The sequence below is a fragment of the Mesorhizobium sp. M1365 genome (genome assembly GCF_040317865.1).
Taxonomy (GTDB): Bacteria; Pseudomonadota; Alphaproteobacteria; order Rhizobiales; family Rhizobiaceae; genus Mesorhizobium.
Genome location: NZ_JAMYLG010000035.1, coordinates 1 through 54,367 on the forward strand (window position 1 = coordinate 1; position 54,367 = coordinate 54,367).

The 54,367-nt window shown below is 60.3% G+C and carries 52 protein-coding genes, 1 tRNA gene and 4 pseudogenes; 18 read left to right on the plus strand and 39 right to left on the minus strand.

Going from position 1 to position 54,367, the window contains the following annotated elements; all coding sequences use genetic code 11:
- The first annotated feature begins 655 nt into the window (after positions 1-655).
- From NKH04_RS25900 to NKH04_RS25910, 3 genes and pseudogenes are all read left to right on the plus strand, one after another.
- A complete protein-coding gene (locus NKH04_RS25900; RefSeq protein ID WP_352649475.1) occupies positions 656-1,840 on the plus strand; it encodes a glycosyltransferase family 9 protein in 1,185 nt (394 codons plus the stop codon).
- Between the two features lie 243 nt (positions 1,841-2,083).
- Positions 2,084-2,253: pseudogene (locus tag NKH04_RS33265) on the plus strand (ATP-binding protein); the annotation flags it as partial.
- A 216-nt stretch (positions 2,254-2,469) separates the two neighbouring features.
- Positions 2,470-2,826, plus strand: a complete 357-nt coding sequence (locus tag NKH04_RS25910) for a hypothetical protein (RefSeq protein ID WP_352579644.1) — start codon at positions 2,470-2,472, stop codon at positions 2,824-2,826.
- 138 nt (positions 2,827-2,964) lie between these two features.
- Here the strand turns inward: NKH04_RS25910 and NKH04_RS25915 are convergent, their stop codons facing one another.
- Positions 2,965-3,930 (minus strand): glycosyltransferase family 10 domain-containing protein, encoded by a 966-nt coding sequence (locus NKH04_RS25915; RefSeq protein ID WP_352595041.1) that lies wholly within the window; start codon positions 3,928-3,930, stop codon positions 2,965-2,967.
- A 952-nt stretch (positions 3,931-4,882) separates the two neighbouring features.
- Between NKH04_RS25915 and NKH04_RS25920 the strand changes: the two genes are divergently transcribed.
- The 3 genes from NKH04_RS25920 (at position 4,883) to NKH04_RS25930 (ending at position 6,400) form a co-directional block, all read left to right on the plus strand.
- A complete protein-coding gene (locus NKH04_RS25920) occupies positions 4,883-5,167 on the plus strand; it encodes a type II toxin-antitoxin system TacA family antitoxin (protein WP_352480559.1) in 285 nt (94 codons plus the stop codon).
- Positions 5,168-5,677 carry a GNAT family N-acetyltransferase gene (locus tag NKH04_RS25925; protein ID WP_353045171.1) on the plus strand — a complete coding sequence of 170 codons (510 nt, stop codon included), beginning with the start codon at positions 5,168-5,170 and terminating at the stop codon, positions 5,675-5,677.
- Positions 5,678-6,262: 585 nt separating this feature from the next.
- Positions 6,263-6,400, plus strand: a complete 138-nt coding sequence (locus NKH04_RS25930) for a hypothetical protein (protein ID WP_352595047.1) — start codon at positions 6,263-6,265, stop codon at positions 6,398-6,400.
- Between the two features lie 128 nt (positions 6,401-6,528).
- On the opposite strand, the gene NKH04_RS25935 is transcribed toward NKH04_RS25930, so the two are convergent.
- Both NKH04_RS25935 and NKH04_RS25940 read right to left on the minus strand, forming a co-directional pair.
- Positions 6,529-7,167, minus strand: coding sequence for an FMN-binding negative transcriptional regulator (locus NKH04_RS25935; protein ID WP_352595050.1), 639 nt, complete (start codon positions 7,165-7,167; stop codon positions 6,529-6,531).
- Positions 7,168-7,198: 31 nt separating this feature from the next.
- Positions 7,199-7,861: a helix-turn-helix domain-containing protein gene (locus NKH04_RS25940; RefSeq protein ID WP_023722008.1), complete on the minus strand. Its 663-nt coding sequence runs from the start codon at positions 7,859-7,861 to the stop codon at positions 7,199-7,201.
- A gap of 92 nt (positions 7,862-7,953) precedes the next feature.
- On the opposite strand from NKH04_RS25940, the gene NKH04_RS25945 reads away from it, so the two are divergent.
- The gene (locus tag NKH04_RS25945) at positions 7,954-9,099 is read left to right on the plus strand and encodes a trans-sulfuration enzyme family protein (protein ID WP_352647545.1); all 1,146 of its coding nucleotides are present in this window, start codon (positions 7,954-7,956) and stop codon (positions 9,097-9,099) included.
- A 418-nt stretch (positions 9,100-9,517) separates the two neighbouring features.
- On the opposite strand, the pseudogene NKH04_RS33270 reads toward NKH04_RS25945, so the two are convergent.
- A pseudogene (locus NKH04_RS33270) lies at positions 9,518-9,748 on the minus strand (class I tRNA ligase family protein); the annotation flags it as partial.
- A gap of 474 nt (positions 9,749-10,222) precedes the next feature.
- On the opposite strand from NKH04_RS33270, the gene NKH04_RS25955 reads away from it, so the two are divergent.
- Together NKH04_RS25955 and NKH04_RS25960 are read left to right on the plus strand one after the other, a co-directional pair.
- Entirely contained in the window at positions 10,223-11,869 is a 1,647-nt protein-coding gene (locus NKH04_RS25955) for an MFS transporter (protein WP_031194952.1), read from the plus strand.
- Positions 11,870-12,639: 770 nt separating this feature from the next.
- Positions 12,640-12,888 (plus strand): annotated as a pseudogene (locus NKH04_RS25960) (hypothetical protein); the annotation flags it as partial.
- A 9-nt stretch (positions 12,889-12,897) separates the two neighbouring features.
- Here the strand turns inward: NKH04_RS25960 and nolL are convergent.
- The 19 genes and pseudogenes from nolL to NKH04_RS26055 form a co-directional block, all read right to left on the minus strand.
- Positions 12,898-13,970 (minus strand): annotated as a pseudogene (gene nolL / locus NKH04_RS25965) (nodulation factor fucose acetyltransferase NolL).
- Between the two features lie 1,553 nt (positions 13,971-15,523).
- Complete coding sequence (locus NKH04_RS25970) at positions 15,524-15,757, minus strand: hypothetical protein (RefSeq protein ID WP_353045172.1); 234 nt, start codon at positions 15,755-15,757, stop codon at positions 15,524-15,526.
- Positions 15,758-16,009: 252 nt separating this feature from the next.
- Positions 16,010-16,558: a ubiquitination-like system serine protease family protein gene (locus tag NKH04_RS25975; RefSeq protein ID WP_352484172.1), complete on the minus strand. Its 549-nt coding sequence runs from the start codon at positions 16,556-16,558 to the stop codon at positions 16,010-16,012.
- Positions 16,559-16,575: 17 nt separating this feature from the next.
- Complete coding sequence (locus tag NKH04_RS25980; RefSeq protein ID WP_352748064.1) at positions 16,576-18,078, minus strand: phosphotransferase; 1,503 nt, start codon at positions 18,076-18,078, stop codon at positions 16,576-16,578.
- Positions 18,068-19,423, minus strand: coding sequence for a ThiF family adenylyltransferase (locus NKH04_RS25985; protein WP_352484170.1), 1,356 nt, complete (start codon positions 19,421-19,423; stop codon positions 18,068-18,070). The genes NKH04_RS25980 and NKH04_RS25985 overlap by 11 nt, the downstream gene beginning before the upstream one ends.
- Positions 19,420-19,797 carry an E2/UBC family protein gene (locus NKH04_RS25990; protein WP_023800976.1) on the minus strand — a complete coding sequence of 126 codons (378 nt, stop codon included), beginning with the start codon at positions 19,795-19,797 and terminating at the stop codon, positions 19,420-19,422. Before NKH04_RS25990 ends, NKH04_RS25985 begins: the two co-directional genes overlap by 4 nt.
- The gene (locus tag NKH04_RS25995; protein ID WP_023724123.1) at positions 19,797-20,033 is read right to left on the minus strand and encodes a multiubiquitin domain-containing protein; all 237 of its coding nucleotides are present in this window, start codon (positions 20,031-20,033) and stop codon (positions 19,797-19,799) included. Before NKH04_RS25995 ends, NKH04_RS25990 begins: the two co-directional genes overlap by 1 nt.
- 378 nt (positions 20,034-20,411) lie before the next feature.
- On the minus strand, positions 20,412-22,382 hold the full coding sequence (gene rlxS / locus NKH04_RS26000; RefSeq protein WP_353045173.1) for a relaxase/mobilization nuclease RlxS: 1,971 nt from the start codon (positions 22,380-22,382) through the stop codon (positions 20,412-20,414).
- A 201-nt stretch (positions 22,383-22,583) separates the two neighbouring features.
- Positions 22,584-23,270: a lytic transglycosylase domain-containing protein gene (locus tag NKH04_RS26005; RefSeq protein WP_353045174.1), complete on the minus strand. Its 687-nt coding sequence runs from the start codon at positions 23,268-23,270 to the stop codon at positions 22,584-22,586.
- Positions 23,258-23,806: a signal peptidase I gene (gene lepB, locus NKH04_RS26010; RefSeq protein WP_353045175.1), complete on the minus strand. Its 549-nt coding sequence runs from the start codon at positions 23,804-23,806 to the stop codon at positions 23,258-23,260. Before lepB ends, NKH04_RS26005 begins: the two co-directional genes overlap by 13 nt.
- Positions 23,803-24,072 (minus strand): helix-turn-helix transcriptional regulator, encoded by a 270-nt coding sequence (locus NKH04_RS26015; protein ID WP_023679653.1) that lies wholly within the window; start codon positions 24,070-24,072, stop codon positions 23,803-23,805. Before NKH04_RS26015 ends, lepB begins: the two co-directional genes overlap by 4 nt.
- A gap of 150 nt (positions 24,073-24,222) precedes the next feature.
- Positions 24,223-24,546: a DUF736 domain-containing protein gene (locus tag NKH04_RS26020; protein WP_352474126.1), complete on the minus strand. Its 324-nt coding sequence runs from the start codon at positions 24,544-24,546 to the stop codon at positions 24,223-24,225.
- Positions 24,547-25,089: 543 nt separating this feature from the next.
- Positions 25,090-26,811, minus strand: a complete 1,722-nt coding sequence (locus NKH04_RS26025; protein ID WP_353045176.1) for a ParB/RepB/Spo0J family partition protein — start codon at positions 26,809-26,811, stop codon at positions 25,090-25,092.
- Between the two features lie 79 nt (positions 26,812-26,890).
- Complete coding sequence (locus NKH04_RS26030; RefSeq protein ID WP_353045177.1) at positions 26,891-27,310, minus strand: DUF2958 domain-containing protein; 420 nt, start codon at positions 27,308-27,310, stop codon at positions 26,891-26,893.
- A gap of 17 nt (positions 27,311-27,327) precedes the next feature.
- Entirely contained in the window at positions 27,328-27,531 is a 204-nt protein-coding gene (locus tag NKH04_RS26035; protein WP_352549568.1) for a hypothetical protein, read from the minus strand.
- Positions 27,528-28,490 (minus strand): ArdC family protein, encoded by a 963-nt coding sequence (locus NKH04_RS26040; RefSeq protein WP_353045178.1) that lies wholly within the window; start codon positions 28,488-28,490, stop codon positions 27,528-27,530. The genes NKH04_RS26035 and NKH04_RS26040 overlap by 4 nt, the downstream gene beginning before the upstream one ends.
- Positions 28,491-28,976: 486 nt before the next feature.
- Positions 28,977-29,297, minus strand: a complete 321-nt coding sequence (locus NKH04_RS26045) for a sunset domain-containing protein (RefSeq protein ID WP_352529543.1) — start codon at positions 29,295-29,297, stop codon at positions 28,977-28,979.
- Between the two features lie 58 nt (positions 29,298-29,355).
- Positions 29,356-29,583, minus strand: coding sequence for a hypothetical protein (locus tag NKH04_RS26050; RefSeq protein WP_352529541.1), 228 nt, complete (start codon positions 29,581-29,583; stop codon positions 29,356-29,358).
- Between the two features lie 154 nt (positions 29,584-29,737).
- Entirely contained in the window at positions 29,738-29,971 is a 234-nt protein-coding gene (locus NKH04_RS26055) for a helix-turn-helix domain-containing protein (RefSeq protein ID WP_023679646.1), read from the minus strand.
- A 117-nt stretch (positions 29,972-30,088) separates the two neighbouring features.
- Here NKH04_RS26055 and NKH04_RS26060 point away from each other — a divergent pair, with 117 nt between their 5' ends.
- Entirely contained in the window at positions 30,089-30,358 is a 270-nt protein-coding gene (locus NKH04_RS26060) for a DNA -binding domain-containing protein (RefSeq protein ID WP_023722036.1), read from the plus strand.
- Positions 30,359-30,453: 95 nt separating this feature from the next.
- Here NKH04_RS26060 and NKH04_RS26065 read toward each other — a convergent pair whose 3' ends face one another.
- Together NKH04_RS26065 and ubiM are read right to left on the minus strand one after the other, a co-directional pair.
- The gene (locus NKH04_RS26065; protein WP_352938819.1) at positions 30,454-32,361 is read right to left on the minus strand and encodes a putative bifunctional diguanylate cyclase/phosphodiesterase; all 1,908 of its coding nucleotides are present in this window, start codon (positions 32,359-32,361) and stop codon (positions 30,454-30,456) included.
- A gap of 302 nt (positions 32,362-32,663) precedes the next feature.
- The gene (gene ubiM / locus NKH04_RS26070) at positions 32,664-33,845 is read right to left on the minus strand and encodes a 5-demethoxyubiquinol-8 5-hydroxylase UbiM (RefSeq protein ID WP_353045188.1); all 1,182 of its coding nucleotides are present in this window, start codon (positions 33,843-33,845) and stop codon (positions 32,664-32,666) included.
- A 240-nt stretch (positions 33,846-34,085) separates the two neighbouring features.
- Here ubiM and NKH04_RS26075 point away from each other — a divergent pair.
- From NKH04_RS26075 to NKH04_RS26090, 4 genes are all read left to right on the plus strand, one after another.
- Positions 34,086-34,185, plus strand: a tRNA-Glu gene (locus tag NKH04_RS26075).
- Between the two features lie 124 nt (positions 34,186-34,309).
- Positions 34,310-35,422, plus strand: a complete 1,113-nt coding sequence (locus tag NKH04_RS26080; protein WP_352706916.1) for a ComEC/Rec2 family competence protein — start codon at positions 34,310-34,312, stop codon at positions 35,420-35,422.
- Positions 35,423-35,445: 23 nt separating this feature from the next.
- Complete coding sequence (locus NKH04_RS26085) at positions 35,446-36,069, plus strand: hypothetical protein (protein WP_352813722.1); 624 nt, start codon at positions 35,446-35,448, stop codon at positions 36,067-36,069.
- A 414-nt stretch (positions 36,070-36,483) separates the two neighbouring features.
- Positions 36,484-36,615: a hypothetical protein gene (locus NKH04_RS26090; protein WP_353045179.1), complete on the plus strand. Its 132-nt coding sequence runs from the start codon at positions 36,484-36,486 to the stop codon at positions 36,613-36,615.
- Positions 36,616-37,525: 910 nt separating this feature from the next.
- Here NKH04_RS26090 and NKH04_RS26095 read toward each other — a convergent pair.
- From NKH04_RS26095 to NKH04_RS26145, 11 genes are all read right to left on the minus strand, one after another.
- Positions 37,526-37,897 carry a hypothetical protein gene (locus NKH04_RS26095; RefSeq protein ID WP_353045180.1) on the minus strand — a complete coding sequence of 124 codons (372 nt, stop codon included), beginning with the start codon at positions 37,895-37,897 and terminating at the stop codon, positions 37,526-37,528.
- 1,154 nt (positions 37,898-39,051) lie between these two features.
- Entirely contained in the window at positions 39,052-39,204 is a 153-nt protein-coding gene (gene ccoS, locus NKH04_RS26100; protein WP_352595335.1) for a cbb3-type cytochrome oxidase assembly protein CcoS, read from the minus strand.
- Positions 39,204-41,489 carry a cation-translocating P-type ATPase gene (locus tag NKH04_RS26105; RefSeq protein WP_353045181.1) on the minus strand — a complete coding sequence of 762 codons (2,286 nt, stop codon included), beginning with the start codon at positions 41,487-41,489 and terminating at the stop codon, positions 39,204-39,206. The genes ccoS and NKH04_RS26105 overlap by 1 nt, the downstream gene beginning before the upstream one ends.
- Complete coding sequence (locus NKH04_RS26110; protein ID WP_352516165.1) at positions 41,486-41,983, minus strand: FixH family protein; 498 nt, start codon at positions 41,981-41,983, stop codon at positions 41,486-41,488. Before NKH04_RS26110 ends, NKH04_RS26105 begins: the two co-directional genes overlap by 4 nt.
- Complete coding sequence (ccoG, locus tag NKH04_RS26115; RefSeq protein ID WP_352813724.1) at positions 41,980-43,539, minus strand: cytochrome c oxidase accessory protein CcoG; 1,560 nt, start codon at positions 43,537-43,539, stop codon at positions 41,980-41,982. The genes NKH04_RS26110 and ccoG overlap by 4 nt, the downstream gene beginning before the upstream one ends.
- Before the next feature lie 241 nt (positions 43,540-43,780).
- Entirely contained in the window at positions 43,781-44,644 is an 864-nt protein-coding gene (gene ccoP / locus NKH04_RS26120) for a cytochrome-c oxidase, cbb3-type subunit III (RefSeq protein WP_353045182.1), read from the minus strand.
- A gap of 2 nt (positions 44,645-44,646) precedes the next feature.
- The gene (locus NKH04_RS26125; RefSeq protein WP_023679629.1) at positions 44,647-44,796 is read right to left on the minus strand and encodes a cbb3-type cytochrome c oxidase subunit 3; all 150 of its coding nucleotides are present in this window, start codon (positions 44,794-44,796) and stop codon (positions 44,647-44,649) included.
- Positions 44,797-44,807: 11 nt separating this feature from the next.
- Positions 44,808-45,539: a cytochrome-c oxidase, cbb3-type subunit II gene (gene ccoO / locus NKH04_RS26130; protein ID WP_353045183.1), complete on the minus strand. Its 732-nt coding sequence runs from the start codon at positions 45,537-45,539 to the stop codon at positions 44,808-44,810.
- Complete coding sequence (gene ccoN, locus NKH04_RS26135) at positions 45,530-47,161, minus strand: cytochrome-c oxidase, cbb3-type subunit I (protein ID WP_353045184.1); 1,632 nt, start codon at positions 47,159-47,161, stop codon at positions 45,530-45,532. Before ccoN ends, ccoO begins: the two co-directional genes overlap by 10 nt.
- Positions 47,162-47,206: 45 nt before the next feature.
- Positions 47,207-47,509 (minus strand): hypothetical protein, encoded by a 303-nt coding sequence (locus tag NKH04_RS26140; protein ID WP_353045185.1) that lies wholly within the window; start codon positions 47,507-47,509, stop codon positions 47,207-47,209.
- A gap of 256 nt (positions 47,510-47,765) precedes the next feature.
- Positions 47,766-48,512 (minus strand): Crp/Fnr family transcriptional regulator, encoded by a 747-nt coding sequence (locus tag NKH04_RS26145; protein ID WP_352484157.1) that lies wholly within the window; start codon positions 48,510-48,512, stop codon positions 47,766-47,768.
- 154 nt (positions 48,513-48,666) lie between these two features.
- Here NKH04_RS26145 and hemN point away from each other — a divergent pair, with 154 nt between their 5' ends.
- Positions 48,667-50,016 carry an oxygen-independent coproporphyrinogen III oxidase gene (gene hemN, locus NKH04_RS26150; RefSeq protein WP_353045186.1) on the plus strand — a complete coding sequence of 450 codons (1,350 nt, stop codon included), beginning with the start codon at positions 48,667-48,669 and terminating at the stop codon, positions 50,014-50,016.
- A gap of 559 nt (positions 50,017-50,575) precedes the next feature.
- Here hemN and queE read toward each other — a convergent pair.
- The 3 genes from queE to queC are packed head-to-tail and all read right to left on the minus strand — an operon-like array spanning position 50,576 to position 52,361.
- The gene (gene queE / locus NKH04_RS26155) at positions 50,576-51,310 is read right to left on the minus strand and encodes a 7-carboxy-7-deazaguanine synthase QueE (RefSeq protein WP_352468486.1); all 735 of its coding nucleotides are present in this window, start codon (positions 51,308-51,310) and stop codon (positions 50,576-50,578) included.
- The gene (queD, locus tag NKH04_RS26160; protein ID WP_352484155.1) at positions 51,307-51,663 is read right to left on the minus strand and encodes a 6-carboxytetrahydropterin synthase QueD; all 357 of its coding nucleotides are present in this window, start codon (positions 51,661-51,663) and stop codon (positions 51,307-51,309) included. The genes queE and queD overlap by 4 nt, the downstream gene beginning before the upstream one ends.
- Complete coding sequence (queC, locus tag NKH04_RS26165; protein ID WP_352484154.1) at positions 51,663-52,361, minus strand: 7-cyano-7-deazaguanine synthase QueC; 699 nt, start codon at positions 52,359-52,361, stop codon at positions 51,663-51,665. Before queC ends, queD begins: the two co-directional genes overlap by 1 nt.
- 611 nt (positions 52,362-52,972) lie before the next feature.
- Here queC and NKH04_RS26170 point away from each other — a divergent pair.
- The 3 genes from NKH04_RS26170 to NKH04_RS26180 form a co-directional block, all read left to right on the plus strand.
- Positions 52,973-53,362, plus strand: coding sequence for a hypothetical protein (locus NKH04_RS26170; RefSeq protein ID WP_023722055.1), 390 nt, complete (start codon positions 52,973-52,975; stop codon positions 53,360-53,362).
- Positions 53,363-53,615: 253 nt separating this feature from the next.
- A complete protein-coding gene (locus NKH04_RS26175) occupies positions 53,616-53,795 on the plus strand; it encodes a hypothetical protein (protein WP_352484153.1) in 180 nt (59 codons plus the stop codon).
- Between the two features lie 233 nt (positions 53,796-54,028).
- On the plus strand, positions 54,029-54,367 hold a 339-nt coding region (locus NKH04_RS26180; RefSeq protein ID WP_353045187.1), incomplete at its 3' end, for a transposase.

Genomic DNA, 54,367 nt, shown 5'->3' on the forward strand with positions numbered 1-54,367 from the left:
CCTCGCGCCCCCCCTCGGCGCCCCCCCCACCCCCCCCCGCCCCACCGCGGACTAAACGCGAGGCGCGCGGCCCCCCCCACAACCCACACTTACACAAAGCCCCGCGGCTCCCCCCCCCCCCCCCCCCCCCCCCCCGGGGCCCGGCCCCTCGACTTCATCACAGGGTTGCTTCGTCCACTTCATGTTGGACGACCCGGACGCGCAGAAAAAAGCGCCTGCGGCGGGTCCCTTGTTAACCACCATGATGCGGGACCACAGCGACAGGGCGTGCCGGAGACGGTCAATCCGGCCGGCGATGTCGTCGCCGGCGCCGACGGTCTCATTCAGGATCAGCATCGACCAAAGAGCGAGGCCACTGCCGTTATGCTCGAGATCTGGGGACGGCGGCTTGGCGATCGCCGTCTACTCGGCGTTTCTCGAACTCACTGCATGCAAGACCGTGACGAAGCCCTTCACATTGCGGGTCGGGACATAGCTGGCTTCTTGACGCGCTACCACCGCTAGAGATGCAGACTTCGCCCGACAGCTCCTGCTGGAGCGCGGCTTGGATCTGATGGCAGAATTCTTGCGGAGACGCGGACAAGTGGGGAGCACTCCAACCCTACACACGCGTCACTGGGCTATCAGTGTTGACCGTATAATCTTCGGAATGGCAATGGCATATTTTACAAAGCACGACCGCAATCAAATTATATACCGCAGCTGGGAAGAGCCGGAACAGTCAAGCGCAAGGATGAGAATTTTGGTCCTCAAGCTTGATCATGTCGGCGACTTTTGGATGTCTCTAGGGGCCCTAAAGGACCTTCGTCAGCGTTTTGCGCATGCCCACATTACGCTGGTGGTGGGAAGCTGGAACATCGCTACTGCAAAACAGTTCGACCTCGCCGACGATCACATTGCTTTTGACTTTTTTCCTCGCAACCCAAAAGTCAAAACGCGCAAAGAAGCCGCCGACATAAGGCCGCTGCTGACCGGCGAGTTTGATCTTGCCATTGATATGCGTGTTCCGGAAGAAACAAGGCCCATCTTGCTTGAAGTCCCCGCCAGGCACCGTGCGGCGATAGTTGATCCGTACAGCATGCATCAGATCGATATTGCGATAGCGCCATTCAATCTGAAACTGCGCAGAACCATCTTCTACAAGCTGGTCCAAAAAATAGGGCTTGCTAACAAAATCCCTCGTAGATGGCTTGATTGGTTCATTGACCGCAAGCAGGTGCGTCTCCAGCATGTGTCAGAAATCCTCCTCTTTCTGGTCGCAAAGGCAGCTGCCTATTTCGAAAGCGGAGCGGGTCACCCACAGAATTCGACTACAGGCAATGCCCCGATTGTCGTGGCTCCGTTCTCCAATTCCAGCCTGCGAGATTGGCCGATTGAAAGTTTTGGCAAAGTTGTCGCTGCTCTTTCGACCCGTGGTGAGGTGGTCCTCGTTGCCCGTGGCGAATGCCTGGAAGCGCTTGAGGAGGTTGCGAAGATAGCTCGGGATCGTGGAGCCGCGAACATTCGGACGGCTGTCGACTTGTCGGAATTGGAATTCAATTATCTCGTGAATTCGGCCGCGCTCGTCGTTTCGAACAATTCAGGCACCGGGCATGTCGCCGCCCAGCTTGGCCGCCCTACTATCGGCATTTTCACGGCGTCACATCTACCGGAGATTTGGGGGTTTCGAGGTCCCCTGGTCAGCATGCTTATGAGTGTTATTGAATGTCGCGGGTGTGGTCTGGACCAAGTGCGGCATTGTCCGGTCAAAGTCCGATGCAAGTTCGACATCACGCCGGATCTCGTGATTGCCGAGGTAAACGCCTTGATGAATCATTGTAAGGGTACGGCACAAGCTTAGTGGCTCGCGGTCACCATAACCGCGATTGTCCAGATCTTGGTCGCTGATTCAATCGCTACAAACATCTAAAGGCCGAAATTCAGAATCGAATCGACTTGGTCGAAGGACCGCAGTGGCGATATCACCCCCTGGGCCGGGCGACCATTTCGTTTTCGTTCGCATGCCCGTCCATAGCGACAGCGCCACTAACAGCAGATGAACCACACAAAGTGAGGGAGACCCCAATTAAGTGCCAAGCGACAGCTGGCCCAAGGCGCCTGGCTGAAGGCGCATGAAAACCTCATATCACCGGGCAGACCGGCACCGGAAAGACTTGGCTGGCCTGCGCCTTCGGACGTCAGGCCGCCCGGCTCGATCATTCCGTGCTCTACCTGCGCATGCCGCGTCTGTTCGAAGATCTCGCCCTGGCGCGTCATTGTCTCGGTCGAGGGGTGCACTCCACGACTGTCTCGTTTTTGCGAAATACGCACGTCCGACGCAGCTTGCGTTGACAAAGGCGGTTTTACGCGCAGTTGCAATAGCACTTCCGCCGGCCTATTTTTGTGGGGTTCAATTGTGGTTCGGCCAAGGGCGCTTTGGGCGCCGGACCGGCCCCGTGTAAACCTCATTAAAGAGCTAGGAACCCTGCCATGGAAGAATTCTTATCGCGCATCGCCACTAGTGCCGGCATCGGCCCGGCTCTCGCAGAGAAGGCCGTTGGGTTAATGCTGGGTTTCCTGCAACGCCACGCGGCCGACGGTCCCGTTGCGCGCATGATCGAGGCCATTCCCGGAGCTTCGGAATTAGTGGCGAAGTATCATGGCGATGACCCAGAGGGCGGAGGCGGCCTCATGGGGCTCGGCCAGCAATTGATGAGTGAGGGTCTCAGCATTCTAAAGATCGCCGCCATCGCCAACGAGACGATCGCCTTCGCCAAGGAACATGCCGGCGACGAACTCGTGGACGAGGTCCTCAATTCCGTTCCTGGCCTTCCCCAGTTCGTCTGATCAGCGGCAGCCGGGGGCGCATGACCTCGTGCGCCCGTGCCGGCCCGTCTGCGCAGGTAGGCATTCTCCGCCGAGCGTTCCGTACCGATCTCGCCAGACCACCAACCGCCGGGCACGCGAAGCGAGCGTTGGAGTACTTCATTCGTCTATTCCAAAATCGACCTCAGGCGAATCGATGTGTATAATTTCTGGCGGTAAGGGTTTATCCTGAACGCTTTCGATGAAGCCCGCGAGATAAGCAAACGTGTTGTATTTCTCGAGGACCAACCGCTTCGCCTCTCGTATTGCGCCGCGACGCTCCTTCCAGAGGTCCGACTTGATGATTTCTTGAATTTTTTGGATTACGTTCTTGTCCTCTGGGTCAATCAGAACCATTGAGTCCGAAGGGAAGAACCTCGTGATTGCCGGGCTGCCGTAATAGATCGGCATTGTTTCAGCAACGAAGCAGTCCATAAGCTTCTCTGTAAAATAGTAATCAGCACGAGTATTCTCGAAAGCTATACTATAACGGTAAGGTGCGAGTGCGTTCCATTTGTCTCCAATCAGCCGAAAACCTCGGCCGAACAGGTCAAAATCGAGCTCCTCTCTCAGCCGTTCCAGAAACGCCAGCCGATATCGATGCCCTTTAAGCAGGGCGATGTTACTGGTAATCCATGAGAGCCGAAGCGGCTTGTCCACGACTTCGCTGACCAGAAGTTGGTCATATGTCTTGTTTACAGACCAAGACCGAGTGATAGGTGGAGCCAAAACGAATCGGCGCGCTGCATTCTGCCGAGCAGCCAGCTCTGCGTCAGACGTCAGGACGATAGTATTTTTCCCCTGCCCTTCATGAAATGCGCGATGAGCTTTCGTCGGCGGTTCGCCGATTGCAAAAATTGTCCTGTTTGGGCTCGCCTCGATATCAACAGGGAGCCCAAAAAGAGAAGCAGAGTTAAAGACGATATGCCAATCGGGCACGAAGGATGTCGTGCGTACAAAAGCGACATTGTTCCAGATTCCACTGCCCTTTGGAGTGAGTTGGTGGATTGCATCATCCAAAACGCCCCAAGAATCCAGACATGTAGCAACAATGGGCGCCGGACGTTCCGTCAACAATTTGGCCAACAAAGCAGTTCCACCCCATTCACTTCCGTTGGACCGGGAGCAACTTGTGCATCGGGCGCAAGACCTCTTTGCGCCTGAAATAGCTCGCGATCTTGATCGATATCAAACACACGATTCTGTGCGACTTCGCGCCATTCGACAACTCATCTCTAAGACCGCGGGAATCCCTTCACTCGTGAAGGTACTCAATCGCCATTCCGGATTGCGGTAAGATTGGGCAGCATAAACCTGCCGGGACCCGCCGTCGAGGCAATTGTCGCTTTGCGCTTAACCAGGTTCTTCCTCACTTTGTGTGGTGATCAGGCCGGTTGAGTGGCAGCATGCGTGCCCTAAGGAGTTCGGAGCCCGCTCTGCAGTACATCGCACGCCGCCGCGCCGCCGCACTCGCAGCTAAGCCGTTGAATAAAATGCAGACTGGTTTTTCTGAGGCTGCACGTGCCGCGGTCGTGCCGGTCTTTCATTGCGTGAGGCCGAACGTGCGATTGCAGCTCCTGCCGCCGCGCAAAGAGAGATTCAAGATTTGCGCCAACTGCGCTTGGCCGGCAGGTGGCATAGAGCGGCGCCTGAGAATGAAAGTGCCGGCCGCCCAGCCTTCATAGCCGTTCCTCCTTTGTGGCGTGACGGCCCGAAAGTCGCCATCGCGTCAGATGTTCATCAGGGTTCGGCATAGCCGGGGCTCGTCCGGCGACAGTCATGGCAGCGACTTCGCTTCTGGAGCCGCTCATCCGGCCGATAAGAACACATGCGCGTCCTAAGCTGTAATTCATCCGCCGGAGCTGACCAAAGCCACCTTGCTCTGGGTTGCGGCAATGGCGATTGCAGGCGAGAAGCCGAGAAGAACCGATGCGGCGAGGAGTCCTGAGGCCATCCGTCCACGAGACGTCACCAGGGAACGAAGTATTGCGTTCCGCGTTACACTACCGTATATACGTCCGCAGCACAGGAGCGCGCCATGGCCACCACAGTCACCAGGAAGGAAACACCCGTCTCGATGCGGTTTCGCGACGATGATCTCACCATCATCGACCGCGGCGCGGAGCTGCTCGGCCTGTCGCGCACGGAGTTCATGCGGCGCGCCGCGCTGCACGAGGCGCAGGCGGCCATCCTCAACGAAACCGTCATCCGCGTGTCCCCGGAAGCTTATGACGCCTTCATGCAGGCGATCTCAGCCCCCGCCGCTGCGCCCCCGCCGAAGGCGACCGAGCGGCTGCGTCGGTCCCCGCCCTGGGACCGTTAGGTGGCGCTTTCAGGCATCGAACTCCTCGACGACGCGCACCGCCTCGACAGCTTCGATTGCGGCAAGCCGGCGCTCAACGCTTGGCTGGCCGGCTTCGCGCGAACGAACCAGGTCCGTGGCTTTACCCGCGTCCTGGTCGTTCACGATGAGGGAACAGTCGTCGGCTATTACGGCCTCGCGCCGGGCGTGATCCAGCCAAACAGCGCACCGCGCGCCATCCGCACCGGACGCCCGCCCGATCCGATCCCCTGCCTGTTGATTGGACAACTCGCCGTCGACCATCGCTATGCCGGACAAGGCATCGGCAGCGGCCTGGTCAAGGACGCGCTGCATCGCTGCGTCGCCGGCGCCGACATCGTCGGCGGCCGCGCAGTGGTGGTGCGGGCGATCGACGCCGAGGCCGAGCGCTACTGGCAGAGCTGGTGCTTCATTCCCGCGCGGGACAATCCGTCGGTGCTCATGCGCTCGATCCAGGACGTGGGCCTCTGGCTGGCCGACAAAGGCCACTAGCTCCACGCGCGTAGCGCCTCCCGTAGCGGCAGCGTCCGGGCGCGCCGGCCTGCAGCCGGATGACGATCCCTCACTCAGGGCCAGAGGGAGACGGCGGTCAGAGCGAGGAAGCTAGCAATAATCTGGGCGACTGGGCTGCCTACCAGGTCCCGTCTCGTGAAGGCGCTAGAGGATACTGGATCCAGCCGCCAAAGACCGGGAGATGGCGCGGCGCGCGGACTTTGGGATGATAGTCTGGGACGGCGCATCGCCCGGCACCGCCGTCAACGTGCTTCAGCTCGCCATCGCGAACAAGCCGTGCGTCATTTGCGATCTGGCCAGGGGCAGCATGGCGACTACGTACAATGTGGGAGACTGGTGCGCCATGCTCCGCGATGCCGGTCCAGACATTCGGCGCGCCAAGCCGAAGCCCGCATGGCGCCGGACGAGCGCCTGGCGTTGCCGGGATGATGTACGCGCGGTCCCGGCGGGTTCGACCCGATAGGCTTGATCCGGCCCCGCCCCAACTCCACTTGTATGAACGGCCGGGGCCGGCCCTTTTCGAAACCAGCCCACCGCCGCGTGACGTTGTGCAGGATGATCGTCTTGACCCGTCTCGCATCTGAAACGGGTGCAAGCCTGCCGACATCCCGGCTGCTTGGTCATCCAACCTGGCTGCGAGGCATCGCCACCGTGGGGGGTGATCCGGCGGCATTGCGGATGTGGCTGGCGATGGCGGCCTGAGTTCTTGTCCATCTGCCGCATAGCGGGTGGTCAGGTGCTGGTCGCGTTTCCGGCGAGCCGAAGCATTTGTCTCTCAAGGTCACCCTTTGGAAATCCAGCACCAGCGGCTTGTCGGGACAAGATAGATGCTATTGGGATTGGGCCGCCGCAGCCGAGAGCATCGCTTCTCCCATCCCATTGACGCCTCGGGCATTCAGCATTTCACCAGCGTTCTGAATGTCGCGCACCTCTTTGTTCTGGCTGAGTTTTGATTTACCAACCAGGCCGGTGATCTCGATCTCCAGGGCGACGATCGCCTTAACCATCGTGTCAATGAAGTCCTTCGGCGCGTCGCCCATCTTCCACGGGGCAGGCTGCGAGGCTTCATGCATGTGAGTGAGCTTCGCCACGTTACGGCGCACATAGCGCTCATCATCCCGGACAGTAATGCGTCCGTGGGCGTGGACGACGAGATAGTTCCACGTCGGCACCTGCTTATGGAATTCATGCTTGCTTGGATACCAGTTCGGCGAGATGTAAGCGTCGGCCGCACGGAAGAAAACGAGGACTTCATCGCCATTGGCAACTTCCTCCCAGACTCGATTTTTGCGTGCAACATGGCAATTGAGGAGGCCTTTGTCTCCCTTCGAGCGGTCAAGCTCGAAGGGAATGTGGTTCGCGTCGAGTGTGCCTTTGCTGTGGGTGACCAGGATACCGAGCGGATGTCTCTCGATTAGGTCAAACAGGGTGTTCTGATCGGGGACGGCAAAATGGGGCGGAACGTACAACGGTGGATCTCCTGTCGCGAATGGGCGGTCGTTAGCGAGCGGCGGTGTCTTGCGGAACGGGCCCGGGCATCTTTGTTGCCGGCGAAGAGGGCCCCGGATCTCGCTGTCCACCACGCTCAAGAACTGCCATCGAGAAGTGGGCAGGCAGATCAGATGCCGCCGCGTATGAGTGCGGTTGGTCAGTGACAAGCCGCACACTCTCGCCTTGGCTCAAAATTACTGCGTGGGTACCCACCACGACACTTAGGGACCCCTGAGTCACCGAGATCAGCTCGCGCGTATCCGGACTATGAGCATCTGCGGAAAACACGTCGCCCGGCATAATGGCCCAGCTCCACAGTTCGAACATCGTTCGTCCCGAGATCGATGAATGAAGTTGTGCAAAGCTTCCTTTAGCGCTTGTCCAAAGCGTCCTCGTCTCTGTCCGCTCAATAGGAAGGCGAACTGTGGAAGGATGGTCATTCAACAAATCGGCCACCGAAAGCGAAAACGCCGCCGCCAGTCGGCAAAGTATGCCGATGCTGGGGTTCGCCTTGCCTTGCTCCAGCGTGACGACCGTTCCCTTGGATAAGCCGCTCAGTTTTGCCAGTCGATCCAGGGTCAGGTTTTGGTCGCGCCTCAATTGTCGGATCCGAACCGCTATCGCTTGGCCAAGCACCCGCTCGGGGTCCAACGCTGTCGTAACATCGGTCATTATATTGACTTAGTGCCTCGGCTCACTTATTACGGTCAATATAATGACCGGCCTGAAATTGTGCAACTGCCCCGTTAGCGAGGAAATGACCGATGCGTTTTGAAACGAAGGCGATCCATTGCGGCCGAGCTGTCGACGCTTCCACGGGGGCGGTGTCCCTGCCGCTGCACACCAGCACGACGTTCCAACGTAGCGTCGACGGCTCGTTTCCTTCCGGATTCGAATACACCCGGGATGGAAATCCGACACGCAACGCGTTCGAAATGGCCATTGCCGCGCTCGAGGGCGGAGAAGATGGCATTGCCTTCGCGTCGGGCATGGCTGCAATCGCTGCAGTCTTTGAGAGCCATCCGTCGACGGGTCGGATCGTTCTGCCGGATGACATGTATTTCGGCATTCGTTCGCTGATTGACGAGACCGACATTGGGTCTCGCTTCGACTTTGCGGCCGTCGACATGCGCGATCTGGATGCCGTGCGCGCCGCGGTCACGTCGAAGCGGACTGGCCTCGTCTGGGTCGAGACGCCGTCAAACCCGATGATCCGCGTTGTTGACATTTCGGCCATCTGCAAAATCGCGCACGAGGCTGGCGCCTTGGCCGTAGTGGACAACACGTGGGCAACTCCAGTGCTTCAACGGCCCCTCGAAGTTGGGGCGGACGCGGTCATGCACTCGGCGACAAAGTACATCGGCGGCCACTCGGACTTGATGGCGGGCGTCGTCATTGTCCCGCACTCGTCACCCCTCGGTCGCCCACTGCGGATGGTCCAGAGACACAAGGGCAGCGTCGCAGCGCCATTCGACTGTTGGCTGGCATTGCGGGGCCTGCAGACATTGTCGGTACGCATGCGCGCGCATTGCGAAGGCGCCCAGAAGGTTGCTGAGGCTTTGGCGTCTCATCCGCGTGTCGAAAAAGTACTTTTTCCTGGCCTGCAAACTGATCCGGGACACGATCTCGCTAAGCGGCAAATGAGCCATTACGGAGCGATGCTATCCTTTATCGTCAAAGGCGGAGCCGATGCTGCGATGGCCGTGGCCGGCCGCCTCGAGGTTATTGCCAGGGCGACAAGCCTTGGCGGGACGCACTCTCTGATTGAGCATCGCGCATCCGTCGAGGGTGCCAAGTCCAAGGCGCCAGGCGGATTACTGCGAATGTCAGTGGGACTTGAGCATCCTCAGGACATTATCGATGATCTGATGCAGGCCCTAGGCGGAACCTTCAAAGCGGCAGCCGAATGACGCGGGTGCAAGAACTCTGGCAGCGCTTTACGTGGCGGCTGGCGCAGCAATGCGGCCTGCTACGGCTGGGCGCCTAGATCAGGCAAAGCATCTTCGACGATGCTTAGATTTCGATCAAAAATCTCGGTGTCGGATGCGTTGGCGCGGAGAGACCGCACCTTGTTCAGGATCGGCGCAACCGCCGCTTCAGGCCTGCGATGCGGCTCGACCTTTTCGAGGAAACCGCCGGTATCAGCTCGGCGATCTTCTTGCGCGCGTCGAAACGGTCGAGACCGTCGAGCTCGTCCCAGACCGCCTGGCGCTCCGGCGTCACCTCCAGCCCGGCGAGAAAGTCGTCATTGTCCGTGAGGGTGACCGCCGCATTGACGGTAAGAATGTTGACCGCCGGCAGCCGGTGGCGCTTGCCGCGGCGGTGGATCTGATTTTGCATCAGCTGGCGCTCGACCACCATCTGCGTGGCGATGCCGGCATGGTCCATGCCCGGCTGCCACAAGACGTTCTTGCCGCGCATGCGCTCGAAGCGCACCAGAATGTCCTGCAGCGTGTTGTTGAGCGCATGACCCATATGCAGCAAGCCGGTGACATTCGGCGGCGGTATGACGATGGTGAAGGCTTCAGCCCCTTCCTCGGCGCCTGCGCCGGCACGAAACGTCTTTTCAAGCGAATTATGCTTTTTTGCATAGACCAACGAGTTGAACGGCGGCCCCATAAATCGCCGATGTGATAGGTCGGGCAAAGGCGTCCACCAGCTCGTACTTGTCAAGACGATGCCACCCTTGATCTTGCACCCGCCTCCAATACCAGCGATCCGCTGCGTCGTATGCTCATGCCTGTCAGGATGGGATGGGCGCTGCTAGCACCGTGGCAGTTTGACAACCCGGCCATCGGGGCGGTAGCACCGTACAAGGCCAAGAGTCGCAGGGCAGACCGCACCCCATCGGGCTGCGCGACCCAGACCAGCCGACGCCCAACTGGCACACTCATCGCGCATCAGCACCGTGGATGCGACATCTACTTTGTTGCGAGCGCGATATCGGAACTTGGTTGTGACGCAGCTGTGCGTAAGCGCACCGCTGTCAGCAAGTGAGTGAGCGAAAGAACTACGTGGTGGAGGTGAGAAGTCATGCGGCGTCAAGATTCCCCGCCCTTTGCGGCAAACACACTGATTCCTCTTCAGAATCCGGTCTTTCGTTCGATCTGGACAGCCACGCAGATATCCAGCCTTGGCTGGCTGGTGCAGAGCGTGGCTATAAGCTGGCTCATGGCAACGATTTCAGCCTCCGATCTGATGGTTGCGCTCGTGCAGGCTGCATCGACACTGCCCGCCTTCTTCTTGTCGATCCTTGCTGGAGCGATTGCAGACAGCTTCAGCCGCCGCGGCGTGATGCTTGCCGGACATTGCCTGATCGCACTGGCATCCACGGCGCTGGCTCTCTCTGTTGGGCTGGGCTTTGTCAGTCCATGGCTGATCTTGGGACTGAGTTTCTTGGCGGGATGCGGCTTTGCCTTGAATGATCCAGCCTGGCACGCCTCGGTCGGCGACATCCTGGAAAAGCGCGACATACCCGCTGCAGTGACGCTGATGTCGGTGGGGTACAACGTGGTTCGGAGCATAGGACCGGCGCTGGGCGGTGTAATTTTGGCTTTGCTGGGCCCCCTTACGGCTTTCGCCTTCGCTGCGCTGACCGACCTGGTCCCATTGAGCGCTGTCCTGCGCTCCAAGTGGCAAGTTCGTTCTTCGCCTCTTCCGCGCGAGCGGATGACGACGGCCATTCATGATGGCATGCGCTTCACGGCAATCTCCTCGGAGATCAGAGTGGCGATCGTGCGTGCAACCCTGTTCGGGCTGTCAAGCATCTCGATCCTTGCTCTGCTCCCCCTCCTGGTTCGCGACCAACTGGCGGGGGGGCCAATTGTTTACGGCGTCCTGTTGGCCGGCTTCGGCACAGGCGCCTTCATCGCGGGCATTGGCAATAGCTACTTGAGACGCATCACGTCCCAAAATCGATTGATCACGCTCGCGTCCGTTGCTTGCGCAACGTGTTGCCTTTTACTGGCTCTCACATCGTCGGTGGCTGTAGCAGCGATCGCGCTTGCAATCGCTGGCGCAGGCTGGGTTGTCACCTGGACCGGAACCGACGTGTGTGTGCAGTTGGCAAGCCCAAGGTGGGTCGTTGGTCGCACCCTGTCGATCTATTACGCCCTGACCTACGGCGGCATGGCAGCGGGCAGCTGGATCTGGGGTGCTGTCGCGCAGTACTATTCCCTGACGTGGGCTTTGGAAGGTGCTGCAGCGGCGCTGTTGCTGGTTGCAGCTGTGGGAAAGCTATTGCCGGTACGGCTATGGGAGGAATCGGATCAAGGGGCCTTCGACTTCAGGCCACCAGAACTGGCCCTCGATTTGAAGCCCAGGAGCGGCCCGATCGTGATCAAGGTGGAGTACTCGATCCCCGAGGAGAATATCGAGGAATTTCTGAGCTGCATGCGCGAAAGGCGGCGCGTTCAGAGCCGTGCCGGTGCGCGGGACTGGACCCTCCAGCGCGATCTTCAGAACTCGACTCTTTGGACCGAGACATTCCGCACGCCGACATGGACGGACTATCTTCGTCTAAACCATCGGCTAACGGTGACTGACAGGGAGGTAGGCGAGCGCCTTGCCGCTCTGCAGGTCGGTGATTCTCCTCCTCGTCTCTCACTTTCGATCGAGCGGTCGACAAGCCCCGCCCCCGGCAGCCAAGTCCAGCCTGTGCCCTTTGTATCGCGCCCGTAAGGAAACCAGTAACTTTTCTGGGCTCGGACACGGGAATGGCCGAGACCTACTCCTTCTTTCGTCGGGTCAGCCCGGATTGCCATACCTTGCGGCCGGTTAGGCGAGCATGAGGATTTGTGTGGCACGTATGTCCACCACGGGCCCATGTCCAGCCCCACCGCCTCTGCCATCAGATCGGCTTGGGCACGGGTTCAGGTCGCCTGTCCCCCTGCATCGCGGCGAGCAGCGGGGAGCAAGGGGGGCGGAGGGGTCTCCCCGGTCTGCACGGAGCGAAGCGGGCAGACGGAGGAATCCGCCAGCGGCGGCTTGCAGGGAGAGGGCCGCGCGCCTCTTTCCCCTCCCTGACAAAACGTGCCGCCAAGCACGTTCACGTCGGCGCAGCCGTGCCGCAGAGGCGGCCGCAACAAAGAAGCCCTACAAGGCGGAAGCATCGAAATGTCCGCCAGCGGGACCAATTCAGTTCGGTGCTGGAGAAAGCGGTTCAACAGGGCGGCCGTAGGAGCACCAGCATAGCGCCGCCGTCAGGCGCGATGCGGACCGACAGCCCCCGACGAAGGGCGCTGATTGATCGACTGAAATTGAATCGGGTCATTTTACCAGCTGACATAATCCATGAATTTTTCACGATGCTTCAGCGCGCGCCTGGATTTTCTGCATTTAGCTGCAGCGAAGGTCCCGGTGGTGCGGTGGAAGCGAACCCGGGGCATCTTGGATTTATTTGATGCAGCCATCCAGGACTGCTGCATTGCCACAGCAATGGCCACAACCTGCTAGGCGGGCTTCTGGAGATGGACGCGACGATCGGTCAGACGCCCTTTGATTGGCTGCGGTCGGCGCCAGACGGTCGCGGAGCTTCAAATCTGATCGGGCTCCCGAGCGAATTGCCGTCCTACGAGCATTCGGGACCGATCCCGGCCTACAGGCACGCCTTACTTCGGGCGGCGGATCAAGTGATCCGTGAGGGGAATGCCACGCCGGCATGGCTCGCCAATGACTTCAATGCCAACTGTCGGCAGTCACATCATAAATTAAGCATAGCTCCGCGACACATATCCAAGGTGGCGCACAATCCTGCGAATTGTCATCGCTGTGACAACAATCGCCGCACCAAGCAAAGTGGCGACCCCAATTCTGCTCGTGAGATCCCAAAGTTCTCCGAACCGTATTAGATCCATGAAGCGAAACACGGCACCCTGAAGCAGGTAAAGCAGCAGTGTGCTCTGACCAAGCTCCACCGCCACAAAGTGAGCTACGCGAGTTGAACAGCCAACTCTCCAGCATAGGAATATGAGCTGCATCGCCACTGCAGAACTTGCTACCGAGCCATCGAACATCAGCAACACTTGTTTGGCCGACTGTGCATCGTAGATCAAAACGAGATTGTTGTAGACGTACGTCTCCTTTCCCCAAACAAGAAAGCACATGAACGCAGCCATCGAAAGTAACACCACAAAAATAGCCTTGTGGCGCCTGATGCTAGCTGCCTGCCATCCGATTGGCTGCGCAAACAAGAACCCCAAACAAAAGAACGGGTATGTGTATCGTACCAACGGGGTTATTGACCACGGGACGGGCGCGAATGCGATCGCAATTGCAGATGCGCCTATGATCCACACCGATGAGCCATTGAAAGTCGTGAGCAACTTAATAAGGACGAAGGACGCGAAAGCTGCCCAGATGAACCAGTATGTGCCAATGAACTCCCTAAGGAAATCCAACATTCCGCCGCTTACACTGGTCGTTGAAGACATCAAGGCGGCCTTCGAAATCCAAATCAAAGCACACCAAAAAAACATGGGCAACACAAGCTGCCTTGCTCGATCAATGACACCTTGAGGGAACGATTTGCGCAGAATCGCTCCCGAAGAAAGATATCCACTTATTGCCATAAACAGAGGCATGTGAAACATGTATATCGACTTAAAATAGGGGGAAAGCCAAAAGTCGTCAGTGCCTCGATAAATAACATATTGTACAAATGCCCAATTATCACCAAGATAATTAGTACGCCTTTGGGGAAATCGAAGCCTAGATCTCTGACCTTTGTCCCGTCTTGGCGCGAGTCGCGCCCCTTCGAACCGACTGTTATGTGATGATCCATCAGACCTCCAGCCGATAGCTTGTTATTGATCCCGCTTGGTTCTGGAGTGGTTCACGCATGGCATCTTTGGATTCCCATTCTGGATTCTCGCACGTCAATGCAGCCGGTATGGAGAGGATGCAGGGCCGCAGCACGACAGAAGCGGACCAGGCCTGTTCTGGGCTAGAAGGCCGGAAAATTGTCATTGAACTTCGTCCCATCACCTCAACCGCGGCCGTGCCGCCGGCTGGAATGTAGATCAACCGGAACTCAGGACTGGCACCGGCCAACTTCGATTGGTTTCGAATGGTCATGCGGCGCCGGTCGGTCCATAAGCCTCCCTCAAGAAAAGCGAGAGGCAGCTCGCTCGGTAGGCCTGTTCCTCGGGCTGACTTTTCCTATCTGCTATTCTCGGTAATCGGTAAAATCGAACGCATTCGCACGATGGATACATGGGCATCAGGCGCCTGCGGCTGCCACAAAGACATGCTTCGGCGGGTCACCGTCCCTTTCGCGACTCTTGCAGTGTATGGATGAGGCGGCAATTCCCGCGGTGCAGCACTTTTCGAGACAAAGTCGCTGGGGTTCGACCTGCGCGGCGACTGGGTGGAGATCCGCCGGACTTAAAGTGTCATCCGTCCGAGGCGCAACATCTCACGACGTGCTGCGCAGCTTGGAGGATCCGCACTGGCCGATCTTGCGGCGTTTGCGATCACCTCCGGACAGCTTAAGCGGCCTGCGCAATTCCGTTGTAAACTGCCGGCTCCAGGCGCGCAGGACAGCCGGCCGAATCGCGCATCTTCGCCATTCGGGCCGTCGTTCTTCTTACTCCAAATGACATCGTAGTCAGGTCCGGCCGGTCACGGAGTGAGTGTTCTCCCTTCAGCAGCCACGTCGGCGCCGCCCAGAATCTTCGATGAGCGCGTCAGGACAACATCGATCTGGCCAAATTCTTCCTAGGAGATCGTCTCACATCATCATGGCCTCGGCCTCAACCGGGCCGGTGCCCTCCGCCTTTGCGGTTTTTGTCCCGACGCTCGGGTCGCGCCGCCCGGCCCGGTCAAGGCCAAAAAAATCGTCGCGGCTGAGCGCCCACTCCGGCTTCTGCCAAATATTCGTCGGCGGGTTCGCAGCACCGCGGGCGCGCGGGTGAGCTCGTGGGTGGAGTGCGGATGGAAGTAGGCGATGCACATCGTCACCAGCACCTCAGATTGTGTGAGGTCCACGGTTCGCTCGCCGACGGGGGCGTGTACGGCGTCGGTATACGCAGGGCGGGTCCGTCGCCTTGCCTCAGTTTCGGGGCAATGGCAAGCCCCGGTCCGCGCGGCGCCGAGTTGGGCGGAAAGATCGACGGCGCGCAACGCCGGGCTCCTACGCAACGAGCAGGTTTTCCCCCGGTCTGACCCGGCCTCGACTCCAGATGCCGCAATGACCGTCGCGGCCCGGCGCGATTGATCGGGTCTCATGCCCAAAGCTGCCTCGGTGCCCAGTAGCGGCACCGCATGGCCCCAACCCAGGCGCTGCGCCAGTAAAGCGTCGGCGAGCCAGCATCCGACGGTGCGTTCGAAGCGATCTCATTCGGCGGCCATGATCGCGCCGGTCACCATGCCGCAGCGGAAAGCTGCCGAAGCTCGTCTGGCCAGGTCGCTGACCGCCTCGTCGTCGCGGGCGACGACCGAAATCTTCCCCACCGCAGCGAGGTTGAGCTCGGCCGCCCGTTCACGGATTCCAGACGAGATGTTGTCTCGCGAGATGACAAGATTCTTCTGTGAGACGTGCAGTACCTTCTTCCACGCCGTGACCGCCATTACGAAACGCTCGGGCGGCTCCTTGTCGACAGGTGTTCCAGGATACCCTCTTACTGCACAACGCCCAGGACTTGCTTGCACATGGTGGCGATCAAGCGCCGCCGCGAGCTGATCTACCTCCAGCGGTCCTGAAGATAACTTGCAGACGATCACAGGTTCAGCCTTGGCAAGCTGACGATCGAGGGTCCGCCACGCTGCTGAGATGATCCAATAAGTCCGACTCTCACTCTAGGCCGCCGGTCGCGCGGCTGATTACCAATGCCTGTTCCTGGCCCGTGAGGTTTGGACGCTATCACTCGCCAGGCGGAAGCTGGACCGCTCGGCGCCGGTTCCTTCGACAGCGATCCCCGAGTTGACCAATGACCGGCATGCGTCGAGAACCGACCAAGGCACTTCATCCACCGCTGCTGCAATATCAACAAAGCTCGCCAGCTCGTCAGTGAGTCGACCTTCGACAGCACGTTCGAGTGATGAATTGCGCCGCAGGATCCAGGCATCGTTGGTCCAATGGATGACATTGTCCCAGACGATGAAGTGTGCCCCGCATCCAGTGTCTCGCCACACAGAAGGAAAAAGGGTCAACCCGCCCTCGCGTTGATAAAGGCGCCAGGCCGGCCCGGCACGACGGTCGAGGTTAACCGTCAGTATGTCTCCGCATCCATCGGGGCATCTCATGACAAGGGACCGCGGAGCTCCGCGCTCCACAAGTGAAACGTCTCCCGGGTTATCCACCTGCTCGATGGCTTCGGACTGACGTTCAACCGTGCCCTTGAACTGTACCGCGTGCGTTTTCTTGAGCACCCAACCGAACTCCCGACCTACCAGAGCGAAGGATTTGTCACGCGATCCAGAAGGTCCACCGCGCACTTGTAAGCAATGGCCGCATCCGGGCTTTTGCCTTTGGCATAATAGAGCAGCCCGACGCAGATCGCGATTGTATACTCGCGCCTCAGATCGAACGAATGGGACTGACCTTCTTCGAGGATGGTTGTACGCAACGCCACGATCGCGTTGAGCCGATACTGGGCCTTTTTGCCTTGCAGGAGATGTTTAAGCGACATGGCGAAGAGATCTCCGGAGTAAAAATCTTCGAGCACTTGTTCGGGCAGCGGTTGATCAGCCTGCAACTCCGCGTCGAACGCAAGCCCGATTTCCAAGCGGGCGACGTCGTGGGACAAAGGACGTCGAGCTGCCCGCGTGAAGTCGATCAGAACCGCTTCCGCATCGCCGCCGCAGACGAACACGTTGCGCAAATTGAGGTCGTCGTGAGCTCGACACACCGGATGCTGCTCAGCCTGCAGTCCAGCGAGACGAACAAAAAAGCTTCGTGGCGAAGCGCCAGCGTAACTGTCCTTGGTCAATTTGTCGTAGGTGCGCTCAAGGCCTTTTAGATATGCGTCATGCCGTGCCGCAGGTAGAAACTCCTGCAGAAGGTCTAGTCTCTTTCTTTCGGGGTCTTTTCGCCAACGACCCAACACAGTTCGATAGATCGCCTGGATGACCTCTTTCACATCGCGGTTGATCACAACCTTGTCCAGGCGGATGGCATTCTCGACGAAGCGGGAGACCGCAAGCTGGTGCTCAGATCCCACAACGCAACGATCCAGGCACAAAGGGGCGCATCCGCGATATGGCACGCGGTCAGCGACCACGTCCCTGTACGTGTTAATGTGTTCTTCCATCACCGCCGCGGGGCCTGACTTGACGATGAAAGGTGTGTGCTGCTCCAGGCCTTCCGTCTCGACCTTCCAGACGGACGAAGAAGATTTGCCACCATTCTCCTCGGAAATAAGGATGCCCGAGTAGTCGTGAAACGCGCGACGGAACAGAAGCTCCAGTTCGGGTAGCAGAGGCGTCGGCAGCTCATTCCCATTTTTGTCCCGGATCGCCAGGCTGCTGTTCAGGGAAGGGCCGCACCGGCATCGTGCGCAGGTCTCGGCAATGTTATCCCAGTCAGAGTCTGGAAGCACTGCGAGCTGCCGCAGCACGACACCGGTATGCTCTTGCCACTGCGCCAACACGCCTGCGCCTGAACGCGCCACCGAATGTCCAATCGCTTCCTCGCCCCGTTTCGTAACGACAATGACGAGTATGCCGCGCTGTGCGGACGAAGCAGCGAGGCGTCGAAGACGCTTGACCAAATCCAATCGGCCCTCGTCCGACGGCAGGGCACCGGCGAGCACGATCAACGCCCGGGCGCCTCCGTCATCAAGATCAGAAAGCGACACGAGCGGCTTCACGGCAAGTCGCCGGGCGGAGAAAGGCGTCGGGTTCACGGAACCTCCGTCAACCAAAACGGTCGTGCGCTCTTCAGCTTTCATGTTGGCGCCAAATCATGGGCCAACTGTCTCCTTTGGCCAAGGCATTGTCCTGAGCACATACAACGCAGGTCGGATCTGACCTTGAACTGACAGGCCGCACCGATCCTTCAATGGGCCGCCCAACAAGATGCCGCGCCTCCCCAGGGAACCCGGTCACTGCCGAAAGGAACATCGAGACGGCCATGGAAGAGGTTGCTGCGTTAAGGGAGATCACGGCCGGCTGCGGCTCGAAATGGCCGACGAAATACGGATCGGAGCGTGAATCGGCGAGAAGATCGCGTCTCACTGAGGCGGGATCGAGAAGGGAATGGCAGTTAAGGCAGGCCAGCGACTCGGCAAGCATTTGGACCCTAGTCGACATCGCGGCGACGACACCCTCCCGGGCGTCGATGCGCACTCCAACGTCGATCATTGGCAAACGATATTGATAGGCGATCTGATTGAGGACGGCGCGGCTGCCGTGCGAATCCGTGCAACACATGACAAAATCGCCGTCGAGCAACGTCCTGGCCACGGGCTCGTCAATAACGGATTCCGGTAAGGTCATAACCTCGATGTCGCGTTTCGCGCGTTGCGACGCTTCGGAGGCCACTGCGACCTTTGGTCGGTCAACGTCCTTCTGCTCGGCCCCCATCAATCGGTTGAGGTTGGTTCGCTCGACCTGTTCAGGATCAATCAAGTGCAGCCGACCAACGCCCAGCCGGGCGAGTTCCTCAACGACCACTGAACCGGTGCCGCCTACGCCGACGACCGCCACGGTGAGATCGTTGAGAATTCGCTGCCCTGCGGCGCCGAATGCTCGCACATTGCGGTCGAACACTTCCGGCAATGGGGCCGGATCTTCCGCGTCAGTCTCAGTTGGATGAGATCGAACACTGCGCCCGATTTCCTGTATCCGATCGATGGTGAATGTGGTCTCGCCTTTGATATCGAAGAGGCGGCCACGAAATCCCGTCGGCCCGGCGATCAAGAATCCATGCGGCCCTTGCGGGCACCGAAAATGCAGCACCGGAGCCAAGAGTTGCTGCGCTGCGTCGTCGACCGATGAGAACGCCAGTCTGCGTTGCACAGGATGCGAATGCGCAAGAATTACGCCCGCTCGCTTCAGACGCGCGCGTTTGAGCACGCGCGACAGGAACATGGGAGTCAATGAGACTTCTATCGGGCTGCGGGCGATATAGTCGTCCGGAGCCGGGCGAATGATCTCTCTAACGATCAACCTCATCCCGCCTTCGAAATGACCACCGCCAACGATCAACGCAGCAGCAGATTCAAGGGGGGCAGGCGCGATAAGGTCATCGCGAAGAGCCGTCCATTCTCCACCCCGGAACATCAGACGGTTCATCGCGCCTCGCCCAGGCGCCGCCGGATCACATTCAAATAGGTAAGCAGATTGTCGCTGTTGGGCTTCCAGGTAGACGGATGCCAGGAAAACCATAGCCACTCCGAGGGAACTCCCGGGGTGGCCTGTTGCCCTGTGTTTTGTGGGGTTCCACCGTGTTCGAGGGCGAGCGCCGGCTCGGCCCAGAAGCAATCGGGCGCAGCCTGCGGATAGCCCGCAGGCACCACAAACTTTATGCCAACCTCGGCGCGGTTCCAGCCCTTTGGAAGTTGCACAGCCGGCATGCTGACCACTGCCGTACCTCCGGACTGGAGCTCAAGGGTCGCGTTAGGGTGCTTTTTGCTGATATCCTGGAAGTGACGTTCGAGGATCGACATTAGCCAAACGTCGCCGGAGGAACAGTGTAGAAGTGCATTCCGTTCTTGAGCGTAACGGCCTCATTGTCCCCAATCTGCCGATCGGCATCATGGCCGTGCCCCTCGAGGAACAACTGATATTGCTGGTCCTTGCCGGCGAGCTGCTTCAGCTCCGCACCGGTCATGCTTTCGCTTGTCGCTTCGATATGGACCCCATCAATATTGATGGAAAATTTCGGATGATCTTCTTTGGCCATTGTTCCCTCTGCAAAATGAACCCGAAAAAGAGCAGCCTCGGCATTCAAAGAGAATCAGAGCCGCTGCCTCGCTTTTATCGTGAAAGGAGTGATCGCAGAAGGCGGAATCAAGTTCCCCCACCGCCGACGAGCACCCCGCATTGACACCTCCTATGTAGGAACAGCCTCACATTTTTTCACCCCCATTTCGTTGATAATGATGCTGCCACGGCATTCAAATCCGGTCCGGCATTTCGCACGCCTGCGAGGCTTCCTTGCGCCCGGTCCTCTCGAGTTCAACAAGGAACCGCGATCGTATCACACGCGATGGGCGATCGTGCGTCTGCGGGCGGTCGCCTTAGTTATGTTTGAACAGCGTATTTGGTGCCGCTGCGGCCTTCACGAAATGCTTGGTCCGCTTCTCTGCCGGCCGATGGTCCATGAAATCCCCTCCGCACGCACCACGCCGGAAACCTCCTTGCCGATATGATGCTCAAGCACCGGCCGCCATAGCACCAGCGTGAACTCGCGCGATTTCTCGATGACAGCGTATTTTCCGCCGGCGAGCTCGACGGAGCGGCGGAGCGTGCCGTCTATTCGATCTCCACTCTGGGCTTCAGAATAGGACAGACCGAGTTCGTTCGACAACTGGCCGGCCACGCGGTTCAACTCGCGTTGGCGCAGCATCGAAAGCATGTTCGCGCGATAGATGACCCGATCCTGCGCTTCATCCGCGAGACCTTGCGCGATCAGCCACTGCTGTCGACGGGCCTGGACCTGACGTACTTCGCGACCGAAGCCAGAGTCACGCAAGGGCTCAGGATGAGCTGATACGAGCTCCTGGTCGATCCAGGTGGCGCCGTCGAAGCTGACTTGGCTCTCCAGCAGCATTGACGAGAGCTTGTCGACGACAACAGGCTCGGCCCTCGCTCGCTGACGCTCGTAGCCCGCGACGCGGTCGAGATGGTCCGGCGCGATAGTCCATGTACCGTCCGGCTCGCGCTCGACACGACCGGTCGCCCGGCGGATCGCCTCCAGTCGCCGCACGTGCGTTTCGGCAAAGCGTTCGGTGGCCGACGGGTCATGCTTGAGATGGATATCGATGCTGTAGCGCCCGTCATGGGCTGTGGCGATCTCGGCAATTGTGCGGTCGACTCGCCTTGGCCCGGTGTCGCTCGGCGTGACCCGCACTATGCAGCCCTCTGGCGTCGGTTGGGTGGCCTCGCCTTTGCCGATATCAACATAGTGGCTTTTGCCGTCCACGCCGTCGACGACGAGGTAATGGCGGTCAGTGATTTCGTCGGCCAGGCCGCGCGCAACGATGCGGCCGACGACAGGCTGCATCTGCTCTGCAGATCGATCATGGACGACATAGTCGGCGGCACTGCGGGCGAGCCCCTTGCCGGTCAGTTCGCGGTGCATGGTCTTGATGATGTCGCCCCGCTCGCCGATGCGGCGCAGCGTCGCTTCAAGCTCGCCATCAAGGCGCCAGCGGCCCGAGCCGACTTCCTCAGCCAGACCCATCCGCTCGAGCTTGCGCAGGCGGCCCTGGTGCAGCGTCTGGCGAAACGTGTCTCGGCTGGCCGATGAGACATGCCCCTCATGGTCGCGCATGCGGAGCAGCTGCCGATCGATGCTGGTGAAGCGTTCCCGCTCCATTTCCTGGCGCAGGCGTTGCTCGATCTCGCGGTCCGTTCTCGGGCCAAGGTCGAGGCTGACCAGCTCGGCCGCCCGTTCACGGATTCCAGACGAGATGTAGTCTCGCGCGATGACAAGATTTTCGCCGCGGTCATCCTTGCCGCGGACGATAATATGGGTATGCGGATGACCAGTGTTGAAATGATCGACAGCGACCCAGTCGAGCCTGGTGCCGAGGTCTTCTTCCATCTGCGCCATGAGGCGCCGCGTGAGCGGCTTCAGGTCATCATACTCGATGCCGTCTTCAGGTGCGACGATGAAGCGGAACTGATGCCGGTCGCCATCGGCACGATCGATGAACGCCTTGCCATCGACGCGGTCGCTGTCGGCGCTATAGAGCTCGCCAGGCTCGCCTTCGCGGGTGACGCCGTCGCGCTGGAGGTAGCGAAGGTGTGCACGTGCCCCGTCAACACCCTTGCCGGCCAGCTTGACGATACGCGCCTTGACGACGGCGCGCCGCTGCCGAAACGCCGCGTGGCGGTCGCGCGCTCTGAGAACGGCGGCAGCAGCCCCGCCGCGCCCCGCCCGGCTTCCGATGAAGCGGCCACGGCGACCGCTGCCGCCGCCGGCTCGGTTGATCGCGGCGCGGATCTGGCCGGCGAAACGCTTGCCTGCCTTCGAGCCGCGCGATCCGATTTTGCCCAGGCTCGGCTTGAACTCTTCATCCCGCATTGAGCCTCCTAGTAATCTTGCGCAAAATCAAAGCTTTGTCGGCAGCAGCTCTCCTGACGCTGAAGGCAGCCTCCATGAAAAACGATGTGCAGACAAAGACTTCGCCGGCTCCAGGAGGCGATGCCTTTATCTTGCCTTCCGCGGACCTGCCTCCCTGCCTCCCTGCCTCCCTGCCCCGCCCGACCCACGGTACCCCTGCCCTCACCTGCGATCCGGCCGGCCTGACCTTGCTCGCTCCGATCCGAGCGGCACCACGATTTGGCCATTCGGATCGGTCGCGGAAACACCGTTTCGCAGGAAAAACAGCGACTGCCCGGACGGGATTTCCGGCGCTTTTCCGGAACGGGATTTGCCGGTGAACGCGTCCATGTCGGCGGCCGAGATCCCCGCCGCCTTGAGCTCTTCCAGATACGAAACCGTCTCGCTGGGCAGCGGTCGCCCACGCTGCAAATGCTGTTCGTAGCGGTCCGGCCCAGCGTTATAGGCGGCAAACAGGCCGGGAAAGCCGAAGCGGTCATACATGGCGCGCAGATAGGCAGTGCCTGCCAGAATGTTGTCGCGAGGGTCGTGCGGATCGGCTCCCAGGCCAAGCTCTGCGCGAATCTCCTCGTAGGTGCCGGGCATCACCTGCATGAGGCCAATGGCGCCGGCGTGTGAGGCGATCGGCCGTCCGTCCAGCATTGTCTGCCCCCGGCTTTCGGCATCCATGACGGCATAAATCCAGGGCTGTGGAATGCTGAATCGCCGGCTTGCTTCGGCTACCAAGGGCTGCCATCTTGCCAGCTGCGGACCACGGGAGATGGCGGCCGGCTGAGCGTCGGTCGCGGCGGAACAGGCGCATGGCGCTATCGCGACCATGCCCAGCATCAGGAGGGTTACTCGGTCCATAGCGGCACGAGCCTCCCGGCAATATTTTCGGCCGGCACCGGCCCGAAATAGCGGCTGTCGAAGGAGCGGTTTCTATCGTTGCCGAGCAGGAAAAACTCGTCCTGGCCAAGCTTGCGGCAGGCATTCCACCAAGGCAGCGGACGGTGCTGCGTGTCGGTTGCCAGCCGGCGCGCGACAATTTCGCCGCCGATGATGATGGCGTCGCCGAAGGCGCAGACATGCTCGCCAGGCAGCGCGGCAAGGCGCTTGACCAGCGGCACGTTGCTGGGCAGGAAGAAGCGTTCGGCGGCGAGATCGGCGACCGGTTTTGGCGGGCGGACGAGCACGAGATCGCCACGAGCCGGCGATCCGGACGCGACGCGATAGAGGCCGACCGGCGCACTGGCCGAGGCGTTCCAGACCAGCCAGGGCGATGGGTTGTCGAAAGCGGCGAAGCCGATCAGGCCGAGGCCTATTGTGGCCACGGCGATCGTCTTGCGCGCCCGAACGCGCCGCAGATGGCTGCCGATCAGACGGATAGTGGGACGCCGGCTCATGAGCGGCCTCCCTCACCGGCCGAGCCGGAATCATGCCCGGCATCCTCGGGCCTGGTCTCCTGCGCGCGTCCCTTCGACCAGTCGTCGAGCTCGTCGATGTGATAGCGGACATAGCGGCCGTGCTTACGGAATTGCGGGCCACCGCCCTTGAGCCGCATCTTCTCCAGCGTGCGCTGGGACAGCCCGATATAGAAGGCGGCCTGCGCGGTGTTGAGAAACGGACTGCCCTTCTTGGCGCGGGCCGCGCGTTCGTTTTCGTCGTCCATGATGATCCTCGTTTCGTTACGGACAAGCGAAGGCGAGGATCGGCGAGCGAGATCGTTTTGGGGACGGGCGAAGAGTGGGGGGCGAGTTTTCGCCGCCCCCTCCCGAAAGAGCCCCGCGCCGGTTGCGGGGCGGGGCTCGAGGCTGGCGGTTCAGTCGACCGGGTTCCAGATGATGGCGTATGTGTCGTCGTCATCCTGGCCGGCGGCGCGGCCGAGATTGGCGTAGAGCTTGCGCGGGCCGAACTCCGGGGCGGCAATCGAAAGGCTCACATAGTCCTTGCCGGAGGTCTCGCCGGTGCGGATCCAGCCGGCCCCTACTTCGACCCCTTGCGTCAGCACCCGAAAGTCGGGATGGGTGTCGGCGCTCTTTGCCTGATTGGGCACGATGTCGATGTCGGCGCGGACGCTGAGCGTCCTGAGCTGGCCCTTGTAGCCGCCGTTTTCCTGTTTGGTGACGTATCCGATCGCGGTCATTTTCAGTCTCCTTTGGTGCTCGCCGGGGACCATTCCCCTGCGATGGCGGACCGTGATGGGCGCGTCCGGACCGCCGGAACCGGGACGGCCGCAGCGATAGCGGAGGACCCGAGCGGGCAGCTTTTTTGAAGCGAAGCGGCGCGAGGAAGCCGCCGCAGGCGGCGGGGAAAAAAGCTGCTGGCGAGGGTTTCGGGCGGGCCGGATCCGCCCATAGGTCGTCAAGCCAGCCGCAGGGGAATGGTCCCTGAGACACATGGAGACAGGTGGCGCGATCGGCGGCACAACGAACAGGCGGCGATGCAGGGCGCCGGCTGCGCGGGCTCTGTCGGTAACCGGATCGGACAATTGGCCCCATGCGCCTGGCGCCTCGGCAAGCAACCCGGCGTGGTGCAGCGCTGCCGAAACGGGGGCGAGTTGGCGTCGGGATTTCTCGGGCGCGGCACTGGCTCGACATGACGCGCAATCGGCAGCCGGCGCGCCCCGGAGCGCGCGCGCGACCTGAGCGGCGGCACTCGAGAGAACCGCCCCTTGAGGCTGATCGGTTCATTCGCGCACGAACAGCGGCTGCACTTGTGTCCACTGATCGGCGGTGCGGAAGCCGCCGCGGCTGGTGTAGCTTTCGGCCGGGAATTTCATCCAGCGCGGCAACCAGCTCTCGACCCTGGGGCGGCCATTCTCGCCCGCCAGGAAGTCGCGGATGATCTTCTTTTGCGTCTTGACCTTCTCGGCGACATTGCCGTCGGCAACAAGCTTGCCGCCGACCTCGGCCAGCATCGAATTGGCGATTTCCTTGTCGCGCAAGAGGTCGAAGAAGGCATCGTCCGGTTGCCACCATGTGCCCATATCGACGTTCAGATGGTTGCCGAGCGCCTCGATGACGGCGCTGCCGGCTGCAAGCGTCTCGGCCATGACAAGGGTGAGAACGCGCATGACATCGTCGTCGCACAGCGCCAAGAGGCGCGCGAAGACGCCGGCGATGGCAAAGGCGTCGCCATTGCCGCCGGCGACCACGCCATCCTCATCCGGTGATCCGAGCAGGGCCAACACTTCGCGCCGCTTTTTGCCGAATGCAGCTTCAGCCTTGCAGCCGGCAAGGCTGGCAGTCACCGTCTCGTTGGCTGCGCGCTGTGGCTCACGGCGCACCTGCCACAAGCCGGAACCGGTGATGGCGTGCGCCACCACGAGGCGCAGCGCCACGGCGGGATGGTCGAGCATGGCCGCACGCACGGCAGCATGGCGATGCAGATCGACATAGTTCTGCATCGGGCCGGTGAGTTCGGGGCGCGGCGGCTTGGCGGCTGTTTCGTCTTGCTCGCCGCCCTCGCGGGCGCGGCGGGCTTGCTTGTGTGACAGCCAGCCCTCGTGACACTCGACCTCGCCGCGATACGTGACCGCGATGAAGACCTTGCCGCCCTTCTTCTTCGGGGTCTTCTCGTGGTCCCATGGGTGGAAATACTGGCCCGGCTCCAGCAGCACCACCTCGCTCCAGCCGTCGTTGAGATAGGTGTCGCGTCTGGTGGCAATCGCTTCGTTCTGCTTTTGCCAGAACCGGTCGGCATCGGCGAAATAGCTGTCCTCGCCGAACAGGTCCGAGGTGATCAGGCCGGGGTATTCGTCGATGGCAAACAGCGCCACCTTGGTGGAAATCGACTGGCCGCCGAACAGCCATTGCTTCAATTGAAAGCCACGCGGCGCGTATTGATCGGGATCGGCAGACAGTGCCAGCCAGTCCTTCTGCTGCGCCTTGGACGCCATGGTGAGATGGCGCACCGTCTCGGCGTCGATCTCCTCGCGCCGATAGGCTTCGCGGATTTTGGGCAAGAGGTAGCCAAGCGCCAGAATGCGTTTGACCTTCAGGTCAGTGATGCCGAAGGTCGCAGCGATGTCCGGAACGGTGCGGCCTTGCCTGACGAGCCGCGAAAACGTCTCCCATTGCGATACTTCGTCAGGATCGAGGCGGGCGAGGTTTTCGATCAGCGAGGCTTCCAGCGCATCGGCGTCGTCACCGTCCTCCATGATGGCGCAGGGCAAGGGATCGCCTTCGCCGCGCTCGTCGGCAAGCGATTTCGCGGCGAAATAGCGCCGCCTGCCGGCGACGATCTCGAAGGTTTCCGGCTGGCCGTTCGGCCGCACAAGGAGAGGCACCAGCACGCCGCGCGCACGCACGGAGGGCAGGATGTCGGATATGTCGGGCGCGCGTTTTCCATGGCGCATGTTGAGCGCGCAAATGTTGAGCTGATCCAAGGGAATGTGGGCAAGCTGCATGGTTACTCTCCTTTCGCTTTGGTTGAGGTTGTCCCCGCCGCAGAGGCCGAAGGCCGGCGCGGCGGGACGGTTTTTGCGTCTATCGGCGCTGCTGTTCCGCCGTGTCGGGCGGAAGCTCGGAATGGGGCTTTGAAAGGGCGTCTGCTGCCTGCCGCAGAATTCGCTCGGCCTCGGTGATGTGGCGGCAAATGCGGGCGGCTTCGGCATAGACGGAGAGCGGAAAGCGCGCCTGGAAATGCAGGTCGCGCTCTATGCCGAGGCCAAGCGGACCTTTTACGGATGCAAGCTCGGCCAGACTGACGCTGCCGAGTTCGGGGAAGCCGAAGCCGAGATCGCAAAGGCCGAACAGCGTGTCGCCATCGGCGTCGAGTTCGCTCAGAAGCCACGTCGCGGCACCTGTCGGATCGAACAGTTTCACAACGGGAAAATGGTCGATGTCGGCCTCGGCGGCGCCATTGGCGAGCAGTCGTGCGCGCAGTGGATCGGTGATCAGGATCATGGAAAGACTCCTTGTCATCAGAACAGGTCGAGTTGATTTCTGCTGGCTTCATCGAAGAGGCCGATATCGAGCGGCTTTTGCGCCGCGCGCGGACACATCGGCGCGTCCATCAGGAGGGTGAGCCGATCGCGCGTGGTGATCGGCCGGACACCGGGAATGAGCATCTGCTCGCCTTGCGGCGTCGGCTCGCTCGCGGTCAGTTGAGGATCGCGCATCGTCATGCCGCAATCCCTTCCTGCGCCTCGCCTTCGGCATCGGCCTGAAGGCCAAGCAGGAAATCGGCGGCCTTGGAGGCAAGACTGGCGGCACGGAAGATCGCGCGGTTGTCCTCGCGCAGCACCTTCAGCCATGAGCCGATGTAATCGGCATGACGCACGGTCGGCTCGATACCGAGATTGCTGCAGACGAAGGCGGCAGTGATTTCGGCGACCAATTCTTCACGCGCGTAAGCCTTGGAGCCGAACGAGCCGGAGAGGTCGCGAGCAAGCCGCGTCGGGTGGCCGGTCCAGTGGCCAAGCTCGTGAAAGCAGGTCCGGTAATAGTCGATCTGGTGATGGAACGCCGGCTGCGGCGGCACCTGAATGTGGTCGCTGCCCGGCATGTAGAAAGCGCGATCGCCGCCGACTCTGAAATCCGCACCGCTGGCGCGAATGAGCGTCTCGGCCTGCGGCACGATCTCGCACTGAGGCAGCGGCTCGGCGGCGGCATAGAGGTCTTCCGGAAGATTATCGCACTGCGCGACATTGAAGACGGTGAAGCGCTTCAAAAAAGGCACGGCCTGTGGTTCATCGCCCTCGTGGCGTGCGCGCTCCTTCTCGTCCTTGGGGACAAAGCGGTCGGCATGCACGATGGTCGTGCCGCGCTCGCCCTTCCTGACGTTGCCGCCAAGGACGAGCGCCTGCCGGAAGGTGAGCCAGTTCTGGCTGGGATAGCTGCGCTCGATGACCGCGCCCCACAGGATGAGGATATTGATGCCGGAATAGGTGCGCCCAGAGGATGCATTCCTCGGCAGGCCAAGGCCTGCCTTTGCGCTGCCCCATGGCTTGACCCATGGCACGGTGCCGCGCTCCAGCTCGGCAATGATGCGGTCCGTGATCTCCTGATAAAGGCTGGCGCTGGGGCGCCCGCCCTTGCCTGCGCCAGCCTCTGTGCTGGCACAACGCTTGCTGTTTGCATGCATCGTCTCATCCTCCGCTCGCCAATCGCCGCGCCTTTCCCCGGAAGCGGGGTGGGCGGCGAGTCGCGACCGGAAAGGCCCGCCGTGGTAGACGGACCGCATCCGAAGGACCGGAACGAAGAGGAGGACCCTGAGCGGCAGCGAAGGGTTGCGGGCTGCCGCGGCGGGCCTAGAAGGGAGTGCCGCCCACCCCGCGCCACCGGGAAAGGCCAACAGACAAACCGCGCCGCCCGCAAGGGCGGCGGCCGTCACAGCCCGAAGGGCTGCCCACGCCAAGGGGCGAAGCCGAATGGCCGAGACCGCCTGAGCTTGCCGAAGAAAAGCGGGCTCGGTTCACGAGCACCTGGTGCGCGTCGTCAGGCGCGCGGGCGCCCGCCAGGACGGCAGGCTGGACAGATTTTTCGAACGGATCGCGATAAATACTTCAAATGAATGCTGCACCGAAAACATGTGCGATGCAGCATTTTCGCAAGCATTTACCACGGACGCTCAGACCCGAGACTTCCGCCACCCAGCCTTGCGCGCGGCTTCCTCCGAACAAAACCAGCGCTCGCCTTTCAACAGGTTGATGCGCGTCTCCCAGTAATATTCCTGTCCGGGAACATGATAGATTCGCTCGCCCGTGTTGTAGCTGATATTGGCTTTGATGTTGCAGCCGACAGCGGCAGGGCCGATTTCGAAGGCAAGAAAGCCAGCCAGGATTGTTCCACCAGCAACGATCTTTGCCCACAACGGAACGTCCTTCGAACGATGGCGCTCGCCATACCTGCGACGGTTGTACCGATTGTCTTGATAGCGATGGTTGCCCACGCCCCTTCTCCCCGAAGAGAGAATGCGACGTTTGCAGCCTGGAGTCTATAAGTCTGGTCTAATTCACCGGCCCTGTTCCGAACCATTGAATGAACGGCGCATCCTTACCCGTGATATCCTTCACCGTCTTTAACAGCGCGTCATGGGTGCGTTGGAGAGCCCGGTAATGGTCGCTGCTAGGTGATAGAAGCGGCTGGACGATGCTCTTGTGCAGCCGTTCCGCCTCCGCCAGAAAGCGCTCGATTTCAGCCTGTGAAAGCTGCCTGGAAAGTTTGGTCCTAGCCATTGCGATCTCCGTTGAGGAATCGCCCCACCTAGGATTATCATCCTATATCGGCATGGCCTGGTAAAGACCCACCCGCAGCGGAATGGCAGCTTGCCGAAGAAAAGCGCGCTCGGTTCACGGCACCGGCGCGAGCCGTTAGGCGCGCGGGCGCCCGCTAGGACCGCAGGCTGGACAGAATCTCGCACGGATCAGCGTCAAGCGCCGCAGTTAAGTCGAGAAACTCGATGACGTCGAGACGACGCTCTCCACCCTCGTACTTGGCCACGAAGGATTGGGGACGATCAAGCTTCTCGGCCACCTGCGCCTGAGTCAGGCCTTTGGCCTTGCGCAGGGAAACCAGCTGGGCCAGAAACCGCTGGTGGCGGGGCGATCGAAGAGACTTGGGCATGTAGGCGAACCGGTCGGGTAAAGACCGGATCAGCGACTAATCCCGGTTTCGGATTATCCCATTTTGGGATATGCTGCGGGCGCTCAACAGGCGAGGTTCGCAGGCATGAATCGATCAATGGGAACAGATGAGACTCGAAACTCAACTCTGTGCGACGAAGTCCCCTGGTCGGAGAACCTCACGAGCTACGACAGGGAGCATTTCACGATCTACCTGCGGATCCTGGATGCCTGCGCCGACAATGCCAGCGAAGAGGAGATGGCCGATCTCATTCTCGGCATCGACCCGGCCCTTGAACCGGTCCGCGCCCGCAAGGCTCTTCGCAGCCATATCGACCGGGCGAACTGGATGGTGACGACCGGCTACAAGGAACTGTTCGCCGGCTGACGCACAGCACGGATTGTCATGCTCTTCAAACAAGGAAGTTCAGATACCCGTCACTCATGAGCGCACGGCCGCGAGAGACGGCGCGGCGGGAGCGGTCACAACTGGTTCGCGTGCTGTTTGACTGCCATTTCCAGTGCTTGGCTCAGAGGCACAGCCTTGGAGAACAGGAAGCCTTGAGCGGTTCGGCAGCCAAGCTTGTGCAGGGTTTGCCGATCCGCCTCTGTTTCGACGCCCTCGGCCATGACCTCGATCCCGAGCATGTTACCGAGATCGATGACCGATTTGACAAGCAGTCGGTCCTCTCGGGACTTGGCCAAGCCGCGAATGAAGCCCTGGTCTATTTTGACCTTGCGTATCCGACTGTCCTTGAGCGATGCCAACGTAGAAAAGCCGGTGCCGAAGTCATCGAGCGCGATGGAAATGCCGGCATGTGAAAGCCGTCCGAGCTTTTCATCCACTCTGTCCGGGTCAACCGGGGATTCTTCGGTAATCTCGATCTCGAACATCGTTGCAGGGAGACCTCTTGCCGCCAGACCATCCAGAACCATGTCGTCGATATCGCCGGCTTCCAGTTCGCGCGGTGAAACATTCATCGCCACACGGAGATCACGACAGTCAGCTTTCACCAAGCCGTCGATAAAAGCACAACAGTCGGCGAATACGGTTTGCGTCAGCAGCTGAAGCATTCCGGTTTCGCGTGCAGCTGTGATGATTTCGGGTGGAGAGATGGCACCATGAGTCGGATGGGACCACCTCAGCAAGGCTTCAAAGCCGACCACGGCCTCGGTGTCGAGTTTCACGATCGGCTGGAACCAAGGTTGCAAGCTTCTCGTCTTTATCGCCGAATGAAGGTCCCGTTCGACGGACTGGCGGCGTTGCAGTTCCCTGTCGAGTTCGGCATCGAACAGGCAAAATTCGTTCCTGCCACGACGCTTGGCCGTATAAAGGGCGATATCCGCCCGCAACAACATTTCGGTCAGGCCCGGGCTTTCCGCCAGATATATTCCTATTGATGCCCCGACCCGGACGGACGCGACCTCGATATAGGGGCGGGCAATTTTGGCTATGATATTGGAGGCGAGATCACTGGCAGAAAGCGAAACCCTCGTTGAGGGAAAAAACAGCACGAATTCATCGCCGCCGATACGAGCGAGCGTTGAGCCTTCCGGTGCTTCCTCCTCTATGCGGCGGGCGATCCTGACAAGCAGTTCATCACCGGTCCTGTGACCGTAGGTATCGTTGACGGATTTGAACCCGTCCAGATCAACCAGCATTGCCACGAAGGGGCCATCCGCGGTCTCGAAACGTCCTATTGCGTCTTCGAGGCCACGCCTGTTGAGAAGGGCCGTCAGGTGGTCCTGCCTGGAACTGGCCTTCATCTCCGCCGCAAGCCGCTCGGCCTCATGCCTCAGGCGGCTCGCTTCGCGGAACCGTGCTTGCCCAACAAACGAAGCTCGAACCAAGCCGCCCATGAAGAGCAGAACGGTAAAAGCCAGAATGTAGTCTTCAAAATTGCCTTTCGCCAAAAGGCAAGCCACCGTGATGAGGAGCGGAGGTGTGATGAAGTTGGTCGCCGCCGCGGCATACGAACTGCCGTATGTAACCGCACCAGCGGAAATGCCCGCCAGAATGACCAGATGCAGCGGTGCTTGAGGTGTCGTGTATCCAACAGTCAGGACGGCCAGGAAGGACCAGGCAAACCCTGCCAGAAGAGCAAGGATGCCAAACCAGCGAAGCCGCGGCAAAACCCCCACTAAACCGTCATGGCGCCCCGTTTCCTTTAGCTGATAACGCGCGAGTGCAAGGCGGGCGGCATTTATCGCATTGACGACCAGGAACCAGATTGCAGCGGCAAAGCCGCTGCCAGAAAGGGCGTGCACCGCCCAAATCAGGCCTGACAGGATACCGCTTATCGGCATCGACACGAAGAGGCCGGTCCTCAGGTCAGCAAGCTGATCCTGACGGATTTTGGCCTCCAGCGTGTCTACTTTCTTCGGGGCCATGGACGGACCAGCTTGCTCCCATCGTTGTTCGCGAGGACAAGCTTACGCAGGCCCACTGAAGGACGGGTTAACTATCCAGCGGGGGTAACCAGTGCGCTCACCATGTCTTCGGGGCGCACGTCTGCTCTTGGCCTTGCCGTCTGACCATCGAGCTCTTGCCCGCACGCGTGCCTTGATCCGAATCATCCCAGGATCGGCAACGTCACCATGGAATCAGCCCTGCCAACGGCATCAACGCGCCCGGCGAGACAAAAGGAAGCCGGGCCGAGATAGCGTTCCAGAGCGGCAGCGCTGCCTGCGATTCACCGCCTGAGCATGGCCGAAATGCCATGGCGGATAAAGGGAAGATATTGGGCAAAGCGAAGCCCTGCATGTCTTGCAAGCCGTGCCGCCGGGTGCTCGCCTGAGTAGAGAGCGACAAGCGCATTCGTAGCATGATAGAGCGGTGCCGCCGACAGACGCAGCCGGCTTTCGTATCTGCCGAGTATGTCGGGATCAGCAATGTCGCGGCGCTCGCGACATGCCGCCAGCATTCTGTCGGCGAGTTGCTTCTGGCCACTGAGGCCGATGTTGAAGCCATGCGCGGTCACCGGGTGCATGCCGAGGGCAGCATCGCCGATCAGTGCCGCACTCGGAGCCCAGAACTTGTGCGCCAAGGTCGTGACCAGCGGATAGGCATGGCGGGTGCTTGCCAAGGTCATCTCTCCGAGGCGTCCTCGACACCGGCTCGTCGATTCCGTGAGGAACAAATCGTCGTCGAGAGCAAGCAGTCTGTCGGCCTCGCTTGAGCGCAAAGTGAGAAGCAGCGACGACACGCCTTCCATGAGCGGCAACATCGCTATCGTCTGATGGTGATCGAACCATTCGACCGCGATCTGGTGATGGGCGCGCTCGTGCCTCACCCGGCAAATCAGCATGGAGTTGCCAAGCCGATTGATGTCGGCGCCAATGCCGAGCAGGTCGCGCGTCGCGGACAAACGCGAATCCGCTGCAACGAGCAGCCGAGCGGCCAATTGCCTGCCATCAGAGAGCGTTATGACTGCTTCTTTGTGGCTGGTTGTTGCATTGACGACCGAGCGGCCGCACAGCAGCTGGGCATGATCCTGGAAGTGGACAAGCTTGAACAGGGCGTCGCGGATCCGACAATTTGGGACCAGAATTCCGAGTGGTTCCCCAGATCCGCTGGGAGAATCGAAGCTCAGGGCGAAAGGGCTCGATCCGTTGAGCACGCGCGCGCCTTGTAGCGGTGATTTGTCCGAAGCGGGGATGGCATCCCAGGCGCCGAGCTCGCGAAGGATTCCAACCGATGCGTGGGTCAGCGCGATCTCGCGACTGTCGAAAGCCGGATTCGCCAGGCTTTCGAGCGACTGCCGTTCAACCACTGCCACCTTGAGTCGGCTCTGGGCAAGCGATGCGGCGAAGGAAAGTCCGACCGGCCCGGCTCCGACGACAATGACGTCGAATCTATCGACAGAGCCGGCCATCAGCGTGCCGCCATAGCGTCGGCTACCTGCGACGAAGGGCACTGGAACGCATCGCAATCGATCCACGGTTTGCGGCTCATCTCCCCAAGCGTCTCCACGCGACCTAACCGTCCGTTAGACATCCGTTCTCCGTTCAAAAATGCTCAATAAACCATGCCTATGAAGAGATAACCCTGATGTGGATCAACCAGGCTCGATAAACGCGGCAACGGCGGGTTCACGGTCGACTGGTCGATCGCCACGCCATGGTCTGGTCAGGTCATCATGGAATGGCCGGCTTCCCGTTCGGTGCGGCCCTTTCAAGGCGGTAACAGGGGTTCGATTCCCCTTGGGCGTACCAGCAAAATCAAGCACTTAGCATATGTTTCCGTGTCATGTGGAAAAAGGTGGATTTGGGTGGAGATTGATGGAATCAGATAGCCGAACGTTGAAATTGGCTCCTATATGAGTGCTTGGGGGGCCAGATGCATTGTGAGGTTGAGTTTCTGCCGGTTGGCTCCGGCTCCAAAGCCGGTGACGCCATTGTAGTGCGTTATGGCGACGCTGCCGCTTATCATCTGATGTTGGTCGACGGCGGACATGCAGAAACCGGAGACAACATCGTAGCGCATCTCAAGAAGCAGTTCGGGCCATTTCCTGTTCTGGAGCATGTGGTGTTGACGCATTCCGATGCGGACCATGCTTCGGGGCTGCGCACGGTTTTGAGCGAGATTCCTGTGCGAAATCTCTGGATGCATATCCCTTGGCTCCTCGCCGAGGAGTCCCGTCACCTTTTTTCGGATAAGCGATGGACTGCTGAGGGGCTGAAGTCCGCTGTAAAGGCCGAATACGGGACGATCAGCGAAATCTACGACTTAGCTTCGGAAGCTGGCACCAATATTTTCTTTCCATTCCAAGGCACGGACATCGGCCCTTTCCGCGTATGCTCGCCCAGCCGCGTTTCGTACAGTTATCTCTTGCCGCAATTCGAAAAGACTCCCGATCCGGACCAGGCCGCGATTGAGGCGGCACAGATGTGGTTAGGCAAGGAGTCGCTCGCGCGCAAGATCTTGGAAGCAGCGAAGGCCGCGCTGCATGGTTGGACGACGGAGAGTTGGGAAAACGAGCGTTTGCAAGACGGGGGAATCACCAGCGCCAGCAATGAAACGAGCGTCGTACTGTATGGCTCTTTTGAGAACGACGCCCGTGTGCTTCTCACGGGGGACACAGGGGTAAATGGATTGCGATGGGCGGCCATTTATGCGGAGAGCGTAGGCCTTCCACTTCAAAAGTTTAGCTTTGTGCAAATCCCCCATCACGGCAGTCGACGCAACGTCGGCCCCACGATTCTTACGCGTCTTTTAGGAGAAATTCAGGCGGAGGTTTCTGCATCACGTTTCAGTGCTTTTGTTTCTGCACCTAAGGACGACGAAAAACATCCCCGCCGGATCGTGTTAAACGCCTTTAAGCGCCGTGGCGGCCATATCATTGCAACTCAAGGCATCGGCAAGGTTCATTGGGGAGGTTTCCCGGCACGTGCTGGATATGACGTTGCGGAAAGTCTGCCATTCTACACACAGGTCGAGGAATATACGTGAGCACAGATGGACCGCCGCGCTCGTTGAAAGATCAGACCCGCTGGCAGCTTTGGCTTACGATTGCCGCGAATTTTGCTTTGTTTTATGGGGTGGCACAGTCTGACGCTCTTGCGGTTTCCGGCATCAAGGGCCTGCTGGTGGGGGCCGCAAACCTTCTTCCGGTCGGGCTAGCTCTCATTGTTACATCAGTCGCAAACGGCCTTCTGAACGCCGCTGCGAAAGCCCGCTTGGTGTTTCTTCGATGGCACTTTGCATTGCCTGGACATCGAGCCTTTAGCAGGCACGGGCCGACAGATCCTCGCATCGATATGTCTCGACTGAAAGACTCTTTGGGAGATACTTTTCCCCGAACACCGGGTGACGAAAATCGCCTGTGGTATCGGTTTTACAAAGACGTCGAGTCAGAGACCGCAATCCTCCATGCTCACAGGGAATTTCTGTTTACTCGCGACTACGCCGCTTTTTCGTTCCTGTTTCTTTTCGGCTTTGGGACCGCAGCGGTTTTCATGGTGCAGTCCCTGAGGGTGTCGTTTATCTATTGCGCCGTTCTGCTGCTACAGTTCTTGGTTGTTCGCCACTCGGCGGCAACCTATGGTGTCCGGTTGGTAACAACGGTGCTGGCGCGCCACGCAGCGAAGACGGTTTGAATTTCCGGGTAGTATAGGCTCCTCTTACCCTCACGCCGTCCTCCAAACCTCGACGCTGGTAAAGAGTTCGGACTCGCCCGAGGCGGCGGCTAGTCCAAACCCGGCCGTGTTGTTGGTTCCCGAACACCAATGCTCGACGCGGTGCGCCTTGCCGGCGAGAGCGGTTCCCCATCCGAACGAGTCGGTTTGTTGGTGAGGGCTGGTGTCAGCCACCGCGCTAGAGCCGGAGGCGACCACAACACCGTCAGTGACATTGAAGAGCCTGGCGATGTGTTGTGTGGCTCCCCATGCCGGCGCCCGCCACCGGACCCTGCAATTTACCGATGGCGTGAATTCGTCGCCGGCCAAGGTGATGACACCAGCGGGATCATATGACTTGGCGTTCAAGGTTCGTGGTCGAAATACACATTTCTTATGTCTGCACTTGCCGTCGTGGCGCTCGCCCTTTCGGCATGCTCGGCGGCGGCTTTCGAGTTCGAACGCCTCACCGTCACCAACGCCAGCTACGACAATCCGCCCGCCGAGCGCATAGAAGAAAGGGCCTGATGCCCGAGGCGATGCGTCAAGGTGCATTGCGGTCCCGACGATGGAACCGACAACGTCTTCGCCGACTTTTCCTACCGTGTCACGTTCCAGCCGGACGGCGGCATAGACGTCACCGAGTGGTAAGTTGGCCTTGACCGATGTTCCTATTCCGTTCAAGTGTAGGAATAAATTCATACGGTGAAGAATGCCGAGGCGATGGGCTGATGAGGCCGAACTATCCCGCGCTTATCATGGTGTGCGCCAACGCGGGGAAGCGGGTCACGCTCTCCCCGGATACCGCACTATTCGTCGGATTGAAGCTGTTGACTGCCTCGGCGAAACCAACGGCCGCCGAGTCGCACTTATGATCTGCGATAGCAACTGTGAGCGCCCGTGTTACCCCTGCCAAGGCAAGGCCAACGGGATAGTCCGCGCCTACGGCACTGCGCCGGCTAGCGCCGGTCTACACAGACAAGCATATGTTTACACTACTGAAAAGTCGGCGAGACGCCCGGAATTGCGTGACCTGTTACTTTGGCAGTACTTTTCTATTTACTAATTTAGTAGGGGGCTTGTATTATGGCTTGTTTCCGAGATGAAAAGGGGTCTGCAATGAAAGCTTACGGCAAGATCCTACTTGTCGCCGCAACGGGTTTGTTACCTACGGCGGCGTATTCTGATACGTGCGATACGGGGAAAGACTCTTGCAGCATAACATGCCCCAAGCGCTGCTATGCGTCTTGGGATGCCACCGCAAAAACCTGCAGCAAGGGCTGTAGGGACACGCTGGTTGAGAAGAAGAGTCACTCTCTTTATATGTCAATCAACGGATTGACGAAGCAAGAGCTAATGTCGCTCTTGAAAGGAAAAAAGCTCGCAGATTGAGATTGTTACGTTCCGGCGGTCAAGGTCTTGCCGGTTTCGAAAGCGATCATGTCTGCATTTCCTTGTTTGAGAACTCTAGATCTATATCAAGAGGATGGCGAGGCCACGGGGCGACGCAGTCCAACTGGCTTTCCGGGATCTCGCCGGACAGGATGCAGCCGTATCGGTCATAGGCGCCGATACCTGGGGCGAAGAACCATGGGGAACGCCCGGCGGCATCGGTGTGGGCGCCGTCCTCCTCGTCTCGAAAAGGGCGGAGCGGCCCGACACAGAGGCCGCCTCGGGTGCGATAGGTTCCGCCGGTCCTGACGTCGATTGGTTCGCCAAGATCTTGGTCTTGACCGGCTTTAGCGAGCCTGGCTGCGGCCAAGATCAACTTGCTGAATTCGGGCAATTCTATATTTTGGGTGACGGCCATATCGAAGCGTCCTCTTTGGTTGTGGTTAGAGCCGGCGAGTGTTTCTATCACTCGCCGGTTCACTCACACTTCGACAAATCCATTCGCAAATCAAGTACAAAACGTGCTTGCCACGTTTTATCAGGTGATGGCGGAAGATATCTTCCAATGTTGTTTGCGATATGCAAACGATACTGATTTTTAGTTTGCGATATACAAACGGAGGTCTAGAATCCCCGAATGCTAAGGAGTCAGTGCAGGCGCGTGCTCGCGACACTCTCTATGCGGCTCGTCGCCCGATAGATGAATTGTGCCGGACAGCCAGAGCCTGCCGGAGGCGTGCGGGTCCGCCGTGCGTATGATCTTATCTCGGGCAACGGGGGGAAACCGCATCCGTCGCAGCCAAGCCGTTCTTGACGACGACGCCGACGTGAGAGGCATTCAAGGATTGAAGCCGCCGTGCGTGCTTGCTGACGCCCGCATTCAGGGCAGCTTTGAAGTCGTTGTTAACGCGGAGCACGGTTGCTCGGGCGAATTGGCAGGCAAACGGCCGCGCCAATCCTGCAGGTCGGCTTCCGTCAAGCAATGCAATTCTTTGTGAGCAATAGCGGCGTCGGACAGAATGTGCTTTCGCATACGATTGCCGGCATCAAGGCGAGCGCCGCGAGCGCGCTCAACCTTCTCGCGTTCTAGTATGTAAGCCTCGGTGACACTGCGGACAGTTACAGGGTCGCCAGCGGCCTTTGAGACGGCCTCGATACGTTTTGCCTCGACCAGTCTTCTGCGGCGCGACGCGGTAGCCCAGGTGCACGGTCGGGTCGATTGATCGCCAATGAGTTCCGGGCGCCAATTTCGCACCCGCGGCCTTAGTCGTGACCGCCGACTCTTCAAGCGTTCTTAGCATCACTTCCCCCGCGACTCGTCTAATATTCGCCTAATATCGCCCCGCGTAGACCTGTGGAGGCCAATGGAGAGATGCCCGCTAACTTATTGGATTATATGGAAACGTATGGAAAAATAGCAATGCGCGGAGCGGCACAAACGCAGCACTTTCCTGGCCGAAAGTTCGGCAACGTATTCTGGCTGATCCGTTCGCACCCGTCGCGCGCCGAAATCGGCATGAGGCGAAGCAACCGGGGAAAATATTCGAGCGAGTCCTCGCAGGGCAGGCTGGGTCAAGTGCGTGGCTCGTCGCGGTCGATCAGGATCCGCTCGGCGGCGCCATCGAGATCTTCATATTGGCCGCTCCTCAAGGCCCACAGGAACCCGGCCAGCCCAAGCGCCCCGAGGAACAGGGCCACAGGTACGAGGTAGGCGAGCGTCGTCATCAGGATTGTGCCAGTGCGCCAATGTCGGAGCGCCTGTCATGTCGGGCATCTTGCACCGATGCATTTGACACGAAACCTTGCAGGCGTAGCGCATTGCCGATGACCAGGAGGGACGAGGCGGACATCGCGACCGCCGCGATCAGTGGCGTAACGTGCCCCAGAATGGCGACCGGCACGGCGATGCCATTGTAAACGATCGCGATGGCGATGTTCTGCCGGATCAGCCGTCCGGCCTTCCGCGAAATGTCTAAAGCAAGTGGGACCGCCAGAAGACTTTTACGCAGGAACACGAAATCCGCGGCGTTGCGCCCGATATCCGCCGCCGTGGCCGGAGCGATCGAAACGTGTGCGGCGCCCAATGCAGGCGTGTCGTTGAGCCCATCGCCGACCATCAGAACCTTGTGGGCAGTTCGGGTCAATGCTTCGATCTGTTCGACCTTTCCGGAGGGAAGCAACGCGGGAACGAAGCGCTCGACGCCCAGTGCTTCCGCGACCTCGCCGCAGGCAGCTTCTGTGTCGCCCGACAGCATCTCCACCGACACGCCGGCGCCGTTCAGTTGCTCGATGGCCGCCTTGGCATCGGCACGCAGCTCATCCTCGAAATCGAAAGTCGCGACAATGACCCCGTCCTTCGTCAGAACGGTTCCGCCATAGCCTTGTTTGCCTTCGCCGCCGGTGCGGGCTTTCAACTCACCCCATCCGCGGCGACCCAGCCGCCAGGTACTGCCCTCGGCGATGGCTTCGATGCCGAAGCCCGGATGCTCGCTGACGGACACGAGTTTCGCCTGGCCGGCAAAGGCTGCGTTGCCAGCGATTGCCTTCGAAAAGGGATGGCGGGAATGCGCTGCCATCTCGGCCGCCATGGCGAGCATCGTCGGATCGATGGACGGCGCATTGATCAGCCTGGGCAGTCCGAGCGTAAGCGTGCCGGTTTTGTCGAACAATGCCGTGTCGATCCCGGCCAAGCGCTCCATGGCGGAGCCGTCCCTGACCATGACGCCGCTTTCAAACAGCCGCCGCGCAGCGACCAACTGCACGATCGGCACGGCGAGACCGAGCGCACACGGGCATGTAATGATCAAAACGGCGATCGCGATTGTTATTGCCCGGTGCCAGTCGCCGGTCGCCGCCATCCAGCCGAGGAACGTCACAAAGGCGGTGAGGTGGACCACGGGGGCGTAGAGCGCGGAGACGCGATCGGCGATCCTGCGATGGCGGGCGCGGCCGCCCTCTGCCGCTTCCATCAGCCGAACCATTTCGGCCAGGAAGGAATCCTTCGCGGCGGCCGTCGCCTCGATGGTCAGTGGACCGGTGAGATTGAGTGTACCGGCCTGGACCTGCGCCCCCGGGCCCACCGGTCTGGGCGTGCTTTCCCCGGAAACCAGGGAACAGTCGAGATCCGATGCCCCGCCAATGATCCTGCCGTCGATGGGCACCCTCTCGCCAGCCGCAATCAAGAGCGCCATTCCTGGTTCGATCTCGCCAACCGGCAAGTAGTCGCGCGAACCATCCTCGCGCAGCACCATGGCGCCGCGCGCCGCCAGCCGAGCCAGTCCGTTCACGGCCGTCCGCGCCCGTTCCCGCATCACGTGATCCAGCGTGCGGCCGATCAGCAGAAAGAACAGCAGCGACACCGACGCGTCGAAATAAGCATGGTCGCCATGGTTGATCGTCTCGTAGAGGCTCATGGCGTAAGCGAGCGATACCCCGACCGCGATCGGCACGTCCATGTTCATGCGGCTGTGGCGCAGCGCATTCCAGGCCGACTTGAAGAAGATGCCGCCGGCGAAAGCGAGCGCAGGAATGGCAATCAAGGCCGAGACCCAATGGAACAGGTCGCGGGTCGCGCCTTGCGCGCCGGACCAGACGGAGACTGATAGCAGCATGATGTTGCCCGCCGCAAAGCCGGCGACCGCGACGGCGCGGATCAGTTCCGAGAGCGTCCTGTCCTTCCCGTCAGCCTCGGGATCGAACAGGTGCGCGCCATAGCCCAGCCGTCCAAGTGTGGCGACGAATGGCGGAACCTCGTCGCCGCGCCACCGGACCGAAACACGTTTCGTTGAAAGATTGACACGAGCGCCTTCGACGCGATCCAGCTTGCCGATCGCCGTCTCGATCGTCTGGATGCAGGCGGCACAATGCACAGCCGGCACCGAAAGGTCGGTCTGGCGAAGATTTTCGCCAATCGAGCGGCTCGCCAGTCTGATTTCCTGGCCAGAAGGCAGGACCAGTGTGACCTTTTCCAAGTCCAATGCCATTTCGGCGCCTGGCGCGCAGCAGCTCATTGCAGCGCCCCGCGGGAAATCATGATCCGGCGAACGTCGCGATAGGGTTCCGCAAGGCTCGCATCGGCGTCGATTTCGACGATCCAGACGCCATCCGTGGGCATGTGGTGCGCGGCGAATATCTGACCGGAGGCAGCGGCAAGAGTGACGGATTTGTCCTCGGCCTCGTAGGCGGGATGACGAAACAGCACCTTGACGCCATGCAAGGCAACCGGCTTGCCGACAGCATCGGTGAGGCTGTAGCGGACCTCACCGCCTGCGATGGTCAGTTTGCCAGTCCAGCCGAGGGCTGCCTGAGCTCGCCCCTCCTCGGCCTTCTTGTTGAACTGCTGGCTCGCCACATAGGTGTTTTCGACGACAAGGCCGGTCCAGCTCGTGTTGGCGAGCGTCGCCATTGTCAGATTGACCGCTATGACCACGCCGAAGAAGCCAAGGATGGTGAACAGCATATGCCTGCCGGTGAATTCGCGGGATTGTCGCGAGGTGTCGCTCATCTGGCGCTCTCCGGTGCGTTGAAAGTGGCCGTGTATTCGTCCGACTCGAACGTTGCCTTGTTTTCGACCCGGAACTTGAAGCTTTGCGCTGCACCCCGAACCTGATCTGCCGGCTGACGCACGAAAACCTTGAGCATCTTCAGCCGGTCGGGTTCGACCGGGATGGCGAAGGAACGATCCGCCGGCAGGTCGATGCCGACAACGCTCATTTCGGCTCCATGCAGGCCCTGCATCGTGACAATGATCGTTCTTGGTTCGGGGATCATGTTGAGCAGCTTGACGGTGTAGCCGTTGCGGATCGAACCGTCGGACAGCGTCACGAACTGCGGGTTGCGATCGTGCAGGACATTCAATTCGAGCCGTTCGCGGGTCAGCAGCGAATAGAGCAGCGCGAGACCGGCCGCCGACCAGGCGACCATGTAGATCAAGGTGCGCGGGCGAAAGATCTTGCGGATATGGAAACGGGCCACGTTGTCGGAGAACAGGCCGTCAGCGCTCCTGACCAGTGACGGGTTGACTGAACCGGAGCCGCCCGGGGTCGCCAGCATCATGTTGGCGTTGTAGTCGGCCAGCGTCGCATAGGAGATCAACCCGCGCTCCCTGCCGAGCTTGTCCATGATACCGTCACAGGTATCAATGCAGAGCGCGCAGGTGATGCATTCAAGCTGCTGGCCATCACGAATGTCGATCCCCATCGGGCACACCGCGACACAGGCATTGCAGTCGACGCAGTCGCCGACTGGCTGCCCGGCGGCCTGGACCTTCTTGGCGTGACGTGAGCGCGGTTCGCCGCGCCAGTCATTGTAGGTGACAGTGAGCGAATTCTCGTCGAGCATGGCTGCCTGGATGCGCGGCCATGGGCACATGTAGGTGCAGACCTGCTCGCGCATCAGCCCGCCGAACGTATAGGTCGTCGCTGTCAGCACGGCGACGGTGATGTAGGTGACAGGCGCTGCCGTGCCGGTGAAGAGTTCGCCAAGCAGCGTCGGCGCATCGGCGAAATAGAAGATCCAGGCGCCGCCGGTCAGCACCCCTATGACCAGCCAAATGGCGTGTTTCGATGTTCGCAGCACGAGTTTGCGCGCAGTCCAGGGCCCGGCATCGAGCTTCATGCGCGCGTTGCGGTCGCCCTCGATGGCTCGCTCGACGACCAGAAACAGATCGACCCACACGGTCTGCGGGCACGTATAGCCGCACCAGGCCCGGCCGACGGTGGATGTGATCAGGAAAAGGCCGATACCGGCCATGACCAGCAGGCCGGCCACATAATAGAATTCCTGCGGCCAGATCTCGATGAAGAAGAAATAGAAGCGGCGGTTGGCAAGATCGACCAGCACGGCCTGGTCCGGGGCAAATGGCCCGCGATCCCACCGCAGCCAGGACGTCAGGTAGTAGATCCCCAGCGTGATTGCCATCACCGACCACTTGAAGCGGCGGAAACTGCCAGAGGCCCGGTTCGGGAAGATCTTCTTGCGTGCGGCATAGAGCGGCTGACGGGTCTTGGCGGAGTTGACCGCATCGGCTTCGAGCCGTTCTATTTGCGTGTTATCGAGCACGAGAAGCTCCAGTCACCAGCGACGATTTCGCCGGAAGCCCGACGCATCCGATGTCGAGGCCCGGCTTGCGCCGGGCCTCGTCGCTTGGCGAGGGGGGAGGAGAATAGGCTTCCGTTCCTATTCGCCACCGCCAAGCGAATGCACTTAGACTGCTCGTTCCTTGGCCTTTGATGTCGAGGCCCGGCTCGCGCCGGGCCTCGTCGCATGGCGGTGGGGGGAGGACGAGAATAGGCTTGCCTTCCTATTCTCCGCCGCCAAGCGAATGGACATAGACCGCGAGTTCCTTGACCTTGATCTCGCCGAGACGCCCGATCCATGCCGGCATGACGCCGTGCTTCGGCGCGCGGACCTGCGCGGCGATGGCTGTTTCGCCAGACCCGTATAGCCAGATCGCGTCGGCCAGGTCGGGTGCGCCGAGCTCCCTGTTGCCCTTTGCATTCTCACCATGACAGGCCGCACAATTCTCGGCGAAAACATTGGCGCCGAGTTCGATCAGGCTTGTGTCCTGAACAGGATCGGAGAGGCTTGCGACATAGGCGCCGACCTGCTTGATCTGATCCGTCGTGATGATGTCGCCAAAAGCAGGCATTTCCGACAGGCGCGTATCCGGGTCTGATGCGAAGCGGATGCCGTGCGCAATCGTCTGCTGGATCTGTTCGGCGTTGCCACCCCACAGCCAATCGTCGTCGTTTAGGTTGGGAAAACCCTTGGACCCTTGAGCGCCCGAGCCATGGCACTGCACGCAATTGACCTTGAACGCGGCGCCACCTGCGGCGACGGCGAATTCGCGTAGCGTATCGTCGGCAGTAATCTCGGAGACGGTCTTCGCCTGAATGGCAGCGACAAATTTACCCTTGGCCACTTCGGCCGCGGCCAGTTCATTCTTGACGTCTCTGCGGCTCGAATACCCCAGCACACCCCTGGTCGCGGAAGTCAGCATCGGCCATGCCGGATAGACGACGGTGTAGCCGATCGCCCAGGCAATGGTGATGTAGAAGGTGATGACCCACCAGCGGGGAAGCGGGTTGTTGAGTTCCTTGATGCCGTCCCACTCATGGCCGGTCGTCGAGATACCCGAAACCTCGTCGATATGCTCGCTGCCCATGATCAGTCGTCCTTGAGAGGAATGTGAGCGGCTCTCTCGGCTTGCCTGCGGCTGCCGGGACGAAGTGCAAAGGCAACGCATCCGAGGAAGAAAAGCGCCATGGCAAGCAGGCCCCAGCTGTCGGCAAACTCCCGCATGAAATTGTAGGTCATCGCCATTCTCCTCAGCGGTAACCGGCGGCTTCGTCATAGGTCCTGAAATCGACCAGCGTGCCGAGCATCTGGAGATAGGCGACCAGGGCATCCATTTCGGTGACCTGCTGCGGATCGCCGTCGAAATCGCCGGTCTTGACCTTCGGATAGCGAGCCTCGAGGCCCGAACTATCGGCATTCGGGTCGGCCTGCGCCATCAGATCGGCATTGGCATGAGCGATCATGTCGTCTGAATAGGGAACGCCGACCCGCCTGTTCGCGACGAGGTGCGTCGAGAAGTCCTTCACCTCGATCGGCGTGTCCTTGAGGAAGCCGTAGCTCGGCATGATCGATTCCGGCACCACGGAGCGCGGGTCGGACAAATGCTGCACATGCCAGGTGTTCGAGTAACGGTCGCCGACGCGGGCCAGATCCGGTCCGGTTCGCTTCGATCCCCATTGGAACGGGTGATCGTACATCGACTCGGCCGCCAGGCTGTAGTGGCCGTAGCGCTCGACCTCATCGCGGAACGGCCTAATCATCTGGCTATGGCAGAGGTAGCAGCCCTCACGCACATAGATGTTGCGTCCGGCGAGCTCAAGCGGCGAGTAGGGCCGCATGCCTTCGACCTTCTCGATGGTGTTGTCGAGATAGAAGAGCGGCGCGATCTCGACGATGCCCCCGACTGTTACGACCAGCAGGGACCCGAGGAGAAGAAGTGTGGCGTTCTTCTCGATAACCTTGTGTTTGTCCATCAGGCCCATTTTCTGGCTCCTGATCGCACAGGCTGGAGGGCGGGGATGGAGCCGGGCATCGGCTCTTCCTCGCGCTGGTGGCCGAGGATGGTCATGGCGATGTTCCAGGCCATGATGAGGGCGCCCGACAGATACATCGCGCCGCCGATGGCACGCATGATGTAATAGGGGTGCATGGCGGCGACGGTCTCGGCGAAGGAGTAGACCAGGAAGCCCTGCTCGTCGTACTCGCGCCACATCAGGCCCTGCATGATGCCTGAAACCCACATGACAGCGGCGTAGACGACGATGCCGAGCGTCGCCAGCCAGAAGTGCCACGTGACCAGCCGCAGCGAATAGAGACGCTCGCGGTTCCACAGCTTCGGTACCATGTAGTAGATCGCGCCGAACGAGATCATGCCGACCCAGCCGAGTGCACCGGAATGGACGTGGCCGATGGTCCAGTCGGTATAGTGCGACAGCGAGTTGACGGTCTTGATCGCCATCATCGGGCCTTCGAAGGTCGACATGCCGTAGAAGGCGACGGCCATCACCATCATACGGATGATCGGGTCGGTGCGCAGCTTGTCCCAGGCGCCCGAGAGCGTCATCAGGCCGTTTATCATGCCGCCCCACGAGGGCATCCAAAGCATGATCGAGAACACCATGCCGAGCGTCTGGGCCCAGTCCGGCAGGGCGGTGTAGTGGAGGTGGTGCGGACCGGCCCAGATGTAGAGAAAGATCAAAGCCCAGAAGTGGATGATCGACAGGCGGTAGGAATAGACAGGTCGGTTGGCCTGCTTGGGCACGAAATAATACATCATCCCGAGGAAGCCGGCGGTGAGGAAGAAGCCGACGGCATTGTGGCCGTACCACCATTGCGTCAGGGCGTCCTGTACGCCGGAGAAGGCTGAATAGCTCTTGGAGCCCAGGAAGGAGACCGGCATCGACAGGTTGTTGATCACATGTAGCATTGCGATGGTCACGATGAAGGCAAGGTAGAACCAGTTGGCGACATAGATGTGCGGTTCCTTGCGCTTCAGGATCGTGCCGAGGAACAGGATGAGATAGGCGACCCAGACAATGGTCAGCCACAGGTCCACATACCATTCGGGCTCGGCGTATTCGCGGCTCTCGGTGATACCGAGCAGGTAGCCGGTTGCCGCCATGACGATGAACAGCTGATAGCCCCAGAACACGAACCAGGCGAGATCGCCGCCGAACAGCCTGGCACGACAGGTCCGCTGCACGACATAAAGTGACGTGCAGATGAGTGCATTGCCGCCGAAGGCAAAAACCACGCCGGAAGTATGCAAAGGCCGCAGTCGGCCGAAATTGAACCAGGGCTGGATGTTGAGATCGGGGTAGGCGAGCTGCAGGGCGATAACCACGCCGACCAGCATGCCGACGACGCCCCAGAATACGGTGGCGATGGCGCCGTAGCGGATCGGCCCATCCATGTAAGCGGCGGGGTCGATCGGAACTGCCCGCTTGAATTCCGTGTTGCGCAACAGAATTGCAGTGAAGCCAGCCACGGCGAAGAACAAAACCCACATATGCCGGCGAAAAGGTTCATCTACGCCGAAGCCGGCAGCCACCAGGGCCGCAAACGCAAACAGGCTTAGAAGGACGATCTCTGTGCCGAATTTCATCGCAAGCCCCGATTTCCAATTCCGGCGGGCGCCAACCGCAGTGCCTTATTGCGCAGCCGTGGCCTGCTCGCCCTGATCCATGTCAGAGCCGCACGATTTTGCTTCGAGCAGCATCGAGCTCGGTGCGATCAGACTGTGGCGATCGAATGTGGAAGCGCAGCACCGGCCGCCACGCTTATGGACAGGCCCCGCGTCCCCGGTCGGGCCGGGTATGGAGGCGATCGCGGGCGTGTGGGGAAGCGCGCCTTCTGTGACGCTGGAAAGTAGGGCGATGCCTTGCCGAACGTCGATCGTTTCAATGCCTTGGGACAGCCAGCGCCAGCGTTGCGCTGCCTTCGTGACATTCATGGTTCGGGGAGACGGCGATTTTCCCCTGCGTATGAGGCGTATTGACTTCGGCCGAGTGCGATCCTGCCTGGAACAGCCGGTTGCACGTCGAGCACCTCGAGGATGGATGCTTCGCCGACGAGTTGGCCGAAACGCACCTGGCTCATGCGATCGGATGGAGAGCGGGCTGTCGCTATGCGACTTCTTCTAAGCCCAACGCGAGCATGCCCTGCCCCGAACGAAGTAAGTGACGTAGGCCATGCAGCTTCGGTGTCATTCAAACGGCGGTTGCGCCTCGGCCGCCGCAGCGCCGTTCCAGCCGGCTCATGCTGTCCACGGTGACACGGCGGTTGTTCTCGATCCGAATCACGCCGTCCATTCTCAGGCTGGTCAGCTGACGGCTCACGGTCTCGTTTGTAATTCCAAGGAAATCAGAGATGTCGGCACGCGTCATCGGCAGCTCGAAGCACGCCGACCTAGCCGCCGGGTCAACACTGGAACCGATATTCCGGGCGATCATGAGGAGAAAGCTCGCCACCTTCTCCGGTGCGGTCTTGCGCCCCAGAGTCACCATCCATTCGCGTGCCTCGTCGAGTTCGTTCAGCGCCTGCTTGAGCAGGCGATGCACAAATTCCGGTGATTCCTTCATCATCCGTTCGATGGCCGCTCTCGGAAACGAGCATAGCGAGACAGCTGTTGCCGCTTCCGCATTGATCGCGCTTTTCATCTTGAAGGGCCGTCCCAGAAAATCCGGCGCGAACTGAAGGCCGACGATCTGCTGGCGGCCGTCCGAAAGGCTCTTCGTCAGCTTCACCACGCCTGAAAGCACGTTTGAATAACAGTCGACCGTCTCGGCGTCGCCGATCAGTTCGACCCCCGGCTCGATATTGTGCCGCGACGACGTCTTGGCAAGCTGAGCCAAATGGTCTGGTTCGAGCGCACCACAGACACCGCGGTGCCGTGCCTCGCAAGACAGGCAAAGAACGGGAATGCCGGAACTGTGAATGTCCTGCCGTAATGTCATTCGATCGCTCTACCGGTCCAGTGCGGGCAGGATAGCAATCGACGGTAGAAAAATCCTTGCGGCAGTTTGTCCGTGCTGAAGGTTGATCGAAATCAGGGCTTAGGCTCATCCAAGCATCCACAGTTCCGGCGACGCAAACACGGTGGACCACGACATGCGACTGGAGCTAGCTGCCAGACTTGGCGAGAACGTCCCGCGCTATACCAGCTATCCGACCGCGCCGCATTTCCATGCGGGGGTCGATGCCGTCGTTTACCGAGGCTGGTTGGAGGCGCTCCAAGGTGGTGACGAGATATCGCTTTACCTCCATATTCCCTATTGCGACAAGCTTTGCTGGTTCTGCGCTTGCCACACCAAGCAGACACGCCACTACGAACCAGTGACCACATATCTGCGCTCACTGGATGCCGAGATCGCTACCGTCTCCAGTCTTGTCGCAGGCAAGGGCCGCGTGCGTGCCGTCCATTTCGGCGGCGGTTCGCCGACGATGCTCAAACCGGAAGATATCGTGGCGCTGGGAACCGTCCTGCGCAACAGCTTCACGTTTCTCCCCGGTGCAAAGATCAGCGTTGAGATCGAACCCAACGATATGGACGATGCCCGCCTCGATGCACTTGCCGAAATCGGCATGACAAGGGCGAGCCTCGGCGTCCAGGATTTCGACCCGAAGGTGCAGAAAGCGATCAACCGCGAGCAGAGCTTTCTGCAGACCAAGACAGTTGTTGATGGCGTTCGTTCGCGCGGCGTCGAATCCGTCAATCTCGATCTGCTCTACGGCCTGCCGCATCAGGCCAGGGAGAGCGTCGCCTCCACGGTTGCACAGGCCCTGACCCTGGAACCGGATCGGATCGCGCTTTTTGGCTACGCCCATGTGCCGTGGTTCAAGAAACATCAGACGATGATCGACAAGGCCTGGTTGCCGGGTCCGGCGGAGCGGTTTGCCCAATGGCAATTGGCAGCGCGGGCGATCATGGACCAGGGATACGAAGCAATCGGGCTCGATCATTTCGCCAAGCCGGGCGATGCGCTGGCGCTTGCGGCACGCGCCGGGACTTTGCACCGGAACTTCCAAGGCTACACCGAGGACTGCTACGAGACATTGATCGGCCTCGGCCCATCGTCCATCAGCCAGTTTCGCCAGGGCTATGCACAGAATATGCCTTCGACCGCCGAGTATGGACGCATGGTTGCTGATGGCGGGCTGGCCGCTGTTCGGGGTATCGCGCTTTCCGACGACGACCGTGTTCGCGGCTGGATCATCGAGCGATTGATGTGTGACTTCGCCTTCTCGGCGATTGAGCTGGTGGAGCGCTTTGGCGAAGCCGGCCAAAGACTTCTCCTCAAGGCGAGTTCCACGGCCCTCCAAGATCCTGCGCGGTTGCTTGAACTTGATGGTGACCGCTTCGTCGTGCCTGCGGAAAGCCGGCCCTTTGTCAGGAGCATCGCGGCAAAGTTCGACAAATATTTCGAAAGTGGAACGGCCAGGCACTCAGCGGCAGTCTGAGCACCGCAGAGGAACGGTCATGGTTCTCAGTCGATCGTGAACCGATTGCGCTACATTTTTCACTGTTGATCGGCGACCGTCGTGTCGAGACAGGATTCGGAGCGGACCAGACGCGTCTTGGTATAGCGACGATATCGTCCGGTCGTGCCTTCCGGCGCCGTATTCCATTTCGCAGTCCCTGAAGCGCCACGTCGAGTCCGGCCTCTTTTCTGTATCGGAAGCAGTCGACAATCGTCCTGGCCAGATCATGGTTGTCGGCCGACAGCTCCCTTCGGCCTTGCAACAAGGGTCCGCAAGGACCGTGCCAGCTGCAGCAGGCGCCGCCGCATCGCACCACCACACTATCCACCCGTGGCTCGCGCTAACCTTTGATTGGTTCGCGCCAGGCCGACGCCCGTCGAAACCGAGCCTCGGCAACATTCCGAGTCGTAAGCGGCTGGCCACGCTCTTGGTCCCGGTGGCAGAAAGTCCGCAAGCACCCCGGCAGCGCCGTCAAGCGTGGGACAACCCGTCCACCCGAATATCCGCCGGCGCAGTTTCAGTGAAAAGCGGGCCTAGGCTAGACGGCTCTCTTGTTACCCCAGAGCATAACGTGCAGCTGCGGCAGCACACGGGCTTCGAACCACCTGTCGCGGGTCACGGCATCAACCAGCCACTCCATGCGCTTCAATATTCCGTCAAGGTCGACAGGAGCGTCTTCATTTGCGGGGCGTGGCGGCGTGTGATTGCCGGGTTGCAGATAGATCGGAAGCCGCGGAAATCTCGCAGCGGCGTCTTTCGCGTAGGCGTAGTCCCTTTCGTCGAAAACAATGAGCTTGAGCACGACTTGCGGCCTGCCTTGTGCCGCCTGGAGGCACGCCTCGAAAGCGGCCCAATCGGTCGTCATTTGGCTTGACGGCGGCTTTGGGCTGAGGACTAGCACGTCAAGGTCGGCAAACCAGTCCCTGGCCACCGAACCTTGGGTTTCCAGCGCAAAACGGTAACCTTCACCATGGCCTCGCTCGATGAGCGCGCCGAGCGGCTGGATGGCCGGATTGCCGCCTGACAGCGATACCATCAGCGGGCGGCCACCGGAAAGCGCAAGCACGTTTTGCCACACCGCGGCAATGGACATCATCTCCCATTCATGGCGGAATTGATTGTCCACCGCATGCAGGCTGTCGCACCAGGAACAGCGATAGTCACACCCGCCGGTTCTGACGAAGACCGTCGGCAAACCGATGAGCACGCCCTCGCCCTGGATCGTCGGCCCGAAAATCTCACTCACGCGGATTGCGGGATGCGTATCGGTCATGGCCGGTATTCCGCCCAGGTTTTCGGCGTTTCGCTCACCCGCACGGCCGAGGTTTCGGGCAGGCGTGCCTTGCACCATTCATAAAAATGTCTGGCCAGATATTCCGCCGTGACTTGCTCATGTCCCAGCACGTCGTTGAGATGTCGGTGGTCGAAGCTCTCGTCGATGTAGCGTTTTAGCGGCGCCAGATCATGATAGTCGCGCACGAAGCCGTGCTCGTTCAGTTCCTTCGCCGAAAGCTCTACTTCGACGATGTAGTTATGCCCGTGCAGGCGCGCGCATTGGTGCTCGGGCGGCAAAGAGGTGAGCTGATGCGAGGCCGAGAAGTGGAATTCCTTAGTGATGCAGAACATTACACGATCCTCCTGCGCAGCGCGTCGAGCCAGAAGTCGGAGTCCTCGTACTCGGTGGGGTCCGGGTGCCCTGCAAGATGAAACGCCTCGCGCCGCTCGACGCAGGTCCCGCACCGTCCACAGTGACGCTCGCCGCCCTTGTAGCAGGACCAGGTCTGCGCAAATGGTGTGCCGTATCTTGCTCCATCCTCAACGATGTCCGCCTTCGTGAGGTTCACATAAGGCGCATAAAGGCGAATCTTCGCGTAGCCGTCGAGCGCATGGTCCTGCATCATCTGGAAAGCGTCGATGAAGGCCGGACGGCAGTCGGGATAAATGAAATGATCCCCACCATGCACGGCCGTCGCCACCGCGTCAGCGTCGTGCGCTGCGGCGAAGCCGAAGGCAATGGCCAACATGATGGCGTTCCGGTTCGGCACCACCGTGACCTTCATCGTGTCTTCGGCGTAGTGCCCGTCGGGCACGTCCACATTATCGGTCAGCGCGGAGCCGAAAAGGCCGCCGCCGATTTCGTGGATGTCGACGATGCGGTGCGGGACGGTCAGTCGCTCCGCGCAAAGGGCGGCGAAGCCCAATTCCTTCCTATGCCGTTGGCCGTAATCGAAAGATAGGAGGCCGGCGAGTTCGTGCTCCGCTGCCACCTTGTGAGCAAGGGTAACGGAGTCCAATCCGCCGGAGCAGACGACGAGAGTCTTCATCGTTGGGTCCTTGTTTTAACCGGGTAGGCTGCGACCGGAGATTTCTCTGCGCTCCCAGTACTTCAGGAAATCCATTTTGTGAAGTGAACGGGGAACGAGTTTCATGCGCTGACGTGCCGCTGTGTGCAAGGCGCCCTCGCGGTGAGCCTGCAAGGAACACGGACTAGCGAAACGTCACGCTTCAGCGGAATGCTCAAAGGCGAGCGCACCAGAATATGCTCTGCAGGAGGTCCGGACCTTCGTAAACAAAGTTCTCGACGATCAAGCGCCCGGCGGTCCCGAGCTTCGAGGGACGCCACCGCGAGGGATTCAGGTACAAGACGGCCCGAGGATGGGCTTGCCGCAAGAGAACGGACTTACCAGTGGGATGTTCAGCGACGCCGATGCAGATGTCTGGAATGATCACGACATCAATTGTCGCGGCAACTTTGGCTGGCCTGCTCTCGGGTTCCGTAGATCCAGCGCATTCCGCTTCAGGATCGGTTCGAACCGGAGCACTCCCTCGGTCAATGGACGTCCGGCAACAACCTGAATGATCGGTCGTGAGCCGACATCTGTGAACAAGCGGTGTGGTCGATTGCTATCACCCATGTGTTGCGCGCAGGTACCTTATGGCAGTGGATGAACTGGATTTGATGGTTTTACAGCTGGCGGTCGAAAGCGTCCGCTCGCTCTCCTTAAGCTTCGCTGAAAAGGCCGCCGAGGTAGCCACCAGGAGCCGCGGCATCCTGCTTTTCGACGTGCGGGTCGACGGTGATGCGGGGGTCCAGCGGGTCGCAGCCATCCGATATCAGGGCGACCAGATCGGCGTGCTGGCGTTGGACAGACAGGGCCTTGTTACCCACCATTGCATCGTCAACGGTACGTTCTCACATTTCATTGCGCCCTTGGAGAACTGGCACAGCATGCCCCTGTCGATGCAGGCCAAGATCGATGCCAACGGCCATGCCAGTCTCTTCCTAGGGGCCTTGCGAAATGCCGGACATTTGCTGGGCAGCTAGCATTTGGCCAGAATGCATCTGTGAATTTTTGCATGCGCATCGCTGCCGAACCGCCGGCATGATTGTCGTGCTCGAAAACGGCGGCGGGGGACGCGGCAAAGCGATCGCCGCGATGATGGCGATCAACGCGTGGGCGTTGCATCGATGCGCGATCGTTTGAGACGGAGATCTCCGCCTGGCATCGAGCAACATGCACGGAGGTACGCAAAGCGCAAATGCATCAAGTAGTTGAAGGGACGAGCCCCTCGCGCAAATGGAGCTTGCGCTGCCGTTGTCGTCGCATCGTGCCGCCGAACTCGGGGGCGTGACGATCGACCACGATGGCCTGTTTTTTTGCAAAGTCGAATGGCCCGATTCCAAAGCCAAGGAAAAAACTCCGACCACAGCGAAGAATAGTAACAACACGGGCGACGCAAGCCGCCTTGCCCTCTAGCAGGGGAGGTGCTTGCGGTGCTCTCACCGACACGAGATCGCAAATGGCACGTGGGTGAGCACCAGGACACCCATGGTGATCGGCTTGACTCCCTGAAGGAAGCACAAGGCCTCAGCGGGCAGAGGCGCAAGCGACGGTCGAATACTGGCTGGCTGCTCGGGATCTGATCGGAAATGACGTAGGATTTGGTTGCTTAAGCCGATCCGAACCATTTCCCGGAGACCACACCCACCATGAACGATCTTGCGCTGCCGCTGAGCGGTTTGTCATCAGTCGGCGGCAAGTCCGTCGTCGCCCGTTTCGACGGCGGCATGCTGTCGTCCAACAGCGGCGTTCTGGCCTTGGCCGACGTGGAAAAGCGGTTGCGGGTGGCCGAGCGTCTGGCGCGTTGCATCGACGATCCGCGCTGCCCGGACCAGGTCGTCCACAGCCTGGCGGACATGATCGGCTTTCGCATGAAGATGATCGCCGCCGGCTACGAGGACGCCAACGACGCCAACCGGCTGCGCCGCGATCCGGTCTTCAAGATGGCCCAGGATGCGCTGCCGTCGGGTCGGGATCTGGCGTCGCAA

Bases quoted from the DNA above. Each gene is read 5' to 3' on its own strand.
- NKH04_RS25980 (WP_352748064.1), bottom strand. From the start codon at position 18,078: ATGAAAGCTGAAGAGCGCACGACCGTTTTGGTTGACGGAGGTTCCGTG.
- NKH04_RS25955 (WP_031194952.1), top strand. From the start codon at position 10,223: ATGCGGCGTCAAGATTCCCCGCCCTTTGCGGCAAACACACTGATTCCT.
- NKH04_RS26030 (WP_353045177.1), bottom strand. From the start codon at position 27,310: ATGATCCTGATCACCGATCCACTGCGCGCACGACTGCTCGCCAATGGC.
- NKH04_RS26175 (WP_352484153.1), top strand. From the start codon at position 53,616: ATGGAGCTTGCGCTGCCGTTGTCGTCGCATCGTGCCGCCGAACTCGGG.
- NKH04_RS26170 (WP_023722055.1), top strand. From the start codon at position 52,973: ATGGCAGTGGATGAACTGGATTTGATGGTTTTACAGCTGGCGGTCGAA.
- NKH04_RS26080 (WP_352706916.1), top strand. From the start codon at position 34,310: ATGCATTGTGAGGTTGAGTTTCTGCCGGTTGGCTCCGGCTCCAAAGCC.
- rlxS (WP_353045173.1), bottom strand. From the start codon at position 22,382: ATGCGGGATGAAGAGTTCAAGCCGAGCCTGGGCAAAATCGGATCGCGC.
- NKH04_RS25995 (WP_023724123.1), bottom strand. From the start codon at position 20,033: ATGGCCAAAGAAGATCATCCGAAATTTTCCATCAATATTGATGGGGTC.
- NKH04_RS26095 (WP_353045180.1), bottom strand. From the start codon at position 37,897: ATGGCCGTCACCCAAAATATAGAATTGCCCGAATTCAGCAAGTTGATC.
- NKH04_RS26105 (WP_353045181.1), bottom strand. From the start codon at position 41,489: ATGAGCTGCTGCGCGCCAGGCGCCGAAATGGCATTGGACTTGGAAAAG.
- NKH04_RS25990 (WP_023800976.1), bottom strand. From the start codon at position 19,797: ATGTCGATCCTCGAACGTCACTTCCAGGATATCAGCAAAAAGCACCCT.
- NKH04_RS26060 (WP_023722036.1), top strand. From the start codon at position 30,089: ATGGGAACAGATGAGACTCGAAACTCAACTCTGTGCGACGAAGTCCCC.
- queC (WP_352484154.1), bottom strand. From the start codon at position 52,361: ATGAAGACTCTCGTCGTCTGCTCCGGCGGATTGGACTCCGTTACCCTT.
- NKH04_RS26090 (WP_353045179.1), top strand. From the start codon at position 36,484: ATGTCTGCACTTGCCGTCGTGGCGCTCGCCCTTTCGGCATGCTCGGCG.
- NKH04_RS26065 (WP_352938819.1), bottom strand. From the start codon at position 32,361: ATGGCCCCGAAGAAAGTAGACACGCTGGAGGCCAAAATCCGTCAGGAT.
- NKH04_RS26110 (WP_352516165.1), bottom strand. From the start codon at position 41,983: ATGAGCGACACCTCGCGACAATCCCGCGAATTCACCGGCAGGCATATG.
- NKH04_RS25945 (WP_352647545.1), top strand. From the start codon at position 7,954: ATGCGTTTTGAAACGAAGGCGATCCATTGCGGCCGAGCTGTCGACGCT.
- NKH04_RS26125 (WP_023679629.1), bottom strand. From the start codon at position 44,796: ATGACCTACAATTTCATGCGGGAGTTTGCCGACAGCTGGGGCCTGCTT.
- NKH04_RS25910 (WP_352579644.1), top strand. From the start codon at position 2,470: ATGGAAGAATTCTTATCGCGCATCGCCACTAGTGCCGGCATCGGCCCG.
- NKH04_RS26025 (WP_353045176.1), bottom strand. From the start codon at position 26,811: ATGCAGCTTGCCCACATTCCCTTGGATCAGCTCAACATTTGCGCGCTC.
- lepB (WP_353045175.1), bottom strand. From the start codon at position 23,806: ATGAGCCGGCGTCCCACTATCCGTCTGATCGGCAGCCATCTGCGGCGC.
- NKH04_RS25970 (WP_353045172.1), bottom strand. From the start codon at position 15,757: ATGGCGGTCACGGCGTGGAAGAAGGTACTGCACGTCTCACAGAAGAAT.
- NKH04_RS26015 (WP_023679653.1), bottom strand. From the start codon at position 24,072: ATGGACGACGAAAACGAACGCGCGGCCCGCGCCAAGAAGGGCAGTCCG.
- NKH04_RS25920 (WP_352480559.1), top strand. From the start codon at position 4,883: ATGGCCACCACAGTCACCAGGAAGGAAACACCCGTCTCGATGCGGTTT.
- NKH04_RS26005 (WP_353045174.1), bottom strand. From the start codon at position 23,270: ATGGACCGAGTAACCCTCCTGATGCTGGGCATGGTCGCGATAGCGCCA.
- NKH04_RS26020 (WP_352474126.1), bottom strand. From the start codon at position 24,546: ATGACCGCGATCGGATACGTCACCAAACAGGAAAACGGCGGCTACAAG.
- NKH04_RS26035 (WP_352549568.1), bottom strand. From the start codon at position 27,531: ATGACGATGCGCGATCCTCAACTGACCGCGAGCGAGCCGACGCCGCAA.
- queD (WP_352484155.1), bottom strand. From the start codon at position 51,663: ATGTTCTGCATCACTAAGGAATTCCACTTCTCGGCCTCGCATCAGCTC.
- NKH04_RS26040 (WP_353045178.1), bottom strand. From the start codon at position 28,490: ATGCATGCAAACAGCAAGCGTTGTGCCAGCACAGAGGCTGGCGCAGGC.
- ccoN (WP_353045184.1), bottom strand. From the start codon at position 47,161: ATGAAATTCGGCACAGAGATCGTCCTTCTAAGCCTGTTTGCGTTTGCG.
- NKH04_RS25985 (WP_352484170.1), bottom strand. From the start codon at position 19,423: ATGAACCGTCTGATGTTCCGGGGTGGAGAATGGACGGCTCTTCGCGAT.
- queE (WP_352468486.1), bottom strand. From the start codon at position 51,310: ATGACCGATACGCATCCCGCAATCCGCGTGAGTGAGATTTTCGGGCCG.
- ccoP (WP_353045182.1), bottom strand. From the start codon at position 44,644: ATGGGCAGCGAGCATATCGACGAGGTTTCGGGTATCTCGACGACCGGC.
- ubiM (WP_353045188.1), bottom strand. From the start codon at position 33,845: ATGGCCGGCTCTGTCGATAGATTCGACGTCATTGTCGTCGGAGCCGGG.
- NKH04_RS26145 (WP_352484157.1), bottom strand. From the start codon at position 48,512: ATGACATTACGGCAGGACATTCACAGTTCCGGCATTCCCGTTCTTTGC.
- ccoO (WP_353045183.1), bottom strand. From the start codon at position 45,539: ATGGGCCTGATGGACAAACACAAGGTTATCGAGAAGAACGCCACACTT.
- NKH04_RS26140 (WP_353045185.1), bottom strand. From the start codon at position 47,509: ATGAATGTCACGAAGGCAGCGCAACGCTGGCGCTGGCTGTCCCAAGGC.
- NKH04_RS26055 (WP_023679646.1), bottom strand. From the start codon at position 29,971: ATGCCCAAGTCTCTTCGATCGCCCCGCCACCAGCGGTTTCTGGCCCAG.
- NKH04_RS25940 (WP_023722008.1), bottom strand. From the start codon at position 7,861: ATGACCGATGTTACGACAGCGTTGGACCCCGAGCGGGTGCTTGGCCAA.
- NKH04_RS25900 (WP_352649475.1), top strand. From the start codon at position 656: ATGGCATATTTTACAAAGCACGACCGCAATCAAATTATATACCGCAGC.
- hemN (WP_353045186.1), top strand. From the start codon at position 48,667: ATGCGACTGGAGCTAGCTGCCAGACTTGGCGAGAACGTCCCGCGCTAT.
- NKH04_RS26050 (WP_352529541.1), bottom strand. From the start codon at position 29,583: ATGGCTAGGACCAAACTTTCCAGGCAGCTTTCACAGGCTGAAATCGAG.
- ccoS (WP_352595335.1), bottom strand. From the start codon at position 39,204: ATGACGACGCTCGCCTACCTCGTACCTGTGGCCCTGTTCCTCGGGGCG.